Here is a 57671-nt window from a genome sequence, read left to right on the forward strand (position 1 = left end):
TTAATAAACTTTAAAATGATTGTAAGGTAACCTAACGGCAACCACAAATACTTTAATTATGTAGACTGCGGTTTAGCAGATGTTTTAATTAAGTTACTCGCGATAATTGCAAATATACAATATGCGCTAAAATACCAAAACCCTTCACCAAATTGTGCATTCATAACAAGTAGCTCGCCACTTTTACCATGGGCGTTACCTGCTAAGTAAGTCACTATTAATGCAATAACAAATACATCAACCATGCTCCACTTACTTAATGCACAAATAACCAGACCGAGCTTTTGCTTAAACCCATTCAAAGGTAGGCAACAATAAAGCAATTGTAATAATAGCTTTAAGCTTGGAATAACAATAGAAAACAACCCCACTAAAGCGGCTACAAATAAATTATTATTGCTAGCAAGCTCTTTAACTGTGCCTAAAATACTTTGTGTTTTGTTATAGGCGCTAATCTCACCTTCTAACTTATCAAGCCCTAGCATGTTCGAGAACATCATTAGCATACTGCGAGTTCGACCATCGCCCTCTTCAGCAAGCATTTCAATGCCCGCTTGCGCTAGTTTTGATTTATCTATGTTGCCCTCTATTGTTAATACTGGTTTTGTAATACCAGGAAACAATAAACAAAGAGCAACCACTACACTTATAACCGACAACCAATTACGCATATTTATTCTGCTATTGCCTCAATAATGTCGTCACTGTATAAAACAGCATCCAGTAAAAAATTAAATATATGCCCAACATGTTGTTCGGGATTTATTTTAGCTAGTTGAACCATCGCCTTATCAATATTATCTACTTCAAACTCTTTTATTAGCGATAAACACTCACCTAAAGTGCCTTTTTCAAGTAGTAACGCATCAGATATTGCAGCATCTAAAGTAAACTCTTTAACTATGTCTTTTAAATCGCCATCTAAAATGGCATCAAGCACAGAAAACAAACCCACTAGATAGCCTTGCTCAGTCAGTTCTTTATTATTTTGCTCTAAAATAAGCGACATAAATTGTGCCCGAGTTAAAGCAAGCTTAGTTAATTCGGTTGGTTTTTCGACCCCCAACTCACTAATTGCTAATACACGAACAAATTGTCTTATTGTGTCCTCGCCTAAATAAATAACCGCTTGTGAAATAGACGTAATGACTAAATTTGCTTTGCCTGAACGCGCGTTAGCCAGCTTTAAAACCCTCGCTGTTATGGCGACATCTCTGGCTACACGTTGGTGAACTTCTTTAAAGCAAAGTGTTTCTTTTGCTGTAAAACGCAATAGATCAAAAACGGTTAGCTTTGAAGGCTCTACACCTTTATACGTAATCATTTCTGGGCGAGAAAAAAAGAACCCCTGAAATAAATCACAGCCTGCCAATTTTAATATATTAAATTGTTCATGCGTCTCTATTCGTTCAACAATTATTTTTGCATGTGGATTTGCGCGTTTTATTTTTTTAATGCGCATATTGGTTTTAATAACCGGATCATCTATCTCAATTTTTATGTAATCAACATGTGCTAATAGTGGCTCCCATTTTGGATCGCCATCGTAATCATCAAGTGCAAAAACATACCCTTCTTTTTTAAGTTCTTGCACACGCTCAGCAACCGCAGGAATATTACCCGTGCGCTCTACTATTTCAATAACACTATTTTCTGGCAATAAAAGTTTGGGAAAGTTATCGAGAATAGTTTCTGATGACAAGTTTATAAAAGCTAAATGATGCGCGGTAAGTCTATCTAAACCTACCAACATTAATGCATTAAAAAACAGGCGGCTTGTCGCATGTACATCAGAAGTGCCCACAGGAAACGCATTATTGGCTGAGTCTCGATAGAGCAGTTCGTACGAGAAAACATTCTGGTCTATATCAAAAATAGGTTGCCGCGCGACAAACTGAGTTATTTTTTGTACCTCATCAGGTATGTTATTTAATTTCACTTGGCTCTAAACCTATAAATAAGAGATGGCAAAACAGCCAATAATATGTGTACTTTAATGCAACTCGCATAAGATAAACATAGTCGTCATTGCAAAAATGTTAAAATTACACAACACTAATATAAAAATATTAATATAAAAGGTGGAGATTTGGCTAACTTTATTCGGTTATTAGTACTGAGCCCTCTGCTATTTGTATTTTTTAGCTATGCCAGCATTAACCCTACTCCCCTCAAATACAATGTTAGCGCGTCAGGTAGTCATTATCCATATTATACAAATGATCCAGAAAAGCCTGGTGTATTACCCGAAATTATTGAAAAAGCACTCGATGATGCAAATATTGCAGCTTCTCATATCGACCTACCCACAAAGCGTATTACCAAATATTTACAAGATGAAATAATCGATTTTGATGTTATTTCATTAGAATGGCTCCCAAAGGATGAGAGAAATGACTCTCGTTATGTTTTTTCAGAGCCCCTTATTTATGCCACAGAAATGATTGTTACCTTGCCTCAAAATGCCCAGAACTGGCAAAACGCTGATAGCTTAAAGGGCAAAAATATAGGAACGGTACTAGGTTACTATTACTTTAATGACAACACCTTTGAGCGTGTTGACTTTCCATCCGAGAAAGAACTTATGATCGCTCTATCAAGAAACCGTGTAGAAGCAGCGCTAATAGGTAAGTTAACTGCGCTCTATTGGGCAAAGCAGTTAGGGATAAACATTGCCTTTGGCGCACAGCATTCCCATGGTGGTTTTTAAGAATTCGTTTATTGAGCAAACATAAAGGGTTATTGCCCCAAATAAACCTAACAATTAAAAACCTTCACGCTCAAGGATATATAAAAAAGTATTGAAGATAAGTATATGAGTAATATACCCACACAAAATTAAGGGACTAATGGCGCAGAGCTCATGTTTTGGAGTATAATAGCAGCAAATGTTAACTCGACCAGAATCAGAAAGAGCCCCATGAGTATTGAAAAAGCCTTAATCGAACGTAGTAATAATCAATGTGAATTGTGTGCAGCCACCGAGAACTTATCTGTTTATGAAGTACCACCGGTAACTGAAACCCACTCAGATAAATGTATTTACACGTGTCAAACATGTAAAGATCAAATCGAGAATAACAGCGAAATAATGCCTACACATTGGCACTGTTTAAACGATAGCATGTGGAGCCAAACTCCTGCAGTACAAGTTGTAGCTTACAGAATGCTTTCGCGTTTAGCGCCTGATAATGGCTGGGCACAAGATGCGCTAGACATGATTTACCTTGAAGAAGACACGCTAACCTGGGCTAAAAAAGCACTTGCCGAAGATGACGATTTAAAGCATGTAGATAGTAACGGTGTAGTACTTCAAGCAGGCGATACTGTTACCCTAATTAAAGACTTAGACGTTAAAGGCAGTAGCCTTACCGCTAAACGTGGAACAGCTGTTCGTAATATTGGCCTAACCAGCAACCCTGAACATATTGAAGGGCGAGTTGACGGCCAGCGCATTGTTATTTTAACTAAGTTTGTTAAAAAATAATCGTTTGTTTTTAATTATTAAAGGCGCTAATGCGCCTTTTTTTATGTTTAAAATAAGTTAAGGAATGATTAAGTAACTAGGTAATACACTAAGGACATAATATTGAGTAAGGATAACCAACATGGAAAAGCATCAAGCAGTATCTTCGCGTAAAAAGGCAGTTGCAGGGATTGGCTTATTGGCGCTTAGCGCTTTTGCAGTAACTGGCTGCGGTGAGCAAACTAAATCGACTGAAAACACAGAAATTGCAGAAGCAATAACCAGCCTAACTATCCAAGCTAGCTACAAAGATCGCAGTATGCTTCGCCCTGGCTCGCAATTAATAGTTACGCTTTCCAATGTATCTAAAATGGATGTAAAAGCCGATATAATCACACAAGAAGTGATTGATGTAACCCAAGCCCCGCCATTTACCGTTGAGCTAATTTATGATGCCAGCAAAATTAGCGATAAACATCGCTATAGCCTAAGCGCCAGAATTATAAATAAAGACAAAGTGCTTTACACAAGTACAACTAATCATGATCCGTTTGCAGAATCACAGTTAACTACCCCCTATAAAATTGAGCTTTCAAAAGTGTCGACTCAAAAACCCGATGTAACACTCACAAATACTTACTGGAAAGCAATAACAATAAATGCTCAAACTGTGAATGTTACAACTAAAGAACCATTCATTCAGTTCAATAAAAACCACCGCGTTAATGGCTTTTTAGGCTGTAATAATTTTAGCGGAAGCTATAGTACCGAGCAGCAAACAATTACACTTAATCAGCTAGCAAGTACAAAAAAGATGTGCTCGGATAATATGAGCCAAGAAGCGGCTATGTCTGACGTACTTAGCAAAACTTCAAAGTGGGAAATAACAGGTGAATCACTAAAACTTAAAAATAGTCGCGGTAATACGCTTGCTACTTTTAGTGCGGTTTATTTTAATTAATATTTAGCTCCCTTATATATATTACCTAACACATTCGTATTGATTTTAAATAAAATGCCCAGCAAAGCTGGGCATTTTATTATTCGTTATAAGCGCTATTTAAAGTTACTCATCAACGAGTTGTTCACTTCTGTAAAAACCACTTGGCTCACTTAACAAACTAACAAGTTCAGGCATTATTGCATCCATTGTTTGCTTTAGCTTCCATGGAGGATTAATTACAATCATGCCCGATGCTGTCATACCGTGTACGTCAGTATCGGCTTCAGTGCCTAATTCAAATAACTGAATGTTGCGCATTCCTGAATCAATTAAGCCCTGCTCCATATTATCAATGCGTTCTCTATCTACAACCGGATACCAAATCATGTAAGTACCTGTAGCAAAACGCTGATGAGCTTTAACTAAGGTTTTTACAACCGTTTCGTAGTCATCTTTAATTTCGTATGGAGGATCAATTAATACACACGCTCTGCGAGATGCTGGTGGTAATAAACCAACTAAACCTGCAAAACCATCCTCTCCACGTACACGAATAGATCGCTTACCTTGCATGTTTTCTTCAAGTAATAATAAATCGCGCGGGTGCAGTTCAAAAAACCAACCCTTATCTTGGCGGCGTAAGTAGTGCTCTGCAATTTTTGGTGAACCTGGATAAAACGCAAGTTCGTCAGTGTCGTTAAATGACTTAATTAATTCAATGTATTCATTAAGCTCAGCATGCTCACTTTTATGATGCCAAAGTTTTTCAATACCATCTTGATACTCTTGCGTTTTTTGCGCATCGGCAGCTGCAAGTTCAAAAAAGCCAGCACCTGAATGTGTGTCTATATAATCAAGCGGTTTATCTTTAATTGTTTGATAATTTAGCACTTGTGCCAGTACTAAGTGTTTAAGTACATCGGCAGGATTACCCGCATGAAATGAGTGTCTGTAACTAAGCATTATTTATTTTCGCCATACGCAATTTAATATCGTAAGTGAACCATAAGCACTAGGCTTTGGCAACTTACACCAAGATAAGAGGGTGTTTAAGTGAACCATTTCTGAATGAAAAAGCCCATATGCTGAATTATCCCTTAACGCAAAAGAAAAACCAGCTAAAACCACCGTAAATGCTGGCAAATCAACACACTTTGCTTTACATTTGCATGACATTAATTACAGTTATATGAGCGCCTTTATGAATAACACTACTCTTCAACAACTCGAACAACTGATCGATTCTTTAATCGAACGTAATAACCAATTACAAACAGATGTTGTTACTTTAAAAGAACAGAACACTAAACTAAGCGATGACAACGAATTGCTACAACTTGAAGCTTTAGAAAATGAAGAAAAGCAAAAAGATGCCAGCACTACTTTATCTGGTCTTCTTGATAAGTTACAAAGCGCACAACAGGCTAGCTAATGTCTGAGCTGCAAAACCAGCGGGTCACTGTTGAGTTGCTAGGTAAAGAGCAGCAATTTGCTTGCCCTGAAGGGCAGGAAGATGCATTAATAGCAGCAGCTAAAAATCTAAATGACTTAGTTGAGCAAATGAAGCAACGCTCAACCGTTAGAAACGATCAAAAAGCCCTACTAATGGCAGCATTAAACTTAAGCCACGAATTGCTAGAAGCAAAAACACAGGCTACAGTTGAGCAACAGCATCAAGACCAAATGATTGATAAACTCAGTCAGCATTTGGCAAATGACCCCAAACACCAAAAATAAAAAGCGCATACTGCGCTTTTTGTTTATTATTAAAGTAATTAAACATCAGCGTAGAGATAATAAATGAAATTAAAACTTTCAAACATAGCCTCTTCATGTAAGCACTTACTATTAGCATGCACTTTATTATCAATAGTACCTAGCACCTATGCTGCCGTCACTTGGAATACAATAAACCCTCATATTCAGTTTTTAAAGCAACAAGACAAGCTTCGCTTTTACGACTCTAACCAAGTATTAATTGAAGGCGAAAAATGTGCCCTACTTGTTGATACGAGCGCCAATTTTGCCGCAGTTGAACAACTTGCTGAAGATTTAAAGAAACGCCTTAAAACACCTTTATGCTATTTAGTGGCTACCCACTACCATGACGATCACTTGCTAGGTATGGCGGTTATGCAAAATTTTTACCCTGATGCTAAGCTCATTGTTCATCAGCAGGTAAATAAAAATTTTAACCTTTATCAAACAGCATATACCGACAAACTAGACACGTATGAAAAGAGCATTGAGCTGAGCTACCAACGATTAGCGAATGTGCCCAAAGAAGAGCAAGCTAAATGGCGAAATAAGTTAGAGCTTGCAAAAAAACGACTTTTTCGCTGGCAGGAGTATCAGCTTAGCAAACCCGAAATAGTAATTGATAGTCGTAAAGTTATCGACCTTGGTGATTTTGAGGTAACGCTTGAGCCGCAACAAGCCCATACTAACGGCGATTTAACTATTACTACTAATAATGGCAGTGTGCTGATTGGTGGCGATATCGTTGACTGGCTTCCTTACCCTGGACACGGTGAACTTAAAAGTTGGCAAACGTTGCTTAAGCAGTATATTAACGACGAAAAGCTCACTATTATTTTACCTGGGCACGGCGGCACATTAACAAAAGAGCAGCTGAAACAGCCTCTATCATTTTTAACAGCCATAATAGAGCACGTTAAAAACAATAAAGATCAAAGTATTGAGCAGTTAATGCTATCGTTTCCTGAATCAGTTATTGAGCCTTATAAACAAGAAGCGCTTAATATAAAATCGAGTAACTTCTTTTTACAAGCTGGCCTAAATCGCGCAAAAAGCGCAGAATAACTCAACACAACGGATTGTGTTAAAATAATAAAAGGAATTTACAAAAGTGATCACTATGCGCAGTTTGGTTTTATGTTGTTTGGGTATTTTGTTATTTGGTTGTCAATCAACGGAGCAAGAACCACAAGAAGCTCCACAAATATTTACTCATTTTGAGCCTGACTATACTTATGATATTGAAGAAGAAGTAGCTCAATCGCCCCAAGTTAGTGAGCACGTTACGTCACTTCAATTCAAAAAAACAATCGTAAAAAAGCGCCCACCAAGAACCACCGATCTGTGGGTGCATATAGCCAACAATCTACACTTTACGGTTTATCAAAATCGCGCGTTAAAAAAGCGTATCAGCTGGTACGCAAAGCAACCTAACTACTTACAAACTGTGAGTAAACGCGCAGCGCCTTACCTGTATCATATCGTAAAAAAAATTGAGCAAAAGCAACTACCTATGGAGCTCGCTTTACTACCATTTGTAGAAAGCGATTTTAGACCAACGATAGCCTCATCACAGCAAGCTGTTGGTGTTTGGCAGTTAGTTGGCGCAACAGCGCATCACTTTGGAGTTAAGTCAGACCAATGGTATGACGGTCGCCAAGACGTACTTGCTTCAACCGATGCTGCACTTGATTACTTAAGCTACTTACATAAACGCTTTGATGGTAATTGGCTACATGCTTTGGCTGCTTATAACAGTGGTGAGGGCCGCGTTAAACGCGCAATCGAAAAAAACAAAAAACGCGGTAAAAGCACGGATTACTGGTCACTCAGTCTGCCAAAAGAAACCGCCGACTACGTACCCAAGTTACTCGCTTTAAGCTATTTAGTTAAGCACCCACAAAAGGGCATAAAACGCCCAAAGCTTGCATATAAGCCATTTACAACACAGATGAATATAGGCCAGCAGTTCGATTTTTCGGTTATAGCTAAGCTCTCTGGTATAGGCTCAAAGCAGTTACACGCGATTAATCAGGGATATTTAAAAAATCAAAGCTCACCTAACGGGCCGCATACTTTACTGCTTCCTATAGGACAAGAGGCTTTATTAAAAAGTCAGTTTTTTAAATCAAACTTTGCTGGAGAGTACATCGTTAAACAAAACGACACGCTTTACGGTATTGCTAGACGTTTTAGTATGTCGGTAAAAGCTTTAAAACAACTTAATAACAAAAATAATAATTTAATAGGCGTTGGAGAAAAGTTATTAGTTGGACAACCTAAAACCCTGCCAAGCACATTAACAGTTGATTACAAAATTAGCCCTTATTTAGAACACCAAGAGATTGCGATTCCCACCATTGAAATAGATTACGAAGTTAAGTCGGGCGATAGCCTTTGGAGTATAAGTCAGCTTTACGATGTACCTCATAGCGACTTGGCAAAATGGAACAAACTCTCTGCATCTAGCATTTTAAAGCCTGGTACTCAATTAGTGCTGTTTATACCACAGGCTGAAAAGCAAAAAGCAGCCCCAACAAAAAAAGATTTTCTGCTAAATTTACAAAAAACACTAAATCAGCCACGTTAAGTTTATAAACAAGTATATTTCGCGTAAAATTGCGCCCTAACATAGTTATTATTTGAAGAGACAAGCATGCAAATTAGCAAAAATTCAGCAGTTGAATTTCATTACACCCTTAGCGAAGCGGGCGAGCAAATTGAAAGTAGCACAAACGAAGCGCCACTTACTTACATTCATGGCAGCGAAGGCATGCTTCCTGGTTTAGAAAAAGCACTTGAAGGCAAAGAAGCTGGCGAAAAATTTAGTGTAACTCTAGAGCCAAGTGAATCATACGGCGAGCGTGTTGATGACTTAATTCAGCGTATTCCGCTTAAGCACCTACAAGGCGAAGTTAAAGTATGGAAACCAGGTATGACAGCAATGGTTAGCTCTAACCAAGGTCGTCATCAGGTTACTATTGTTAAGGTTGGTCGTTTTAACGCAGATTGTGATTTAAACCACCCATTTGCGGGCAAAACACTAACGTTTGACGTTGAAGTTATATCAGTACGTGAAGCAACAAGTGAAGAAGTTTCTCACGGACACGTGCACGCTGAAGGCGGCTGTGGTCACTCTCACTAGTTAGCAATAAAGGAAGTAAGTATGTCTAAAGTTGCAGTTGTTACAGGTGGTACAAAAGGTATTGGCTTAGCCGTAGTTAAGCGTTTGCTAAACAACGGCTATGAAGTACATAACCTTGATATAGAGCTAAGCGAAATCGGTATATTTCATCAGTGTGATGTAAGTGATGTATCGGCGGTACAAAGCTGTATCAACGCTATCTGTAAACAAAGCAAATGTATTGATGTACTTGTTTCTAATGCTGGAAAACACTTAAGCGCAAATATAGAAAGCACCGACGAGCAAACTCTCGATGCACTTTTTGCGCTTAATGTTAAAGGCGCTTATGCCGCAATACAAAGCGTATTGCCAAGCATGAAAGCGCAAAATGGCGGCGCTATTATATTAGTCGCTTCCGATCAGGCAATTATAGGTAAGCAAAACTCTTTTGCGTATAACCTAACAAAACATGCCCTTGCCTCAATGGCTAAAACAACAGCGCTTGATTACGCGGGTTTTAATATTAGAGCAAATGCAGTATGCCCTGGCACAATAGAAACCCCGCTATTTCATAACGCGATAGATGCGTACTGCGCAAAAAGTGGCGCCAACAAAGCTGAAATAGTTGCCGAGGAAGCAAGTCTGCAACCGCTTAACCGATTAGGTCAAGCCGACGAGGTTGCCGCCCTTGTGAGCTTTTTAGCAAGCGACGATGCCAGCTTTATTACTGGCAGCCTACAAAGTATTGATGGTGGTTACACTGCTCAATGAGTAATGTGCAATGAGCCTAAAAATTATTGACCCACACGTACACTTTTTTAATTTAGTAGAAGGTCAATACTCATGGCTACAAGGCGCTAACCCACCAGCGTGGCCTAACCTAGAAAAAATTAAACAACCAGTAAGTGCACAGCAACTTGTTAAAAGTACTGACTTTGAACTCGTAGGGCTTGTTCATATAGAAGCCGGGTTTGATAACATCTCCCCTATTAACGAGTTAAATTGGCTAAGCTCGCATTTAAAAAGCCTTTCATTTAAGGCTATTAGTTACACCCAAATTGACTCATCGGCTGATCAGTTTATAAACTCGTTAGAAGCTTTAACTCATCTGAGTTTGTGTGGCATTAGAGATATAACCGAAGGTACTGACGCAAAGCGTTTATTAGATGCTAATAGTTTTAAAAACCTAACAATATTATCAGATACCCAACTGCATTTTGAAGCTCAATTTGATATTGAAAATAGCGAAATAACCAAACAAATAGCTTACTACGCTAAGCAGCTACCGCAGCTTCAAATTATAATTAATCATGCAGGACTGCCAAGTAATTTAAATGATTGGCGACAAGGTGTTGAGTTACTTGCTCAGCATGACAACATAGCAATTAAATTCTCTGGTTTTGAATTACTACAACTCACCAGCGAACAACAAGCAGCGTGTTTTAGTTTTCTTTTTAATCACTTTGGCCAGCAGCGTATTATGTTTGCTAGCAACTTCCCTGTGTGCCAAATAAATACAAGCTACAACAATCTATGGCACTGCCATAAGGCGTTATGCTCAAACGATAAGACATGGCATGACCTTAGCTATACAAACGCTAAGCACTACTACCAAGTGTAAGTAAAACTAGTTATATTAAACTCTCTTTTTATGATAATACGGCCAATTTATGAAAATGTACTTTTTACTAATCGTTGTATTTTCAGCGCTTCTTCTCAATGGCTGCATATCTCAAAATCCAGACCCGACACCTAAGCTGCAACATGCTCTACTGGCAAAGCCAAATAAAACAGCGGTTAGCAAAGCAATTAAAACACTTGTACATATGCAAGAGACTCAATTAGCTGATGATGTATTTACTACCAGCAGCACAGTAACCCTTAGCAATGTAGATGGTAATAATATTATCGACACGCAAAGTCGCAATACACCCGATCAGTTTGAATTGATGATTAAAGGCAAGCAATGCTATATACGCCACCTTGATAGTAAAGCAACTATTGAACTTAGAGACGTGGAATGTAAAATCAACGAGTTATAACAAGCTTTACCTCCCCCCAAACGAGTAAAAGCCGGTAAGTGACTAATCACTTACCGGCTTTTTAATGTATGACCTAAAGTTAGGTTAAAAGGCTATTATTTTATTTCTACGCGTTGAGAACGCATAACAATCTCATCGTTTAATTCAATACCCAATCCAGGCTCTTCTGATACTTCAAAGAAACCATTTTTAGGTTGTGGGTCTTGTAAACATAACTCGCGGTTCCACTTTTTAATCGCATAAGTATGGTGCTCATGAATCAAAAAGTTAGGGATAGCCGTTTCTAAGTGCAGTGATGCTGCCGTTGCAACAGGCCCGCCACATACGTGAGCTTGAATACGCACATCAAAAATATCAGCGTAATCACACACTTTTTTGGTTTCGGTAAAACCACCACATAAACCAATATCAGGTTGTAGAACATCAATACTTTGATCTTCTAAGTACGGGCGCACACCCCAGCGATTATACAAACGTTCACCACCAGCAATTGGCACATTAACTTTATCTGCTACTTTTGCATGTAATGAGTGGTTTAGGTAGTTAACTGGCTCTTCAAAGTACATACAGTCAAATTCTTCTGCAATTTCACCCAACTGAATGGCTGTTGTCACGCCCGGTAAACTGTGGCATTCAAAAATAATATCCACTTCGTCGCCTACTGCTTCGCGAATAGCTTGCATACGTGCACGGTATAGCTTCATTTCAGTGCGTGAGATTATTTTTGTACGGTCGTAATAAGTATTGCCGTCTTTATCGTACTGAATTGGGTCTACTTTTACTGCATCGTAACCTTCGGCCATCGCCTTTAAAGCCGCTTCTGCATATTCTTGCGGTTGTACTAGCGCTTTAAATTCGCTATCCCAGTCAAACTGTAATTGCGATGCGTACGTACGTAGTTTGTCGTTAACTTTACCGCCTAATAATTGATATACAGGTAAACCAAGCGCTTTACCTTTTATATCCCAAAGTGCGGTATCAATTGCGCTCATTGCAGCATATACAACTGGTCCGCCGCCTAAACCCCAAAAGCTCTCACGTAACATACGTGACCATAGTTTTTCTGTTTGAAAAGGGTCGTGGCCGATTAAAAAGGCGTCGGCCATTTCTTTAATCATAGCCGCTGCAGCACTGTGACCTAAATCGTATGCAAGGCCCGCTTCGCCAACACCACTAATACCTTCGTCAGTATGAATACGTACAAACACAGGTGTCCAAGAAGGTCTATCAGGACAGTGAATATCAAATACTTCAACGCGATTTACTTTCATTAAAATTCCTTATTAACCGCTATGGGTTATTTTGCAAAACTAGGGTAAAGTCGATACGCTTTACGTAACATCGCAGGCCACGCAAGTTGCCCGCCAGTGCTGCCACTGTGTACTACGTTTGCTTGATTATAAATATTGTCGATTATAGGTTGCGGTACTTCAATCACCTCTTGCGAGCTTGATTGTAGCGCTAATTGAATTTCACACGCTCGCTGTAAATCATAAAAGCGCATAAACGCATCGCCTACCGTTGGCCCTACTGTTAAGCCACCATGATTTACCAATAACATATGGTTAGTACTGCCCAAATCATCTTGCAGCACTTTTCGCTCGTCGTCGTTTACTGCAAGCCCTTCGTAACCATGATAAGAAAGCGATGGCAGTGAAAACATTGAATATTGGCTAAGCGGTAATAAACCATTTTTTTGTGTAGCGACTGCGATTGTTTCTTTAGTATGAAGGTGAATAACACAATGAGCGTCTTCGCGTACCTCATGAATCGCACTGTGAATAGTAAAACCAGCTGGATTAATACTAAATGGCGTATCGTCAATAATGTTACCGTCTAAGTCGACCTTCACTAAATTAGAGGCAGTTACTTCATCAAAGGTTAAACCAAAGGCATTCACTAAGTAATGATCGGTGCCAGGCAAACGTGCTGATAAATGCGTATAGATTAAATCCCCCCAACGAAAGTGCTCTACCAGTCTATAACACGCGGCTAAATCAATACGCAGTTGCCACTCTTGTGCCGATACTTTATTTTTTAAATCGAGTTGGGGTAAATCAAACATAATAAGCCTTTTAAAAACGTACATTATTAACCTGTACGAACAGATGTTTAGAAGTCTAAAGCAGTCTCTATTTTATAGCAAACACCAAACAAAACAGCCACACTATTGTGTGGCTGTTTATAAAACTAAAATACCAATTGCATTAAAATGGTATAGCTGCGTAAATTATTTTACGTTAGCTAGGTAATCTGCAATTGCTTCAAACTCTTCATCAGTTACCGTTGCAACCATTGCTTTCATAGCCATGGTCATACCGTTATTACGTGCACCTGATTTGATGTCTTTCATTTGCGCTACTAAGTAGTCTTTGTTTTGACCATTTAGTTTAGGGTACATACCCATAATTGGTGCTTTACCTTCAGCGCCATGACAAGTTTGACAATTCTTAGCGGTATAAAGTGCAGCGCCATCGGCAGCAGCTGCATTAAACGAGAAGCTTGCGGCTAAAGTAATACCCGCGCCTAATAGTAGTGTTTTCATCTTGCTCATTGTATTTACTCTTCTTTTTTGACGGTTAGAAAAACTGTTCTATTGATTGTAGTAAACAATCAAATAAAAAGCATACGTACGAAACGACGCTAGACGATCAACTTAACCAAAAACCGCTAACTCGTTTCTGTCTCACTTTTATATACTTTAGCAAATAAAAATGAGCTTACCCTTAATAGACTATTACCACACTATATCATCTGGTACTTCAAAGTCTGCGTACGGGTCATCTTCATCTTTTGGTTTGTTTTCTGGCTCTACATGAAAAACAATATACTTTTCGTCAACTTCGGCCACTTTGCGTGCTGGTTCGTCGTCTAATACGTAAAATTGCCCTTCTAGTACACAAATAGCTAAACGACCGCCCGATAACGCTTTTTGCGTTTTCTCGTTCACATCGATATTTTTTACTTTGTTTTGATAAGTAAAATTAAATGTGCGCTCACCACGAATAGCGTCTTGGTTGTGGTGCTCTAAAATTTGTTTAACACGCGCTTCTTGCTCGCGCTGCTTTAAGCTCACTTGGCGTGTTTGGTTAAGCTCTTCAGCTTTTTTTTGCTGTTCTAGCTTGGTTTGTTGAATATGCTTTTGCAGATCACTTGGGTTGCTAGTAGCCCCTTTCTTTTGCTTTTTTTGTTGCTTACGCTTTTCTGATTTAGCAACTTTAGCATTATGCGATGTTGTTAATCCTGCTTGAAGCAATTGGTCTTGTAATGAACCCATGGCTTTGTTCCACTAAAAACTAATATTATCGCTATTTTAATCACCAACGAGTTCAAATAACAGCGCTATCGACATTAATCTAGCAAACTAGTTAAAACAAACCATGATATAGCGCAATGACTATGGTTTTAATTATGAATTAAAAGCAATTTTTAATACAATACCACGCAACCAATCAGCAAATGCACGAGCCATATAATGCGTTTACCTCATCTACTCGTTTGCTCGGTATTTATATTTTTTGTGCTTTATGCACCCCAACCCCTACTTAGCCTTTTTGCGAGCGAATTTAATGTAGCACCTGCGGTAGCTGGCAGCTTAATGACTGCAACTATGCTGCCCTTAGCCATTGCCCCGCTCGTTTATGGTTTATTTTTAGCAAAAATAAATCCACTACTTATATTACGTATTGCAATGGTGCTTTTAGGCCTTAGCTGCTTACTTTTTATTTATGTACCTAGCTTTGAGCTTTTATTATTAGTCAGATTTTTACAAGGTTTAACACTCCCTGCAGCTTTAACAGCAATGACTAGCTATATAGGTATGAGCTATAGCGCTGATACACTTCAAAAAAATATGACCCTATATATTGGTAGCAGTATAGTTGGTGGTTACTTTGGTCGTGTGCTCGCAGCTTTGTTTAGCGACTTATGGAATTGGCAGAGCTTTTATTACGTAATTGCTTTTATGCTTATTTGCTTAGCTTTGACAATTAAGCATTCTCGCTTTACAAACCCAGCTACACCGTCGCAGCTCTCCCCTCTGGATTACATTAAACAACTTAAAGAAGGCGCTATCCTTAAAGTGTACGGTGCCGTCTTTTGTATGTTTTTTTGTTTTGCTGCATTACTTAATTACTTACCGTTTATATTACAAAACACGTTTTTAATTACCAATACTCGTGACATAGGTTTAGTTTACAGTGGTTATTTAGTTGGTGCCCTCGCCTCTATTGCTGCACCTTGGTTACTTAAAAAAGTCCCTTCGCCTTGGCATTTATTAACTGCGGTATTTAGTTTTTATAGTGTGAGTATTATTTTATTAATGAGCCACCAGCTTAGCTTATTTTTAATCGCATTTACTTTGTTTTGTGGTGCTATGTTTGTGATTCATTCAACTGCCGCACCGCTCGTTAATAAAATAAGTAAAGCCCCGCCAAGCGTAACCAATGGCGGATATGTATCGTTTTATTACAGTGGTGGGGCATTGGGGTCGTTATTACCCGGTGTGGTATACCAACATCATGGGCAAACAGCGTTTATGTTTACGCTGCTCGCGGTTTGCTTATGCGGTTTATCGTTAATTATGTGGGCTTATTTTGAGGGTAAAAATACAACGCGCGGTTGATGCTTTGTGTGATTAAAAAATGTTTCTAAATCAGCTTTACTAAGCAACCATGTTTGGGTGTTTTCAAACGGATGACAATGAAACAAATCACCACCCCAAATATCTTGATCGACCCATAAGCTCACTTCGTTTTGCTTATCATTTAAAAGAGCCAACATAGATACACACCCAGGAGCCACTTTTAAATACGTTGCTAAGCGTTCACTCGATGCAAACCCTAAACGCGAAAGCCCTTGTTGCTTTGATAGTGCCTTTAAATCGAGTTGCTTATTGTGCGCTGTAATAACTAAAAAGTGTCGCTTGCCTTCGTTATCGCGTAAAAATAGGTTTTTAAGACGAGTACCTGGGCGCTCAATCATAAACTCATCAGCCGCTAAGCTAGTATGTAGCGGCGGATGTTCTATTGCATCGTAAGTAATATCTAGGCGCACTAAAAGCTCTGCTAACTTAGTTTTATCAGCCAACATATTACAAGCAACGCCCTCTTAGTTGTACGCTCAAATCTCGCCATAAAACATCATTAACTTCATGTTTGTTATCGCAATACTCACGCTCTTTTAGCTCTTGATTTAATAATTCAACTGCTTGGTCTTCTAGCTGTAACTTTAGAATGCTCGACTCTTCAAAATGCTCTTTCTCTATATACTGCTTAACCTCACCACGGCTTGGTCTATTGTTAGGACCACGGTCTAGGTTAAAGTTTTCACGATGCTTAGCTTTTACCGAAACAACATAAGCAAAAAGCTTATTGCCTTGCTCATCTTGCTTTTCGTGAAACTGTTTATTATTTATTTCAAAAGGCGGCTCATCATTTGAGGCACAGCCAGCGAGTAAAACCATAAGCGCTAGAACACATTTTTTCATTGTTTTTTTATCGTTTTAGTTTTGAATTAAGCCGAGTCTAACAAAAATTGACGTAAACAGTGAAAATTTACGAAAAAATACTTGACCAAATTTATAAAAAAACTTAAAGTTCGTCCCGCTTGGAACTCAGCAGTCAAGCAGTTACATTATATGTAATTTAGGAATGTGGGGCTATAGCTCAGCTGGGAGAGCGCCTGCCTTGCACGCAGGAGGTCAGCAGTTCGATCCTGCTTAGCTCCACCACTTTCCTACTCCTTTTCAAATTCGCTCTACTCTTCTATTTTTTCCATTGTTTTTATTATTTTTTGACACCCTACTATTCTAATTTTTCATTCTATATAATTTTAAATTTATCCATTCAACTTGTGTCTTTACAAGTTCTTAGCTATACATAATGTCACACATTAATACTTTAGGCTTAACATGGACATACCCAAGCGTTCAACGCTAAAAAAGCTAGCTGCAATAGGTTTAACAGCTGGTGCAATAACACATGCGCCTTATGTTTTTGCCCGAAAAAAAGTCACATTAAGAGTACTTGGTACGCATGTAACACTCCAAGAGGCTATTCGCAAGCAAGCGATGAGTGACTTAGGTATTAATATAGAATTTACTCCCGCAGGCAGTGCTGCTGTTTTGCAAAAGGCATCAATGGACCCAAGCTCCTTTGATTTATACGAACAATGGTCAAACAGCATTAATGTGCTTTGGGATGCAGGTTCTATACAGCCAATAGAAAAAAAACGACTCACCTACTTTAACGAGATAAATCCACTTACTAAAACGGGAAAATTAACCGAAACTGCAAGTATTGGTGCAGGTGATGCTCCCTATAAATTATTAAATGTTCAACCCGATGGCACATTAAGCGCACAAGAAAGCGATCATATTAGCTTTTTACCTTATGTGCATAATGTTGACTCTTTTGGTTACAACACCGATTTTATTAAGCCCGGTATAGCATACGAAACCGAAAGCTGGAGTTGGCTGCTTGATGACGAGAACAGAGGTAAAGTAGCTATCGTAAATGCGCCTACCATTGGACTCTTTGACCTAGCCCTAGCAGCGCAAAGTAAAGGGCTTATAAAATTTAACAATATAGGTGCGATGACTCGCCCAGAACTTGATAGATTGTTTAGTATATTACTCGACTTTAAACGCCAAGGTCACTTTAGTGGCTATTGGAACTCGGTCCCTGAGTCGATTGAATTTATGAAAAGTAAGCGAGCCCATATAGAAAGTATGTTTTCGCCTGCCGTCTCTGCGTTAAACAGCCAAAATATTAATGTTCGTTTTGCCGCGCCAAAAGAAGGCTACCGAGGCTGGCATGGTGTTATGTGTTTATCGTCACAAACACAAAGTAGCGTAAAAGATGCAGCTTACGATTATATGAATTGGTGGCTTTCAGGCTGGCCTGGTGCATTTATTGCTCGCCAAGGTTATTACATTAGTAACCCACAACGCTCTAAACTACTCTTATCGCCGGCCGAATGGGATTACTGGTACGGTGGAAAAGCAACAAACATAGACTTATTAAATACAAATGGCGACGTAGCTATTAAAGCTGGTGCGCAACGTAATGGTGGTAGTTACTATAAACGCTTTAGCAATGTAGCAGTATGGAATACAGTTATGCCAACCTATGACTACAGTCTACAAAAATGGTATGAGTTGATTAGCCGATAATGATAATAAATTCAATTAAATCAAAAATAATATTAGCTTTGTGTTCGCTGATTGGATTACTTCTTTTACAAAGCTATTTGTTTAACTATTCGCAAACGTCCTTACTTAACTTGCAAAAGTCGCAGCATAACGCGCTTATTCAAAGTGAAGCTGTGAATCACTTAGAAAACGATATTATTTCCCTGCAAGGGCATGCAGTTTCATTTATTGACAATGCAAATGAAAATACAATTACCAAATTTAATTTTTATTTAAATAAGGCAAATCTAAATCTCGAGCAGCTAAAAACAAACACTCAAAACCAGACCCCTGAGTATCAAAACTCACTAATACGCCTTGGCGAGTATCTAAATAATTACCAAGATACATTTGGCCAAGTTGTCGTAAACAGACAAAAACGCGAACACCTTTACACTACTCAGTTCAAACAGCCTATTGATGACCTACAGGTAACAATTAGTGATTTAGAAGGGTCTTCAAACAATGATAATAAAGTTATTTTTAACGATGTTTTACTCACAATAAGTAATTTAAAACACGCAATTATAAGCTATCTCTATAAACCTAATTTTGATGAAGCACAAAATGTAAAACAAAACTTAAATCACTTACATAAAAAACTAACGAGCACCTCTGTAATAAATGAATCCCTCTCCAATAAAACAACAAGCTTAAAACAAGCTTATAACCAACTTGTATTACTCACCCGTAGCTACACTTTTTCTGTAAATGTAGTGCTTACAGGCATAGAAAACGAATTGCTGTATTTAACTAATGAAATTAAAAACATAGAAAAAAATAAACTAATCAAAACAGAAGAGCTACTAAGTAGTCACTTAACAAAAAATACAGAACAGGCAAATATATTTGCCGTTTTAATTATGTTAATCATTTTATTTTTAAGCTATTTTATTTTTAGATCGGTTATAAAACCAATTACTCAGCTCACTTTATTACTTAAAGATATGAATAGCGAAAAGCCAGTAACTATTTCAAATAACAGCCAAAATCAAACTGAAATAGCGTCGGTAATAAAAGCAGCTAATGCTTTATATTTAAAAAATAAGCAAACCAAAGAGCTACTCAACGAAACCCGCGTATTAAATTCCCAAATGGAAGCAATGAATGCCGACCTGACGAGTGCTATGGAGCAAACTGATAAAGCCAATAAAACAAAAATAGATTTTGTAGCCAATATGAGTCATGAACTTCGCACCCCAATGAATGGCATATTAGGTATGTTGCAACTCTTACAAAGCAGTGAGCTTCCCTCAAGGCAAAAACACTACGCAGATAAAGCTTTTTCAAGTGCTCAAAATTTATTGCAGATTTTAAATAATATTCTGGATTTTTCTAAACTAGAATCGGAAAAAGTTCAGTTAGAGCAAATCCCTTTTACCTTACATACTATAGTTTCTAACGTTCAAAATTTATTCTCAACAAATGCTAAGCAAAAAGGCTTGTTATTAAACTTTACTTTACACGTTGATGCAGGGCTTGAACTTATTGGCGACCCAATGCACTTAAGTCAAATAATAAATAACTGTGTAGGTAACGCAATTAAGTTTACTGAGCATGGTGAAATATCATTAATTATAGAAGCGACATCTCAACACGAAAAAACAATAAACCTTCGCTTTAGTATAAAAGACACGGGTATTGGGATGACTGAAGAGCAATCAAAAATTATATTCCAGTCTTTCTCGCAAGGTGATTCAAGCACAACAAGAAAGTATGGTGGGACTGGTTTAGGACTCACTATAAGCAAACAATTAACTAAATTGCTAGGCGGAGATATACAAGTAAGGAGCACGATTAATCAAGGTAGCGAGTTTTTCTTTACTCTACCCTTTACTTTATCTGAGCAACAAAAGCTTAAAAAACACGCCTTATTAATTAGCCCCGATAATGAGCAAATTAAAAAATTAATGGACTTACTAAGTGATATAAATATAACGACAGAAACAACACAAGAACCATTAAGGGCCATTGCAAAAATGTCTCAGCCTAGTAGCCCATTTAGTATTGTAATAATGTCGATAGAAAAAAAAGAGCTTAACGATAACTTTATTTTACAACAACTGTACGCTCAAAATAAAAACGTTAATGAAAAATTGACACTGATTTTATTAATTACCGATGAAGAGTCTCCTGAGCCAATTGCAAAAAATGAAAATATAGACATTATAATTATTGGTAATAAAAATAGTGAAGTTGAAATTTTAAGAAAGCTTTCACCAAATAATTTTAAAGAAAAGCAATTAAAGCCTCACCCTAAATTCTCGGGTTTTAATGCATTAGTTGTTGATGATAATAGAATTAACCAAGAAATAGCCTCCGCCCTTTTAGCAAAATTAGATATGACCGTGATCATTGCTGATAATGGACATGATGCATTAGATAAAGTAGAGATAAATGACATCGATATTATTTTTATGGATGTTCAAATGCCAGTTATGGATGGGCTTGAAGCAACAAGCATATTAAGAGAGCGAGGCTACAAAACTCCCATAATTGCCATTACGGCAGCCGCAGATCCTAATGATAAAAAAGCAGCGTTTAGAGCGGGTATGGATGACTTTTTAGTAAAACCGATTATTTTTGATGCGCTTTACGAAAGTATAGAAAAGCATCTGCAAAGTAGCGAATCTCTGAGCACTATAAACCTGCCTTTAGCAAAAGAAAACCTAGAAAACAATGACGAATTGTTAGCTAAATTATTTACTCAGTTTGTCAACGATTACAATGACTTTTCGATTAAAGCTGATATATTAATCAAAAATGGAGAGTTAGAAAGCTTAATTCGACTAGTACATACACTCAAAGGCTTGGCCGGCACATTAGGCTTTGAGCTACTGCAACAAAGTGCGCAAAGTGTTGAGAAAAGCTTAATAGATAAGAAAAGTATTAATTTATCTCATTTTAATGAGCAATTAATACTTACACTTTTTGCTGTAAAACAATTTTTGATAGCTGATAGCTTTAAAAAAGAACATATACAGCAACATGAACTAGAAAACGAAGACTCGGTTATTGATAATATATACTCATTAGCATTAACGGCTCGCCCCGTACCTAGCAGTTTGATTAGACAGCTAGAAATGAATCAATATGATAGAGGCCACTCTCTATTTAAGCTCAAAGAAGCAATTGATCATTTTAACTACGCGTTAGTAATTGAGCTTATTGATAAGTATAGAAACGATAATAAAAATTAGGCATAACCACTAACCTGAACTAGATTTAATATTGTAAAGAACGCAGAGAAGGACAGATAGTGCATTCAAATTACCTCGCAAACAGCAATGGATTAACCACAGAGAAAAAACATAAACCTTTAATTCTTATTGTTGATGACGAACCTAGTAATTTACACGTATTAGTAGAAGGACTTTTAACTGACTACGATGTACGTATTTCTACTAGTGGTGAGCAGGCTTTGATCTTTATTGAGTCAACTCGGCCTGACTTGATTTTATTAGACATAATGATGCCTGGCATGGACGGCTACGAAGTATGTAATATACTCAAAGCGAAACAAAATACCAAAGGTATCCCCGTCATATTTGTAACTGCGCTTACCGAAGAAGAGTCTGAAGAAAAAGGCTTTGCTATGGGCGCAATTGACTACATACACAAACCTTACAAGCTAGCGCTCGTTAGAGCACGCATTCGCACTCATATTACCGCTCAAGGCATGCTAGATAGGCTTATAGAAAAAAACTTTGACCTGCACGACAAACTACTTGAAATAGAATCACTAATACAAGAGCTAAGCCAGCGTGAAGAAGAATTAAAAGAGCTCTCATCAAAACAAAAGTTATTTTATCAAGCCCTAACGGGAACCGCTGATGGCGTTGTTATTACCGACAGTAACGGCAAAATTATTGCCGTAAACCCTTCATTTTGCAGGATTACAGGTTACTCTGAATCTGACTCCCTGCAAATGCAGTTGCACGATATTAAACAAAATAACCACCCTAGTATTAGCTTTGATCAAGTATGGCATCATGCAAACCAAGCAGGATATTGGAGTGGAGAGCTAGTAACCAGACGAAAAAATGGCGAGCTTTATCCTGAGTTATTAACTCTTAGTATGGTAAGAGGCGAGCAAGATACCAACGTGCACTATATTGGTGTATTTAGTGATATTTCTAGCGTTAAGATAACGCAAGAAAGAATTCACTATCTCACATGGCATGATGAACTTACAGGTTTGCCCAACCGAAATGGTTTTTTAAAGCAGTTGGAGCAGCAACTTCAGGTTTGTAGTACCGAAAATAGTTATGCCTATATTTATATTATTGACATAGACAGCTTCCACTCAATAAATGATGGATTAGGCCTACTCGCTGGCGATAACATTTTAAAAGAATTAACTAAACGAATTCATTCTAAGGTGAATAAAAAAGATGTTATTGCTCGCTTAGGCAGTGATGAATTTGCAGTACTGTGTACAGTTGAAAAAGGCGTTGGCAGGATCAGAGCCCAAGCTATGGCTGAAAATAAAGCCCAAGAACTGATCATAAGTGTAAACCACCCCTTTGTCGTTGATGAACAAGACGTTAGCTTAACAGTAAGTATTGGCACGTATATTTTTCCTCGAGAAGATCAGTGGGAAAGCGCTATTGAAACAATTCGTAACTGTGAGGCAGCTTGTTACAAAGCAAAAGAAAAAGGCGGCAATAGAGTTACCTTTTTTGATACTTCGTTTGGCGAGCAAGCAAAACGCCGTTTTGAAATAGAGCAAGATTTACGTAAAGCAATCTCAAATAATGAGTTATCCCTATATTTACAATCCCAATTTGACCGAAGCCAAACCCTTAAAGGGGCTGAGGTTTTATTAAGATGGGAGCATCCTCAAAAAGGCTTCATTAGCCCTGGTGAGTTTATATCTATAGCCGAAGAGTCAGATATAATTTATGACTTAGATTGCTGGGTAACTTCAAATGCACTTGAAATATTAACGCAACTTAGTAAAACTCACCCTGAGTTAAACCTATCAATTAATGTAAGTGGCAGGCACTTTCATGAAGCGCGTTTTTTAAGCTTTATTAGCCAACAAATAAAGCAACATAGCATTAATCCTCAGCAACTCACTATTGAGATAATTGAAGGTACATTGCTTAATCACATGGAAGCGGCTATTGAGGCTGTTCACTTTCTCAAGAAACTAGGTATTAGGGTATCAATTGATGACTTTGGTACTGGATATTCGAGTTTAACTTACCTTAAACAATTACCCATACAAGAACTAAAAATTGACCGTTCTTTTGTATTGGAAGCACCGACTGATAATAACGATAAGCTAATTATTGATATGATTGTAAGCTTAGGCCGTTTATTTGAACTCGAGATAGTTGCTGAAGGTGTAGAGAACCAGTCCCACTTTGATTTATTGCAAGAATATCCAGAAGTTATTCTTCAAGGCTATTATTTACACAGGCCTGAACCTGCAAGCGACTGGCTTGAAAAACTAAATTAATTACAGAGTAGTCTGAAAAAACAAAAAAGCCGAGTATTTCCATACTCGGCTTTTTAATGAAATTAAGCTTTAGCGGTTACTCGCGAACTTGGCCTTCACCATTCACTAAGTACTTCTCAGTAGTTAGTGACTCAAGTCCCATAGGGCCGTATGCATGAAGCTTAGAAGTTGCTATACCAATCTCTGCGCCTAGACCCAGCTGTGAGCCATCAGAAAAGCGAGATGATGTATTAACCATAACTACAGAAGCATCAACACTACGCTGGAATAACTCTGCAGCGGCTGCGTTTTTAGTACAAATTACTTCAGTGTGGTTTGAACCAAACTGTCCAATGTGTTCAACCGCTGCCGTAAAGTTTGGTACAACACGAATAGCGATTTCTAGGTCTAGATATTCTTCACCAAATTCGTTATCGGCTAACACAGTTGCATTATCAAAGTATTTAGCTGCAAAGCTGTCAGCATTTATTTTTACACCTTCTTGGCGTAATACAACTGCGCACAGATTTAAAAACTCATCTGCAATATCTTGATGAACTACTAAGCCCTCAAGTGCATTACAAACACCGGTACGCTGCGTTTTACCGTTAAGTAGTAAGTTAAGCGCAATTTCTAGGTCTGCATCTTTATCTACATATAGATGACAAACGCCTTTGTAATGCTGAATTACTGGAATCGTACTGTTTTCAGTAACAAAGTTAATTAAGCCTTCACCGCCACGTGGAATTATTAAGTCAATGCTTTCACGTTGCTGCATTAATTCCATTAATAGCGCACGATCTGGATCTGGAATCACTGAAATAAGTGATACTGGTAAGTTATGCTTTTCAAGTACGCTGTGCATTACACTTGCGATAGCTTGCGAACTTTTAAGTGCTTCTTTACCGCCACGTAAAATTACGCCATTACCTGATTTAAAACATAATGCGCCAGCGTCTGCTGTTACATTTGGGCGTGCTTCGTAAATCATACATACAACGCCAAGAGGTACGCGCATTTTACGAATTTTAATGCCATTTGGACGCTCTGTAATATCACGTAGCTGACCAACAGGATCGTCCAGGCTTACGATTACTTCAATGCCTTCTGCCATTGCTTCAATACGCTCATCGTTTAGCGTTAAGCGGTCGATCATTGAAGCTGCTAAGTTATTGTCGCGTGCTGCGCTTAGGTCACTTTCGTTTTCTTTGATTATAAATGCTTTTTGCTCTCTTAATGCCGCTGCCATTTCAACTAGTACTTGATTTTTAGTCTCGGTATCGAGTAAAGCAAGTGTATGGGCAGCTTTAGCTGTCTGGCGTGAAATGTCCGTAATTAAACTCATGACTTCTCCAATAATGCGATATGTTTTTCAGATATAACTGGTCCAATTGAATCCTGCATTTTTTCGCTGAATTCACTCTGTTCGTTGTCTGCAATAAAGTTTAACAAACAGCTACTATAATTTGCGGTCGCTTTAGCTAAACGCGTACCGTCTTCACTACGTACTAAAATGGTATCACCAACAGCAAATTCACCATGGACTTCCATGATTTCATCACCGCGAATACATCCACTTTCACCTTCAAGGGATTCATCAAATGATCCATCAACAACAACTTCACCTTGCTCATTTGCTGTGTGTGTCATCCAATGTACAGAATCTTGCATCGGCTTTTCGTACGGTAAAAATACGCTACCAGGATTTTCCCCAGCTAGCAGTTTCGTAAATGTTTCTTCTTTAAAGCCGTTTATAATATAAGTCGCGATACCATGTGACGTTGCTTTTTCTGCCGCTTCTATTTTGGTTTTCATGCCACCAGTACCAACAGCACTTGTAGCACATCCTGCCATAGCATAAATAGATTCATCAATTGATTTTATTTCAGGCAGTAACACCGCATCATCATGTAAGTTAGGGTTTTTATCATATAACCCATCAACGTCTGAGAATATTAATAAAGCATCGGCATCGGCTGCTGCTGCGACCATTGCTGATAAGTTGTCGTTATCACCCACTCTTAAGTCGTCGGTAGTTACAGCATCATTTTCATTAATGATAGGAAAAACACCATGCTCAAGCAAAGTAAACACTGTTTCGCGAATACTTTGGTAACGCTCGCGGTCACGTAAATCGCCGTGCGTTAATAATAGTTGCGCAGATGGAAAGTCAAAAAAGCGGTCCCACATGGCGATCATTTCTGTTTGGCCTGCTGCTGCCATTGCTTTTTTCATCACCACAGAGCGAGGTTTGTCTGATGGGAATAAATGCGCTCCAGCCGCTACAGAACCCGATGATACTAAAATCACCTCGATTCCACGGGCACGACAACGAACAATGAACTGTGCGATGGTTAATATGTAACGCGAACGGCAGCCATCTTGATCTGGTGCAATTAATGCACTACCTACTTTAAGTACGATACGTCGCCAATTTAACTTTTGCATAAATGCTCAACTTTCCATTTTATCTGCGCTCATCTTAATTAGACGAGCTAAAACTAAGTAGCTAGGTTTAAAACATAGCTTCGAATTTTTCTTTTCATTTAGGCAACACTTTTTTACACACACGCAAAAACCATATCTAAAACAAGAGGCTTAGATTTGAGGTTAAGTAAAAGTAGCAACAACCCAATAATATTGAGCAGCACTAATCAAAAAATTTAAAAGTGTTGTTTATGCATCGCTGTAAAAAGCTGTGTGTGGCTTTTTTATTAACAACATACATAGAGCCTCTAAAGTCTGATACACCAACAGATAGGGTGAAGACCAAAGGACCGAGATTTAACCGCCACGATGGGGGGCTAAATATTGAAAGTAATAGTTCAACTCAAACCTTTATTTACTTAAATAATTAAATAAACTTGTTTGGCAAAACCATACCAAGAATTCGGCAAATGATATTTTGTAATGCTCTAATACTAGAAACATCACTAACACATGATTATAAAGATTAAAAATGACGTTAAGATTAACAAGCCTGTTTTATCTTCAATAAACTTCGTTAGATGACTAATTATTAGAACACGAAGTATAATACACCAAATACCCCTTTAAAATCAAGGTTAAAATTCGAACTAAGTTAATACGAAACACTCATACCCTTTATATTGTTATTAAAATTCAATAAATTAAACAATTAATACACTTTAAAATAAGGTGGCTAAGTTCTCGCTAAATAATTTAAGCCTACTAATCTTTTATAAGCAGCTAAAATTGATTAGTAATATTTGAGTTTCCGGTGTATACCCCTGTATTAATAATTAACAAAAGTTATACTTTCTAAACATATCGTCATAAATAAGGAATTCTTAATCTATGTCAGCAATTTACATAGCCGGTATCGCACTTTGCTCTGTGCTTGCCCAATGGGTCGCGTGGGCTTTTAGAGTACCCGCTATTCTTTTTTTATTGCTTACTGGTCTTTTACTTGGACCATTTAGTGGTGTTTTAGACCCTGATGCACTTTTAGGTGATTTACTGTTTCCAGTAGTATCACTAAGCGTTGCCATCATTTTATTTGAAGGTTCCTTAACTCTGCATTTCAGAGAATTAAAAGGGATAGGAAAAGTTGTAAGGAATCTCTGCTCAATCGGTATGCTTACTACCTGCATTATTATTAGCTTAAGCGCCTACTGGTTGCTTGAGCTCAATTGGCGTGTTGCTGCGGTACTAGGCGCAGTACTCGTTGTTACTGGCCCTACAGTTATAGCACCGCTATTAAACTCAATGCGTCCAACACAAGACATAGACCGCATACTTCGCTGGGAAGGTATTGTAATAGATCCTATTGGCGCATTATTTGCTGTATTGGTATTTGAAGCTGTAATGCTTGTAGGCCAAGGCGAAGTATTTAGTCATACTATTATTGCTTTAGTTAAAACCCTGGGTGTTGGTTTAAGTATTGGTGTTGCTGCAGGTTGGCTAACAACCCTATTAATGCGTCGCGAGTGGCTGCCATTTGAATTACATAAGTTTGGGATTTTAGCACTAGTCCTTATTAGTTTTTCTGTATCAAACTATTTAAGCCATGAATCAGGCTTATTAGCAGTAACTGTATTTGGTATTTGGCTTGCGAACCAAGACGATTTAGAAATAGATTCTGTACTTGAGTTTAAAGAAGACTTGTCGATGATATTAATATCGACGCTATTTATTTTACTTGCAGCACGCTTACAGCTTTCTGATTTGATGATGCTCGACAGCGATGTATTTATATTTTTAGCTATTGTGCTTTTTGTTGCACGCCCACTGTGTATTGCTATTTCGACCTTTGGTACTGACTTACCAATGAAGTCTCGCTTGGTACTTGCCTGGATTGCTCCACGCGGTATAGTTGCCGCAGCCGTTGGGTCAGTATTTGCACTAAGTATGATGGAAGCTGGCGTTGCTGATGCTGAAAAAATGGTGCCACTTATATTTACGGTGATCATCATTACGGTTGTGCTGCAAAGCTTAACAGCCATTCCTGTTGCCAAGCTATTAGGCGTACGCCAACCATCACCAAATACAATATTAATTATTGGTGCAAACCATGTATCGCGTGCAATTGGACGTGGCTTACAAGAGCAGAATATTCCGGTTCACCTTTCAGATCCTGCATGGGAAAACTGCAGAATGGCACGTATGGATGGCTTAGCTTGTTATTATGGTAACCCGCAATCAGAGCATGCTGAACGCTACTTACCTCTAACAACTATTCGCAGTGTCTTAGCGCTATCGCCAAACCGTCATCATAATGCGCTAGGCGTTCAATACTTTTCGCATTTACTTAATGAAAAAAATGTATTTTCGCTTCGCTCATCAACGTCGCATGCTAAAGCAAATAAAGACAGTGCAACGTTTTTATCCAGACAAATACTGTTTGGCGACGAAGGCTCATACGCACGTTTGAGCAGTATCATAGCTAAAGGCGGTAAGGTTAGTTCAACACGTATCTCGGATGAGTTTAGCTGGGAGCAATACCTAGAAATGAACCCTGAGGCTATCCCTTTGTTTATTCTTAAAGGTGATAAAGACAGCGACGACGATACGCCAATTAAGCTAAGACCGTTTACAATCAACATGGAAAAACCACCGCAAGAAGGTGAACGTGTTGTTGCATTACAGCCGCCTAAAATGTCGGTTTTAAAAGACCCGCAAACAAAGGCTAAAGAAGAAAGTTAAACACTTTTACTACCTGTAAAAACTCAAAAACCCTAACTTAAAAAGTTAGGGTTTTGTTTTTTAAGAGCTATTAAATAGGAAGGCGAGCTCGCGCAACCACACTATCTGGCATTTTTTGCGCTAACTTAGTCAGCGCTCGCTCAATTTTTTTATGAGTCGCTTTATCTGCGACCATAGAATTAAATAGCCAACGGTATGCATCTTCAAAATCACGCGGGCTGCCATAGCCATCATTAAATAATTTAACCAAACGTAGTTGTGCTTTTAAATTGCCTTGCGACGACGCTTCACGCAAATACGTAATTGCCATTGCTTTATCTTGCTGAACTAAACGCCCGGTGTCGTAGTAACGCCCTAACTGCTCTAGCGCTGTCGCTAAGCCTTGTTCAGCCGCTTTTCGCATGTAATACACACCTAACTCTACATTACGATCCACGCACACGTTATAAGCCAGCATATCGCCGTATAAAAATTGATAAGACGGCAATGCCATTTTATTGGCTCGTGCTTCTATATCTTGCACTAACTGGCAATCATCTGCCTTCACCCGCGCTAAATGCGTATTTTTATTTATTAACGCAATTAGCTCAGATTCTGTATACAGCGGTACAGCAGCAGGGCTTTCTGTAGCTAAGCTGTTGGTTGCTATAAATAAAGACAGCGGAATTAATGAAAGCCTTAATACGCAATTACGGTAAAATAAACGCATGCTCACCACTTATAAAAATAAACTTATTAAAATATATACAAAGATCGTTCCAAGGTGAATTTTAGATACAAAAAAAGCTGCACTAGGCAGCTTTTTTTAATCTAATGGTAATTACGCAAACGGGTTGCGAAGTACCATAGTTTCTACGCGGTCTGGACCTGTAGAAATAATATCAATTGGAACACCCGTAATTTCTTCAATACGCTTGATGTAGTCAATCGCAGCTTTTGGTAAACCGTCAAGACTCGTTACACCAACAGTGTTTTCTGACCAACCTGGCATTTCTTCGTATACTGGCGTTACTTTATCGTAACCTTCAGCTGCTAATGGTGTTACGTTAGTAACTGTGCCATCTTCAAGCTTGTAACCAATACAGATTTTAAGCGTTTCTAAGCCGTCTAAAACATCAAGCTTAGTTAAACAAAAACCTGAAATACTGTTGATTTGAACCGCACGGCGCATAGCCACTGCATCTAACCAACCAGTACGACGAAGTCGACCTGTTGTAGCGCCAAACTCATGGCCTTTATCACCTAAGTGCTTACCAACTGGATCTTGTTTCTCAAGACCGTCGTAAAGCTCTGTAGGGAAAGGACCTGAACCAACACGTGTAGTGTACGCTTTAATAATACCTAAAACGTAATCAAGGTTTAATGGGCCAAAACCTGCACCAGTAGCAACGCCACCAGCTGTAGTATTTGAAGATGTTACATAAGGGTAAGTACCGTGATCGATATCAAGTAACGTACCTTGTGCACCTTCAAATAAAATGTTTTCGCCTGCTAAACGCGTTTGATCTAAAAGCTCAGTTACATCTACAACCATTGCTTTTAAGATATCAGCAACAGCCATTGCATCATCAAACGTTTTTTGGAAATCTACAGCGTCTACTTTGTAGTAGTTAACTAAAGTGAAGTTATGGTATTCAAGAACTTCTTTTAATTTAGCTGCAAATAATTCAGGATTAAATAAATCGCCTACGCGTAAACCACGGCGAGCCACTTTATCTTCGTACGCAGGACCGATACCACGGCCAGTTGTACCAATTGGCTTATCGCCACGAGCAGTTTCGCGGGCTACATCTAATGCAACATGGAAAGGCAAGATTAGCGGACATGCTTCACTTATTAAAAGACGCTCGCGTACAGGTACGCCGCGTTCTTCAAGCATGCCAATTTCTCTCATTAGCGCTTCTGGTGATAAAACTACACCATTACCAATCACACATTTAACATTGTCACGTAATACACCCGATGGAATAAGGTGTAGAACCGTCTTTTCACCTTCGATAACTAAAGTATGACCCGCATTGTGGCCACCTTGATAACGAACTACTAAAGATGCTTTGTCTGTAAGGAGATCAACTACCTTACCCTTTCCTTCGTCACCCCATTGGGTGCCTAATACAACAACGTTTTTACCCATCGTAAATTCACTTAGAGAAAATTAGGACGAGATTTTACCAGAAAACTAAAGTAAAGATCACCCCTGTTCAGCTTATTTTTTCTGCGCGCATTTGTTATATCCAAATATTAGCTAATAATCACATAAATAACAGTGATTTAAAGCACTAGACTGTGTTTAACAAAAAGCCCCGCAAATGCGAGGCTTTTTAACTTTTAAATAATTAACGTAAAGCCTATTGAGCTTTAGCGCCTTTCATATATTGGAAGAAGTCGCTATCTGGTGAAAGCACCATAACGTCTTGCTTATTTTTAAAAGTCTTTTTGTAAGCCTCAAGCGAACGCACAAAACTAAAGAACTCAGGGTCTTTGTTATACGCGCTTGCATAGATGCCTGCGGCATCAGCATCGCCTTGACCACGTACAGAACGCGCATTACGCTCTGCATCGGCAAGCATTACTGTTACACGACGGTCAACACCCGCACGAATAGTCTCGGCTTTTTCCTGACCTTCAGAACGATGCTCTTTTGCAACAGCAGTACGCTCAGCGCGCATACGTTGGTAAATAGAGCTACTCACTTCTTGTGGTAGGTTGATTTGCTTAACACGTACGTCTAGTACTTCAATACCTAGCTCACGTGCACTTTCAGAAGCTTGTACTAACGCTTCTTCCATCAACTCGCTACGCTCACCTGATACAATTTCACGAATTGTACGTGTACCAAAGTTTGTACGAAGACCATTATTTACTTTTTGTTTAAGTAGCGTTTCAGCATATTGCTTATCGCCACGGGCACGTAAGTAAAAAGCGCTAAAGTCATTAACACGCCATTTTACAAACGAATCAACAATTAAGTCTTTTTTCTCACTAGTAACAAAGCGATCCGGCGCACCATCTAGCGTTTGAATACGTGCATCAATGCGACGTACTTGGCTAAAAAATGGCACCTTAAATTGTAGGCCTGGGCCATATACAATCGCTTGATCGTCGCTGTCTTTTTGTACTTTACTAAATAACATTACAATTGCTTTTTGCCCTTCAGGTACAACAAATACCGATGAGAAAGACATAACAATGGCAGCTAATAGTATTACTAAACTAAAGTTTTTCATTATGATTATCTCCCATCATTGAAGCGGTCGTTGTTAAAGCGGTCATTGCCACTATTAACAGAGCTATTGCGCGACGTATTTACTTTATTGCGTAAATCTTGAATATCACTAGAGCTTGGAAGTGCAACACGTGTTGCTGTCCCTTGCTTATCCATGATCTTATCAAGTGGTAAATAAAGCATGTTATTACCGCCTTTAACATCAACCAATATTTTAGAACTACTCCCTAACACTTCTTCCATTGCATCAATGTATAAGCGCTCACGAGTAACTTCTTTAGCTGCTTGATATTCAGGTAGTAGCTTTTCAAAACGAGCTACTTCACCTTGTGCTTCTAATGTAATACGCTCTTGGTAACCTTCCGCTTCTTGAGTCATACGCGTTACTTGACCACGAGCACGCGGTTCAATTTCACGAGCATATGCTTCTGCTTCACGAATGAAACGTTCTTCATCTTCTTGTGCAGCAATCGCATCATCAAATGCATCTTTAACTTCAGTTGGCGGACGAGAGTCTTTAAAGTTCACGTCAGTAACAATTAAACCTAAGTTATATGGTTCGATAATCTTATTAAGCTCATCCCATGTATTTTGACGAACAACCTCACGGCCATTAGTTAATACTTGGTCCATTTTTGCATGGCCCACAACGTAACGTAGTGCACTATCTAGTGCTTCTTCTAAGCTACTATCAGCGTTAGTTACGCTAAATTCATAAAGGTATGGGTCAATAACACGGTATTGCACCTGAAACTCAACGCTCACTACGTTTTCGTCTTCAGTAAGCATAAAACCAGAAGCCGATAATGAACGAACTGCTTCAATATCTACTGGGATTACCGTTTCAATAAACGTCATTTTCCAACGCAGACCAGGATCAGCAATTCGGTCATATTTACCAAATTGAAGAACCACACCACGCTCGGCTTCTTTAACCGTATAAATACCACTTAACGCCCATACAATAACGGCGATAATAAGTATAAATGAAATACCGGCTCCGCCAAGTCCACCGCCGCTACCATTGCCGGATTTTTTCCCGCCAAATAAGCCGCCGAACTTGTTACTAAACTTGCGGAACACCTCGTCTAAATCAGGTGGGCCTTGATCACGTCCGCCTTTATTATTCCACGGATCTTTGTCATTGCCATTATTACCCGGTTCATTCCAGGCCATAGCTATACTCCATTGTTATCTAAATAAATTAGGAAATTGTGTTAAATCTAACAAATCTACCGCGTTTCTCATACAAAAACCGACATTAAAACGTCAATTTTTAATTACGGTTGATAAAACCAGCAATTTCAGGACCAAATTCTTTAATTAAACGATTCCACTCAACCATTGGCATTCTAACATCTAACAGCCAATTACCTTGCTCATCAAAGCGTTCTTCATGTACTGCATTTAAACTAAACAATGCAGCCCTTAGGCGACCATACAATGGCGTAAGAAATAATGTTTCGTTAAACATCTTCTTAGCAAGCAGTTCACTAATAGCCTCACTAAGTAATTCACACCCTTCACCAGTCTGAGCGCTAAGCCATACTCTTATAGGTTGGCCTTCGTCATCTCGATCAATACGTGGGCTTACGTTATCCAGCGCATCAATTTTATTATAAATTAATAGCTGTGGTACTTCATCGGCTTCAATTTCTTTAAGCACCGATTGTACTTGTTCAATATTTTCTTGAAGACGAGAGTCTGCTGCGTCAATTACATGTAACTGTAAATCAGCTTCACGAGTTTCAGTTAGCGTTGCTTTAAAAGCAGCAACTAAGTCGTGCGGTAAATGACGAATAAAGCCCACTGTATCAGCTAAGATAACAGGACCAACATCACCTAATTCAAGCTTACGTAGAGTCGGGTCAAGCGTTGCAAACAACTGATCGGCCGCGTATACATCTGAATTCGTAATTCGATTAAATAATGTAGATTTACCCGCATTGGTATAGCCAACTAACGATACCGTAGGTATTTCGTTACGAGTACGAGCTCGCCTACCTTGTTCGCGTTGCACTGCTACTTTAGCTAAACGCGCACGGATATTTTGAATTCGGGCACGAAGTAATCGTCTATCTGTTTCAAGTTGGGTTTCACCAGGTCCACGTAAACCAATCCCGCCTTTTTGGCGTTCAAGATGGGTCCAGCCCCGAATTAATCGAGTCGACATATGGCGAAGTTGTGCCAATTCAACCTGCAGCTTACCCTCATGGGTACGTGCACGTTGGGCAAAAATATCAAGAATTAGCGTCGTTCTATCAAGCACACGACACTGACAAACACGCTCTAAATTACGCTCTTGTGACGGCCTGAGTTGATGATTGAAAATTACGACATCTGCATTGTGGATTTTGACAATCTCAGCTATTTCTTCTGCTTTACCGGTACCGACGAATAGTTTCGGATGTGGTGCTTGACGGCTGCCTTGCACAACCGCCAAACTACTAACACCAGCAGAAGATACCAACATTTCTAATTCATGAAGATCTTCACGATCCCCTTCTTTAGGTAAGTCGATATGAACTAAAATTGCCTGTTCGCCGGATTCATAGCGGTCAAACAAACATTATGCTCCTAATTAAAAGTTACCAGCTTCTGGTTCTTCAGTGTCTTCACTCCCTTGAACTGCTTGGAAGTTAACTGCGCGAGCAGGGACAACTGTTGAAATTGCATGCTTATAAACCATTTGATTTACGGTGTTCTCTAGTAAAATAACAAATTGGTCAAATGACTGAATTTTGCCTTGTAATTTTATGCCATTTACCAAAAAGATTGATACTGGAATGCGCTCACGTCGTAGTGCATTCAAAAATGGGTCTTGTAACGATTGGCCTTTTGCCATGTTATTGTTCCTTCGTTCTAGGTGTTATTATAATTAAGTGGCTGAACTTATTTGATAAAAAACAATATTCAACTACTACTAGCTTAGCGAACTTACTACACGATGCAAGTTTTCTTCGTCACCCGTTGTTAACCAAGTAACATCAGGCCAGCTACGAAGCCACGTTAACTGACGTTTTGCCAATTGACGTGTTGCTGCGATGCCACGAAAAACCATTTCATCATGGCTTGTTTCACCCGCAAGGTAATCCCACATTTGTCTATAACCAACACAACGAATAGAAGGCATATTGGGGTGTAAATCCTTACGTAGATATAGGGTCGAAACTTCATTTTCAAACCCCTGATCAATCATTATTTTAAACCTTTCTTCAATTCGGCGATGTAATTCGCTACGTTCTTGCGGTGCAATCGCAAATTGATGAAAAGTATAAGGTAAAGCCGGCTGTTTTTGCTTTTGCAACTCAGTCATGGTCTTACCAGTTAACCTGTAAACCTCTAAAGCTCGATTAATTCTTTGTGAGTCATTCTCACTTATTTTTTCGGCTGCTTTTGGGTCAACTTCAACTAATTCTTTATATAAATGAGGCCAGCCAAATTCTTTAGCTTGTGCTTCTAGCTCTGATCTTATTACTGTATCTGCTTCAGGCAAAGGCGATAAACCATCAATTAAAGATTTAAAGTACAACATTGTACCTCCAACCAATACAGGCACTTTACCTTGTCTATGAAATTCGTCAATTTTTTGTACTGCATCGCGCCTAAAATCAGCAACTGAATATGTTTCACTCGGGTCAAGTAAGTCGATCAGATGATGCGGAGCTTTAGCAAGTTCTTCTGCATCGGGTTTTGCAGTACCAATGTTCATATCTTTATACACTAACGCTGAATCAACGCTGATTATTTCTGTATTTAAATGCTCGCACAGTGAGATTGCCAATGCTGTTTTACCAGCAGCAGTTGGACCCATTAAAAATATGACTGGTAAATTACTCAACACTGATACCTTAATCTAATTGCATTAAATAGTGATTTAGCTCTATTTTAACTGCTTTTTCGCGTAAGCGTTCAATAGTTTGCGGATTATTTTGTAAGCGCATTTGTTGCGCTAAAAACACATTGCTTAAATAAAACCGGGGAGGTACACATTTTATCTGCCACTCTAACCAATTCTCTATATTTTCAAGCCCTGCTTTACACCCATCAAGTAGCTCACCTATCGCTGTACTTACATCAAGTAAATATAAGCACGCTGGCAATTTTTTAACCATTACAAACTGTTTTTCTATTACGAGTTCAAAACCAAGTAAAGTAAACCACGATTGCTGAGCTTCTATAAGTAAGCAATCTTCTTTTGATAAGTTTACTCTTACGGGCAGCAAAAGAGCTTTCCCTTCTAAACTTCCGGACTCTTTAATTTGATTATGCCAATCATCTACCAATGCATATTTGAAATGTGAGCAATACAATTGCTGCTCAACACTAAATACACACGCACCTTCATTAACACTGATGATTGAAACTGTCTTTAAAACATTATGCGCAGACTCTAACTGGTGTTGTGCTACGGGTATGTTTGCTACATTATCAAAATGCGCAGCGTGTTGCTCACTCACACCTTGATAAAACGCGTTTACATCATGATGGCTCGTACTTGGTGTAGCACGGTATGCCCCGCCACCGCCAACACTTCTAGTACCTGATGATGAACTACCAGCACTTCCAGAGTAAGAGGGCTGTAATTGCGATTTAGGGTAATCAAATACTCCATCCGCTTTTGTATTATTAGAACTACTATGTGCTGAACCCATAAACACAGGCGCAGATTCCACCTCAGAGCTAAGCGGTTCATTCGTAAACTCACCTTGCAGCGGCACTACCACTTGCTTAATAGCCTGTAATATAAAGTCATGAATTAAGCGCCCTTGATGAAAACGCACTTCATGCTTAGCTGGATGAACATTTACATCAACCTGCCGAGGGTCTATATCAATATAAATGACAAAACCGGGTAATTCTTGTGTTCCGCTTACTTCTTCAAATGCCTGGCGTATAGCATGCAGAATAAGTTTATCGCGCATCATACGATTATTAACATAAGTATACTGAGTCGTATTAGCTGAACCTACAGGTAGCACCCAACCATGCAGCTGTAAGCCACCCTCTCCTGATTGAATATGCAAACCTTGCTCAGCAAAAGCCTTACCTGCAACTTGGGCTACACGTGTAATAGCCTGAGAGGGTTCTGTCTTCGCACGATACTGCCTTACTACTTTTTCGTTGTGAGTTAGTGTAATAGAGACATCAAAGCGACTAAGCGCAATACGCTTTATCAACTCATCAATATGGCTAAATTCAGTTTTTTCGGTACGCAAGAATTTACGACGAGCTGGGGTGTTAAAAAATAAATCTTTTACTTCAATGGTTGTGCCATCAGGGTGCGCTACAGGCTTTACTTGAACGGCCATATCGCGACCTTCTGCAAATGCTTGCCAAGCAGCTTCTTGATCTTTTGGTTTTGAGCTCAGCGTTAAACGCGATACAGAGCTAATTGACGCAAGCGCTTCCCCCCTAAAACCAAGTGAACAAATATTTTCAAGGTCATCAAGAGATTTTAATTTACTCGTAGCGTGACGAGAAAGCGCGAGCGTTAGCTCATCTTTACTTATCCCTGAACCGTTATCACGTATACGAATAAGCTTATGACCGCCACGCTCTATATCTATCTGAATACGTGTAGCGCCAGCATCTAAACTGTTTTCGACTAGCTCTTTTACTACCGACGCTGGGCGCTCAACCACTTCGCCTGCGGCAATTTGGTTAGCTAAACGCGCGGGTAATATTTCAATATTCATGAGATTTCCTAGCAAGCATTGCGCTAATTATAATGACTAACTTTGTGGTATATCGAGCTCTTGCCCAATAAACAAAGTATTAGAGCTAAGCTTATTAACTTGTTTTAATTCAGTGACTGTAATGCCATAGCGACTCGCCAACATACTTAAAGATTCACCCGGGCGTACCTTGTGCTTTGTTGGATATTGCGACTTTAATTTAGCAAATAAAGAGTCATCAGGTGGATTTTTTAAATAGTAATTTTTAATTGAAGTAAATATAGCTTTAGCCAAACGCTCTTGATGGTTAGCACTTTTAAGCAGCTTTTCTTCTCGTGGGTTAGATATAAACCCTGTTTCTACTAAAATTGATGGGATATCTGGTGATTTAAGTACAGCAAGACTCGCATGTTGGGGATCTTTTTTATGCAGCTTAGCAACTTTACGTAACTCTTTAACCACTTCGTCAGCTACGTTTAAGCCGGTTTTCATAGAGTGATCCATCGACATATCAAGTAATGCTTGCGCTAAGTATTTTTCGTTAGCGGCATCTTTCATTACATCCGCAGCGCCACCTAAAAGCTCAGAGTGCTTTTCTTTATCTTCTATCCATTTACCTATCTCTGAATTAGCACGCCTTAACGACAACACCCAAACAGAGGCACCATTTGGTCCCGGGCTCGTAAATGCATCAGCATGAATAGAGACAAAAAAGTCGGCCTTTTTTTCACGAGCACGATTGGTACGCGTATTAAGTTTTACAAAGTAGTCACCGCTTCGTACCATGCGCGAAATCATCCCACGTTCGCCATCAATCATGCGCTCTAAACGTTTTGCAATTTGCAGTGTTACTGTTTTTTCGTACGTGCCAGATGGACCAATTGAACCTGGATCTTCGCCGCCATGACCCGCATCAATTGCAATCACAATATCGCGCTCTTGGCTTAACTGGCGATTTTTAGCGGCTGTTTGAGCAGGAGAAACAACTGTGGCAGCTTGGCTTTTATTGTATAAATCAACAACGAGCCTGTTTTTATAAGGGCCTGTAGGCGCTAAAGCAAATACAACTGGCTTTACTGGTGCGTTTAATTCAAACACTAACCGAACACTGTGCTTATTTTTAGGTTTTGAGTAGCGTAGCTTGCTCACTATTTGATGTTTTGGTGGCACACCAGGTAGTATTTTTAATTCACTAGTATTTTCTAAATCGACAACTAAACGACTAGGGTTTTTCAGCATGAAATAGCTAAAGTCGGGTTTATCGTTTAAATCAAAGACTACGCGAGTACTATCCGGTGATGGCCACACGCGAACGCTGTTTATAGTATTTTTCGCCCACAACGGCATGCTTATGGTAATAACCATAAGGTAAATAAAGAGTTTAATTACACCTCGACTCATTTGATAATTACAGCCTTAACTATTATATTTTTATTTGTTATTTAGTTTTTCGACAATCGTTACACCGCGCTCACTAGCGCTATTAATAACAATTTTACGCTCGCTACCCACATAGCTTAGAGTAATATCTAAATCAGGCACAGGAATAAATTCGCCACCTTTTTCAGGCCATTCAACAACGCAAATTGCATCCGGTGAAAAATAATCACGTATACCCATGTATTCAAGCTCTTCAGGGTCACCTAGGCGGTATAAATCAAAATGATAAACGTTTGTACGCTCCAGTTCATAAGGTTCAACAAGTGTATACGTTGGGCTTTTAACTTTGCCTGCATGACCAAAGCCTTGCACTACACCTCGTGTAAACGTTGTTTTACCAGCGCCCAAATCACCATGTAAATAAATAACCGCACCTTGCTCTATAATATCAGCAACGCGATTACCCATTGCAACCGTGGCTACTTCATCAGTCAAATGAAATTCAAAACTACGCGTCATTACTACCTCAAAAATTCATTCAAAAGCGCATATTTGCTAATCATACCAGAATATTAGTTTAAGGCGATAAATTGAGGTTTTAGACATAAAAAAACCAAATAAGCTGATGATGAAAGTTGTGTATGGATGTCTATTTTCGATACTTTGAAGCTGTATCATTGTAATAAAATAAGGTAAGTGAGTTCTCAGACTAAAAAACTGTAAAAGAAAAGTAACACCACGAACTAGATGACCCCATGTTGGCATCAAATTAACTGAGATATGTAAGTTTATTATCTAACTTTTTCTGATTCAGTAGATGGTTCTGCTAGCAAAACTGGTACATGAAACTCTCAACTACTCCCCAAGATAACTTTATATTTTCAGATAAAAGACTAATCCAGGTGACCCGCTCACCCTAGTTTACTGTTTGCAGATGCTTTAAACACAAAAAGCCCCGGCTAATGCCAGGGCTTTTTTACAAAACTAACTTAATTAAAAAATTAAGCTTGTTTTGGACTAGAAATAACGTCTACTAAAGTCCAAGATTTATTCTTAGAAATTGGTGCGCATTCACGGATAGTAACTACGTCACCCGCTTTTGCTGTGTTATTTTCGTCATGTACGTATAACTTAGTCGTACGTTTAATGAATTTCCCATAGATTGGGTGCTTCACGTAACGTGCGATAGCGATAGTGAAAGATTTTTCCATCTTGTCGCTGATTACACGGCCTTGAAGAGTACGAATTTTATCGCTCATTATTGACCTGCCTTCTGGTTAATAACTGTTTTTACACGCGCGATATCGCGGCGTACTGTTCTTAGCGTGTGTGTCTGAGCTAACTGACCAGTGCTAGCTTGCATGCGCATATTAAATTGCTCACGAAGTAGTCCTAGAAGTTCAGCATTAAGCTCTTCTACGCTTTTGTCTTTTAGTTCGCTAGCTTTCATCACATTACCGTCCGAGTTACGAAAGTTGTTTTGAATGGCAATTTACGAGCAGCAAGGTCGAATGCTTCACGAGCAAGCTCTTCTGAAACACCTTCCATTTCGTAAAGTACTTTACCAGGCTGAATTTCAGCAACCCAATATTCAACAGAACCTTTACCTTTACCCATACGAACTTCAAGAGGTTTTTCTGTAATCGGTTTGTCAGGGAAGACACGAATCCAGATTTTACCTTGACGTTTCACGTGACGCGTCATAGCACGACGAGCTGCTTCGATTTGACGAGCAGTCATACGGCCACGGCCAGTTGCTTTCAATCCGAAAGTACCGAAGCTTACTTTGTTACCGTTTTGCGCTAAACCGCGGTTGCGGCCTTTGTGCATTTTACGGAATTTTGTACGTTTTGGCTGTAACATTAATCGCTACCTCTACTTAGCACTTTTCTTGGCTTTCTTTGGTGCGCGTTTAGCTGGCTTCTCTTGCTCTTGTACTAGTGGTAAACCACCAATAACTTCGCCTTTGAAGATCCAAACTTTAACACCAATGATACCATAAGTGGTTAAGGCTTCAGAAGTTGCGTAATCGATATCAGCACGAAGAGTATGTAGAGGTACACGACCTTCACGATACCATTCTGAACGTGCGATTTCAGCGCCGCCAAGACGACCGCTAACTTCAACTTTAATCCCTTTAGAACCGATGCGCATTGCATTTTGTACCGAACGCTTCATAGCGCGACGGAACATAACACGACGTTCTAGTTGAGAGGCAATGCCGTCTGCTACTAGTTGTGCATCTAGTTCTGGTTTACGTACTTCAGAGATATTAATCTGAGCAGGTACACCAGCGATTTTAGTTACCGCTTGACGTAATTTTTCTACGTCTTCGCCTTTTTTACCGATAACAACACCCGGACGAGCCGTATGAATTGTTACACGGATTGATTTTGCTGGACGCTCAATAACGATTTTAGACACAGAAGCCGTTTTCAATTCCTTAGTAAGGAATGTACGAACTTTGTGATCGCCAAAAAGCTGTGCAGAGAAATCTTTTGAACTCGCGTACCAGGTAGAAACCCAAGGTTTAGATATACCTAGGCGAATACCAGTAGGATGAACTTTTTGTCCCATTACTTATACTCCTAGCTATCTGAAACCATAACAGTGATATGGCTTGTACGCTTAAGGATGCGGTCTGCGCGTCCTTTAGCACGAGGCATAATACGTTTCATTGTAGGACCATCGTCCACAAAGATCGTTGTTATACGAAGCTCATCAATGTCAGCACCTTCGTTATGCTCTGCGTTAGCAATAGCAGACTCAAGTACTTTCTTAACTAATACAGCCGCTTTCTTAGGGCTGTACGCCAGGATTTCTAGTGCGCGATCTACAGGTAACCCGCGGATCTGATCTGCAACTAGACGTGCTTTTTGCGCCGAACCAGAGGCGAATTTATGTTTAGCTAATGCTTGCATTTATCTTCCCCTCTTATCGTTTCTTCGCTTTCTTATCCGCAGCATGGCCACGGTAAGTGCGAGTTGGTGCAAATTCACCTAGTTTGTGACCGATCATTTCGTCAGAAACGAAAACTGGTACGTGCTGGCGACCATTATGGACAGCAATGGTCAATCCGATCATGTTAGGTATGATCATTGAACGACGGCTCCAAGTTTTAATTGGCTTTTTCTCACCGCTTTCCAAAGCTTTCTCTACCTTCTTCAGCAAGTGTAGGTCTATAAAAGGACCCTTCTTGAGAGAGCGTGGCATGGCTATTCCTCAATATTACTTAGTACGACGACGTACTATAAATTTATCCGTACGCTTGTTCTTACGCGTCTTCGCACCTTTAGTCGGTTTACCCCATGGAGACACAGGATGACGACCACCAGATGTACGACCTTCACCACCACCGTGTGGGTGATCTACCGGGTTCATGGCAACACCACGAACTGTCGGACGAATACCACGCCAGCGATTTGCACCTGCTTTACCAAGTGAACGAAGCATATGCTCAGCATTGCCTACTTCACCTAGAGTCGCACGACAATCAGATTCAACTTTACGAACTTCGCCTGAACGAAGACGTAATGTTACATATTGACCATCACGAGCAAGGATTTGAACGTATGCACCAGCAGAACGTGCGATTTGAGCACCTTTACCTGGTTTTAATTCTACGTTGTGAACAGTCGAACCTACAGGCATATTACGCATTGGTAATGCATTACCAGGCTTGATTGGTGCATCAACACCAGACTGGATTGCATCGCCAGCTTTTAAGCCTTTAGGTGCGATAATGTAACGACGCTCACCGTCTGCATATAATACAAGAGCGATGTTTGCGCTACGATTTGGATCGTATTCTAAACGTTCAACAGTAGCTGGAATGCCATCTTTAGTACGTTTAAAATCGATTAAACGGTAGTGTTGTTTATGACCACCACCGATATGACGAACCGTAATACGACCATTGTTATTACGACCACCTGATTTAGAGTTTTTCTCTAAAAGTGGTGCGTATGGCTTACCCTTATGTAGATCAGAGTTAACCACTTTAACTAGGTGACGACGGCCCGCAGAAGTAGGCTTACACTTTTGAAGTGCCATAATTCTATCCCCTTATTACTCGGCGCCGCCGACAAAGTCTAGCTCGCTGCCTTCTTTAAGAGTAACGTAAGCTTTCTTCCAGTCGCTACGACGACCGAAACGTGCGCCAGTACGTTTTGTTTTACCCTTAACGTTAAGTGTGCGAACACCAGTTACTTCTACTTCAAAAAGCTTCTCAACTGCTACTTTAATTTCAGCTTTAGTTGCGTCATTTACTACTTTAAAAACAATAGTATTGTTTTCTTCAGCAGCAATTGTGCTTTTTTCAGAGATATGTGGAGCAAGGATCACTTTTAAAAGACGTTCTTCGCGAATCATGCTAGCGCCTCCTCAAGTTGCTTAACAGCAGCGGCTGTAATAAGTACCTTATCGAAAGCAATTAAGCTTACAGGATCGATACCAGCTACATCACGTGTGTCAACCTTATAAAGGTTACGTGCCGATAAGAAAAGATTTTCATCTACTTCTTCAGTCACGATAAGAACATCTTTAAGCTCAAGTTCTTTAAGCTTAGCAACTAGTTCTTTAGTTTTTGGTGCTGCTAGAGCAAAACTTTCAACAACGATTAAACGCTCTTGACGAACTAATTCAGATAAGATGCTTTTGATCGCACCACGGTACATTTTACGGTTTACTTTTTGGCTGTGGTCTTGTGGTTTAGCTGCAAAGCTAACGCCACCTGAACGCCAAATTGGGCTACGGATTGTACCGGCACGTGCACGGCCAGTACCTTTTTGAGCCCATGGTTTTTTACCACCACCGCTTACTTCAGAACGTGTCTTCTGAGCACGAGTACCTTGACGAGCACCTGCTGCGTATGCAACAACTACTTGATGTACTAATGCTTCGTTAAACTCACGTCCAAAAGTAGCTTCAGAAACTTCAAGACCGCCAGAAGCGTCTTTAATTGCTAATTCCATCACTAAATCTCCAGGACTTATGCTTTAACAGCTGGTTTAACGATAACGTCACCGCCAATAGCTCCAGGTACTGCACCCTTAACTAAAAGCAAATTACGCTCAGCGTCAACGCGAACTAGTTCTAAGTTTTGAGTCGTTACACGCTCAGCACCCATATGACCGGCCATTTTCTTACCTTTAAACACCTTACCAGGTGATTGGTTTTGACCGATTGAACCAGGAGCACGGTGAGATAGAGAGTTACCATGTGTAGCGTCTTGCATGCTGAAATTCCAGCGCTTAACACCACCTTGGAAACCTTTACCTTTAGAAGTACCGGTTACGTCAACCTTGTTGATTTCGTTGAATAATTCAACAGTAAGCTCAGCGCCTACTTCAAAATCGCCTTCACCACCGTTAAGGCGGAATTCCCACAGACCGCGACCCGCTTCAACACCAGCTTTAGCGAAATGACCCGCTTTAGCTTTGTTTACACGACTTGCTTTTTTAGTGCCTGCGGTTACTTGAAGCGCGTTATAACCGTCTGTTGCGTCAGATTTGATCTGAGCAATGCGGTTAGGTGTCGCTTCAATAACTGTCACAGGGATAGATACACCATCTTCAGTGAAGATTCGTGTCATACCCACTTTACGACCGACTAGACCTAATGCCATTTTCCTAAAACCTCTCTAATCTTTCGATTAACCCAGGCTGATTTGAACATCAACACCAGCAGCAAGATCTAAACGCATAAGCGCGTCTACAGTCTTGTCAGTTGGTTCTACGATGTCTATCAGACGTTTATGGGTGCGGATCTCGTACTGATCACGCGCATCTTTATTAACGTGCGGTGAAGTTAGTACAGTAAAACGTTCAAAGCGTGTAGGTAGTGGGATTGGACCACGTACTTGTGCGCCAGTGCGTTTCGCAGTTTCCACGATTTCTGCCGTTGATTGGTCAATCAAACGGTGGTCAAAAGCTTTTAGGCGAATACGAATGCGTTGATTTGACATTCTTAACCTCAATATAAAGAGCATATAAAAGAGCATAAAAAAACGACCGAAACAATCTTAAAACTTAAGATGTCGGCTGTTTGATTATATCTACGTTGAGTTCCAAATCGGAACTCCTGTTTATTAGCTTGAAATCCAAGCTTAATTTATCCTTTCTAGTTCCCAGAGGAATTTTGAAAGCCTGCGTATTATAGAGGTATTGGTGATAAATGCAACAACTATTTAGAAACAATACAATGCCTATAAATTTGATTAAATAAGCACCCATACATGCTTACTAGCTATACTTGAACTAATACCTCTACTGTTAGTCAATAAACAAGTTAACACCTTAATTACGCAAACTAAGGGATTTTTAGATATTATGGTATCCTACTGCGCTAATTTTGCCCTTAATACTCTCAATATGGTGAGTCGATGCGTATTTTAAATTATTGTTTAAATGTTATGTCTGCTGGATTTAGCCGATTATTTGTAAAAAGCAAAGTGCTGCCAGAAAATCCGATTAAACAGTATGATCTAAACCCTGAGTACCCTACATTTTATATAGTGCGTTTAAATTCACGATTTGATTTAGCGGCTCTCGCACATGCGTGTAAAAAAAATGGTCTACCTAGCCCAACCGAAGAGCAAGTATTAGGTAACCAAGATTTAGACCGTTTTATTGGTATTAAAAATCCACCACCACTGTTTGGTGATGAAGCTAAGCCAACCAATGCTTTAGCTCAAGGTAAACAAATTATTGAATACCTAATACAAAGTGGGCAGCAAAACGTACAAGTGGTTCCGGTTACTATTTTATGGGGTCGCGACCCGGGTAAAGAAAAGCCGGGGCTACGCACTTTAATTACGCACTCTCTAACTCCTAGCTGGTTTAGAAAGTTTTTTGTGGTGTTGTTTTCAGGACGCGACAACTTTATTCGCTTTAGCCAACCACTCGACTTATCGCTTTTAGTCAATGAAAAAGCCGATGTAAGCGAGTTACCACATAAATTATTACGTGTAGCACGTGTTCACTTTAAGCGCCAAAAGCTAGCTGCTACAGGCCCTAAAATGCCCTCTCGTGAACAATTATTTAATTCATTATTAGCGTCACCTACAATAAAAAAAGCAATTCAAGATGAAGCTAAAGCTAAAAACATTAGCCAAACAGAAGCCCGCCAAAATGCACTTAAGCTACTTGATGAGATAGCTGCTAATTACTCTGAAGCAATGATACGTGTGGCCGAGCGATTTTTAACTTGGTTATGGAATAAGCTCTATAACGGTATTGATATTAAACACGCAGAACAAATTCATGAACTAACAGATAAAGGCCATGAAATAATCTATATGCCTTGTCATCGCAGTCATATGGATTACTTACTGCTTACTTACTCTATTTATCATTTAGGCTTAGTTCCACCACATATAGCTGCAGGTATAAATCTTAACTTTTTCCCTGCCGGTGGCATATTTAGACGCTCTGGGGCATTTTTTATTCGTCGCTCGTTTGCAGGCAATAAACTTTATTCTGCCATATTCAAAGAGTATTTAAGCCAACTGTTTATTAAAGGTTACTCTGTTAAGTTTTACACGGAAGGCGGTCGAAGCCGAACTGGGCGCTTACTTCCACCTAAAACAGGTATGCTATCTATGACATTACAAGCAATGCTACGCGGAATAGACAGACCAATATCTATCGTTCCTGTGTACATTGGCTACGAGCACGTAATGGAAATTAACACCTACCTTAAAGAGCTAGATGGAAAAGATAAAAAAGGCGAATCTGTATTTGGTATTTTTAAGGCAATCAAAAACCTTAAAAACTACGGTCGTGGTAATTTAAACTTTGGTGATCCAATCTCGATTAACCAATACTTAAACGATAACCAACCTGATTGGCGTGATTCAATACACCCTACCGATGTACAAAAGCCACAATGGTTAGCGCCACAAGTAACTAAACTTGCCGACCAAGTAATGGTTAAAATTAATAATGCGGCGGCGCTTAATGCGGTTAACTTACTAGCGATGATATTGCTGGTTAACGATAAACAAGCATTGAGTAAACCAAAGCTATTAGCACAACTTGATTTTTATCTGCGCTTACAGCGCGATGCAAGCTATAGCGATAAAGTAACCGCGCCAGACGAAACACCAGAGCAATTACTAACGCATGCATTAAAGCTGAATAAGTTTGAAGTTATCAGTGATGAATTTGGCGAAATTATTACTATTAGCGATAAAGAAAAAGTACTGTTTAATTACTACCGAAACAATATTTTGCACTTATTTGCAGTACCAAGCTTAATTGCACTACATCTATTTAAACAACACAGCACAACTATTGAGCAATGCCAGCAACTTGTAAAAACGTTTTATCCATTATTTGCTAAAGAATGGTATTTACAGCCTCTTGATGAAAACTATATAACGCGTATTTTAGCTAACTTTGCTGATCAAAATTTAATTGAGTTTGATGGCGATAACATTCATATAACGAACAGTAATGACTGCTTAGCTAAGCTAGAAATGCTTGGACGAGCACTTAGTTTTACTCTACAACGTTACGCTATTGTGATTGGTTTTATTCAAACAAGTGATGGCATTGAAAAAGCAGAATTAGAACGAGAGAGCCAAGTGCTTGCACAGCGTTTAGGCACACTGCATGGCATTAAAACACCTGAGTTTTTTGATAAAAAAGTACTTGTTAGTTTTATCGAAAACTTACGTGGCGAGTCGTTAATAACAGAGGGTGATAAAGGCTTAGTAGGCAGTACACAACTTTGCGAAACCTACGCACACCTTAAAACATTACTGCCAGCACGCGTCTGGCAGTCAATCAGCGATATAGTACAAGATCAGTGTAACTAGTAATATATCTATAGAAGGGGGTTAGCGCTGACGCATAACCCCTTCTTGCATTGTTGAGGCAACCAAGTTGCCTTCGCGATCAAAAAACTGCCCGCGTACCAAACCACACCCATTACTCGCACTTGGACTATCAATTGAATACAAAATCCAATCATCCATTCTAAATGGGCGATGAAACCACATTGCATGATCAATAGTAGCTACTTGCATATTTGGCTGCATAAACGATACACCATGAGGCTGCAATGCTGTTGGTAAAAACTCAAAATCAGAGGCATACGCTAATAAGTAATTGTGGATGCGCTGATCGTCTGGCATTTCACCATTAGCTTTAAACCAAATATGCTTTACCGGCTCCATAACTTCTGGTTTAAACGGGTTATGAAAAGTAACTGGTCGCATTTCAATTGGCATTTCACGCGTAAACTTATTACGGATGACTTCAGGGATATGAGAAGCGTTATCTTGATAAAACTCAAGTGATGAGCGTAACTCTTCAGGTGCGGGTACATCAGGCATTGTTGCTTGATGCGACAAACCATTTTCTTCACCCTGAAACGACGCTGTCATATAAAAAATTGGCTTACCGTACTGAATCGCTTTTACTCGGCGAGTACTAAAGCTCTTTCCATCGCGAATAGTTTCTACATCATAAACAATCGGTTTAGCTGGATCGCCTGGGCGTAAAAAGTAAGAATGTAATGAGTGAACTATACGCCCCTCAGGTAGAGTTTCTTTAGCGGCAGAAAGCGCCTGCCCCATAACTTGACCGCCAAACACAGCACCAAAGCCTAAATCTTGGCTTTGTCCTCGATATAAACCTTGCTCAATTTCTTCAAGTGTTAACAACGACAATAAATCATCTAATACTTGGCTCATTACTTCTTCCTCATTACCCTAGTATCCAAATGATACTATACAATAGTGGGAAGTAAATATTTGTTAGGAATACTGTTATGGCTTACTGGCTATTTAAAACTGAACCCGATGCGTTTTCATTAGATGATTTAAAAAACGCACCAAAACAAACGACTCTTTGGGAAGGCGTGCGTAATTACCAAGCGCGAAACTTCATGCGTGATGGCGTTAAGGTCGGTGATTCAGTGATGATTTACCATTCAAGCTGTAAACACGTAGGTGTAGCGGGTATTGCCGAGGTTACAAAAGAAGCCTACCCAGACCCCACTCAATTTGATTTAAGTAGCGACTATTACGATGCAAAAGCCACCAGCGACAAACCACGCTGGGTTGTTGTTGAAGTTACTTATCAAAGCCATTTAAAAAAATTAATTAGCCTTAAAGATATTAAAGCCAATAATAATATTACTGAAATCGCACTTAAAAAAGGCGGACGACTATCAATAATGCCTGTTACTAAAAATGACTGGGATGAAATAATCAAAATGGCGCAGTAACACCCTCTCGGTTTGACCTAATTTCATTGAGTTTGATATGATCTATGCTGACTTATAGCTGGAGGATTAATGAAATTACTGTATTGGTTAGATGAATGGTTAACTCTCCCGCGCAATGAGCAACAAACTCGATTACCCATGACGGGTAGTGATTTACTCGGCGATGTATTTGTTAAGTATGATTTTGTTGACGTTAATAAGCCCCTGCTTTTTACCTTTTCACCCGCAGGCACTAACGTGCAAGAGCAAGATCTTCACCCTGATTTTGCACCATGGGGTTATCACTTGGCTCAAAAACAAAACGTAAACGTAATCGCTTTTCAGCATTTAGGTAAAAGTAATTGGTTTCGTAATCGTAATTTAATCTTTTTTTCTCGAGCAATTATCAACATTACTTACGCCGTTTAATTGTCGATTAGGCTATGGCTTAAGCCGTGGCGGATTTGCTGTTGGCGCTTTTGCTAAACTATTAAAGCTAAACCAAGTACTGTTCTTTCACCCGGTAAGTACTAAAAATAAAGAATTAGTACCCTGGGATGACCGCTCTAGTACCGATATAGCTCAGCAGTTTGACTGGCAACAAGATTATCACGATCTAGATTTAGGAGATGCCCAAGGCTATATTATTTACGATCCTACTAATCGTATAGACCGAATGCACGCCAAGCGCTATAAGCAGTTAACTCACTTGCGAGTATTTGGTATGGGACATGGCACACACGCTACATATTTGAATAAGTTTGGGTTTTATAAGCAAGTAGCCGTTGATTTCATTCAACATCAGCAAATCGATATTGCACAGTTTCGCCTGCAAACCAAAACCTTACGCTTAAAAGAAGATTATTATCAAAGTCTCAATACGGCTAATGCAGACTCCCCCCATCGTTTAGCATTATTGAGTACAGCGCATAAAATTTTAGCTGATGAAAAAGAAGTGTATGTACAAGAGCATCAAGCAAAAATTGATATTCAGCCATTAATAGATGTGGCACTTAAGCACCAAGATGAGCACCCTAATGATGCTATTCAGCTATTAGAAGTCGCCCAGCAACTTCTACCTGACGACCCTCTAATTGAGCATAAACTCAAACAGTTGGAAGAGTAATTATTCCAACTAAAACGGCTATAAAGGCTAACTACTCTATTTAGCCTTTTTCTTTTTGTGCCTATGCTTGGGCACAATGGTAAAGTACATCATTAAACCTAACCAAGAAAATATAATGATTCCCATTAGCCAGCCATTCTTTTCATGACCCTGTGTACGCTTACTGTTGAGTACAATAACGACAGGTAATATGTAAGCACTTAAAACAACAATTAAAAATACAACTTCATTCATTATTTTTCTAGGCTCGACCAGTCTACTTCACTACTTAATACTCGATCTACCGATATATAGTGCAAAATATCGCCTTCACTTACTTTGTAATCTAATGGTGGGTTTAAATCCATATTTTGCGCACTTAAATTATGGGCAACACCTAACAGTATTGCATCATGCTCAAGCTTAAAATGATGAAACAAAGTACCAAACTCCATATCTTTGCAGCCACTTGGTACTTTCAAGCTAAATTGTGTATCGCCGTGCAAAGTAGATAGCAGCTCCTCTTGCACACGGCTCGAACCTGGATCTTGCATTGAGCGTACTAATATCTCAGCTGATTTTGCACTACTACATTCTACATTTTGGCAATGCTCTAACATCATCTCAACTTTAGTTTCATCTAAAAAGTGAGCACTTATATGACAATCATCTTTTACTAAGCGACTTATGCGCAGGGCTGTCGTAAATGTCTGGTCGTCATCTTGACCATCAATAATCACCTTATCAGCACTACGAATAGCTACCCGCTCTAGTTCAGCTAAATTTGTAAAACTCGTTAAACGTGCAAAATCAACGCTTTCGTTAGCTAAAAAAGGATGATCCATTTGCTCTGTTACCGCGAGTAAAATACGACGGTCAGTACGTTTCGTATCTGCCAAAATGTAATCAATCATCTTTTTTGTACGAGTGTCGTGCCAACCAAAAATAATAATATGGTGGTTACTGTGGGCAAAGTTTTTATCACCAGTCATAGCGCGCCTAATTAAGTAAGTAACAGTTTGTCCTGCTTTTCCTAGCAAAACACCAAATAAAGCTAAACCAAATGGAATTTGTATTAATGCTACCACCCAACGACCAAGATCAGTAGTTGGACTAAAGTCACCATATCCCACTGTTGATGTTGTTACTGTGTAATAGTAAAAAAAGGTAGTAAGCGAGGTTAACGCTTTCTCATTCGCTATAAATAGTAAGCTCCATGTTAATAGCATATGAGTCAAAATAGCTAATGCCACTGCTTGCCAACTCAACTGATCTATATGAGCGCGAACAAGTAACGCTAGCCTTTTAAATATCACCGGCATAATACAAAGTCTTCGTTAGTAAATTATCTATAAACAGTACGTTACTGTAAGCGATGCTTTTAAGCAATGTTTAAGCTTTTAACCACAAATATAAGACTAAATGCTGTTTGCCAATGGTGATTTTTCATGATTAATTAGCGTTAAAATAATAACCAAAACAGTTGTGCTTATGCTTAATAAAATAGCCCGCCCTTTTACTAAAATTGTAGAGCGCTATCTTCCCGACCCTTTTATATTTGTAATTTTACTTACAATAATTACTCTTATTAGTGCGAGCTTATTTACAACCGCAACCAACATTGAAGTATTACAAGCGTGGGGAGGTGGATTTTGGAACTTATTAAGTTTTGCTATGCAAATGCTACTAGTGTTAATTACAGGCTACATGTTGGCAAGTACGCCACCTATAAGTAAGTTATTAGAAAAACTAGCAACACTCGCAAATACAGCACCTAAAGCAATTATATTGGTAACGCTTATTTCGCTTTTAGCGAGCTGGATAAATTGGGGATTTGGCTTAGTTATTGGTGCCCTTTTTGCCAAGGCAATTGCTAAACATACTCGTGTTGATTATCGATTATTAGTAGCCAGCGCTTACTCAGGTTTTGTTGTATGGCATGGCGGATTAGCCGGTTCGATTCCTTTAACTATCGCAACCGATGGTCACTTTTCAGAGCCCAGCATTGGTATTATTAGTACAGAGCACACTTTATTTGCGGGCTTTAATATAGCCATATTAGTTGGTTTATTCATTATTATGCCGCTCGTTAATCGCTATATGCTGCCAAGCGAGCAAGAAAGCGTATATATCGACCCAGCTCTTTTACAAGAGACAACACCTAAGCCCACAACAATAACGAGACCTGCCCAACATTTGGAACAAAGTAAACTACTCGGTATGACAATTGGCTTATTAGGTTTGGCATATTTAGGCTATTACTTTTTTATTACTGGCGGAAACTTAAACCTTAATAGCGTTATTGCCGTATTTTTGTTTTTAGCTATTACGCTACATCAAACACCCCATAATTTACTTAACAGTCTGCAACAAGCAATTCCAAGCGGGGCTGGCATTGTTATTCAATTTCCTTTTTATGCCGGCATCATGGCGGTAATGGTTGATAGCGGATTAGCACAACAGATATCACGTGGCTTTATTGCCGTTGCAGATGCTGATAGCTTGCCATTTTTTAGTTTTTTAAGTGCAGGACTCGTTAATATGTTTGTACCCTCTGGCGGTGGCCAATGGGCTTGTAATACCTGCAGCACAAGAGCTAGGTGCCGATATGTCTCGCGTTGCAATGGCCGTTGCATGGGGTGATGCGTGGACTAATTTAATTCAACCTTTTTGGGCATTACCAGTCCTTGCTATTGCAGGCTTAAAAGCAAAAGATATTATGGGGTTTTGTGTTGTGCAGTTGTTTGTAACTGGGGTTTTTATATCGCTGGTATTGAGCTTTTATTAATTTTTAACGGGCTGTAACAAATATTACAGCCCACTTTTACCTAGAACGATAAATACTAGCTCGATAAAATAGTCATCGGCAGGCTCAATATTGGATTTTCTGAATCGGCAAAGTGCATCATTACAGCTACATGCCCAGCGACTACAACTGCATACATTACCGCTGAAAAGCCTTGGCCATATTTATCTAGCGGCATTAAGTGTGAGTAGTGACGGCCTCGCCACTCAAATACAATTTCCAGCGCACCTACAAACAAAAAGAATACCAGTAACATTAAGCCAAAGGTGTAGCTCAGCCATAAGCCAAATAGTACGCCTAATAAGCATACGCTTAAACCAATCCATGAACGCATTGAAAAGCTAATACTTTTTAATACATGCCCGCCATCAAGCGGTAAAATAGGTAACAAGTTAAATAAATTTAATAACGCACTAAGCACCGCAACACCTGCAAATATTTCCATCTCGGTGGCGTAATATAAAACGACACCCAGTACCGAGGTAATTAAACCAAATGCAGGCCCCATTAGCGATATAACTACATCTTGCCAACGAGTCGTTATTTTGTCGTCACTTACAGCTAGCCCACCTACAAATGGGATTAAGTAAATACCTTTGGTTTTTATGCCAAAGTATTTCATTGCTCGCACATGGCCGTATTCGTGTACAACTAAACACCCAATTAGCATTAATGCAAATTCTATACTAAATAACCACGCATAGCCTGCAACAGAAGCCCCTGCAAGCACTACTTTAATTACCTTAGCACTTTTAAAAAGCTTAAAACCTAATGCAGCCAGACCTAAAAAGCCTTTTTTAGGTGACCCATTTGTAGGTGCTGGTAACGCAAGTTGTGCTGCAAATTGATCATCTACAAAGAGCGAAATGCTTTGCTCTTTCACCGCCGCTGTATCGATACCTATTACTTTGTTGTCGTAAGTAAATTGAAAATAGTTTTCACGAGGGTTATCAAAGGTAATGGCTTGTTGCGCGTGAAATACCTGCACAATTCTTTGCCCAGACACCATAAGCGAAAATGGTTGCTCGGCTAAAGTAAGATCTATTCTTATCATAATTAAGACCGTTTAAAATAATGGCGCTAGTATACCTAATCAGCTTAAAAACACGAGTGAAGGTGCTAGGTAACTATTTTCAAAATAAAAGTATTTGATACTGACAAAATAAAAAAACACTACTACTTTTATAGTAACTCCAAGCGATACATTGAAAGGGATAACAGTGGACAAAATAGTGCCTAATATTTTAGTTGTTGACGATTCAAAAGCAATTTTGATCGTTATGGAAGCTATACTTAACGAATTGGGTATGTCTAACACTATAACTACGTGCCTGAATGCAAAAGAAGCTCTTGAAAAAGTAAAAGAAGACGTTAACTACTTTGATGCTATTTTTACTGATCTCAATATGCCCGAAATGGACGGCATGGAACTAATCCGCCACTTAGGAGAGTTACATTATCAAGGCGGTATTATAATTGTTTCTGAAATGGACCATAAAGTTATTAGCTTAGCTGCCAATCTCGCGAAACAACATAACGCTCACCTCATTGGTAATATTTCAAAGCCAGTGCAACTGTCTCAGGTTAGTAGGTTACTTATTAAAGTGGCGCAATTAAACAGCCACACTTTATTAAAAGAGTCAGCCATTTCAAAAGATGAGCTTATTGATGCATTAAAAAACGATGAAATAACGCCTTTTTACCAACCAAAAATAAACGCTGATAACAATAAAATTGAAAGCGTTGAAGTCTTAGCACGTATTTTATCAAGTAAAGACGGCAATATTATTTTACCTAACCGTTTTATAAACACTGCCGAACAACACAACTTAATTAATCAAATTACATTTTCTCTTTTTGAAAAGGCCACCAGCGAATTCAAAAATATGAAAGCGCAACTAGGTCATGATTTTAAAATGGCATTTAATTTATCGCCAACTCAGCTCGACGACTTAAACTGCCCTAATAAATTACTGCTCATTTTAGAATTAAACCAACTCACGCCTAGTAACATAATTATAGAAATAACAGAACAACATGCACTCTCAAGCCTCATGCAATTAGAAACACTAAACAGATTAAGAATGCATGGCTTTGGTATATCGCTAGACGACTTTGGTGTTGGTTTTACTAATATGAATCAGCTTCGAAATCTTCCTTTTACTGAAATTAAAATAGACCGTTCACTTATTAGCCATATAGAAACAGATTTATTTTCTCAAGTGGTCGTAAGTTCGTTATTTAATATTACGAGTAAAGATAATTTAGACTTAGTAGCAGAAGGCGTTGAACGCCCAGAAGAGCTCGTTTATTTAAGGCATTATAAAAGAAAACTAGCTATACAAGGTTTTTTATTTAGCCGCCCTAAACCACAAGACGAATTTATATCTTGGGCTAAAGATTGGCTGAAAACTGATGGCAGCCCCGCTTAAAGAGGTATTAATATTTAATCGGGGCTGGTTAACTAATTATCACCCCGAGTGTGTTTATCTTCTTCACTGACTATATGCGCACTGCTTGCTAAACGTTTGTGCCAACGCTGCCTTGCTACTGCGCGCATATTAGTAGATTGGTCACGCTCATCTACAATCTCTAGCCCCATTAAAGCTTCAATCATATCCTCTAGCGTTACAATACCTTGCACGTCACCGTACTCATCTACAACTAGGCATATATGCGTGCGCTTTGTTAAAAGAGTTTGCAGTAACGACGATACATTTTGAGAACTCGGCACCGTATAAATAGGCTTAATCAATTTGCTAATTTTGTAATCGGTACCTAAACGGTGAAATGCCAGCATAATATCGTTTTTATGCACAAACCCAACAATATCGTCGCTGTCTTTATCAAATACCAATATACGAGAAAATGACGACGAGCCGTGATCGTTTAAATACTGATTTACTGTTAAGTCTTTGTGGATTTTAAAAATTACAGTTCGAGGCGTCATTAAGTCGCATAATTTTGCATGTCTAAAATGTAATAAATTACGAATTATTTCGGACTCATCCTGATGTAATGCACCCGACTCCGTACCTATATCAGCCATTGCCTCTATCTCTTGACGAATATAGTAAGCCTCATCGTGCTTTGGACCCATTAAATTTGTTAGCTTTTGTGCAAACCATACAAAAGGCTTTAGCAATATAACTAAAAACCTCAAAGCGTAAGTAACACTTGGCGTTAGAGCTCGCCAGTAATTAGCCCCCAAGGTTTTAGGAATAATTTCAGAAAGAATTAATACGAGGAATGTCATAATGGCTGATGCAATACCTACAGCCGCATCGGAAAACACGACAGCTGCCTGTGCGCCTACCCCAGCAGCACCCGCAGTATGGGCAACCGTATTTAAAGTTAAAATAGCAGCTAAAGGCTGATCTATATTGTTTTTAAGTTTTTCGAGCTGTTTAGCAAGCTCAGGATGATCTTTCCTAAGTGATGCAACATAGCTGGGCGAAATACTTAATAACACAGCCTCCATCACAGAACATAAAAACGAAATAACAATCGCCACTACCATATAAACTATCAGTAAAGTCACTTTCTCTCCTCTATATTGGATATGTGAGCATGGTATCAATACATGCTATATTTGGCCAAACTTCCAATAATAATAGGCATAATAATGAAATTTAGCGCACCATGGTGTCATCAAAATAAGCTATTTAAGCATGCAGCGACTCTTTTGACGCTTAGCAGCTTAAGCTTTGCTGCAATAGCTGCACCATTGGATAAATCAAAAATTCAGTTTATCGGCCCACTTGCCGAAGATATGCAGTTAAAGCCTTTTCAAACACCTCATGGCAATGCCATTATTAATAACCTATTGCCGCAGCTACAAGCAGACTCAGATAGTTTTTCTGCATTTGGGAAAAAACAAAACTGGCAGCCGTTTAATAAAATCAATGCGCTCACTTTAGGTGGGTTACAGGCACTAAAATTTAATATTGAAACAACCCGCTTTACACAAGGTACGCTTACCTTAAAAGGGATTGAGCAAGGTCAGTTATTTATTAATGGCGAACTACAAACAGGTGATAAAAATAGCTATAAGTTAGCTTTAAATAACAGTACTCACTCTATTTTAATAGTAGCCCAACAAGTAGCTAATTGGCACGACGTAA

The 57671-nt window shown here is 39.1% G+C and carries 57 protein-coding genes, 1 tRNA gene and 2 pseudogenes (1 of these 60 running past the window's edge); 23 read left to right on the forward strand and 37 right to left on the reverse strand.

Going from position 1 to position 57671, the window contains the following annotated elements; genetic code table 11:
• Window positions 1-56: 56 nt before the first annotated feature.
• Window positions 57-671 carry a paraquat-inducible protein A gene (locus AAEY68_RS02360; protein ID WP_024592491.1) on the reverse strand — a complete coding sequence of 205 codons (615 nt, stop codon included), beginning with the start codon at window positions 669-671 and terminating at the stop codon, window positions 57-59.
• A 2-nt stretch (window positions 672-673) separates the two neighbouring features.
• A complete protein-coding gene (locus AAEY68_RS02365; RefSeq protein WP_024592490.1) occupies window positions 674-1939 on the reverse strand; it encodes an EAL and HDOD domain-containing protein in 1266 nt (421 codons plus the stop codon).
• A 150-nt stretch (window positions 1940-2089) separates the two neighbouring features.
• On the opposite strand from AAEY68_RS02365, the gene AAEY68_RS02370 reads away from it, so the two are divergent.
• The 3 genes from AAEY68_RS02370 to AAEY68_RS02380 all read left to right on the forward strand — a co-directional run bounded on the left by AAEY68_RS02370 (window position 2090) and on the right by AAEY68_RS02380 (window position 4427).
• A complete protein-coding gene (locus tag AAEY68_RS02370) occupies window positions 2090-2710 on the forward strand; it encodes a substrate-binding periplasmic protein (RefSeq protein ID WP_350585422.1) in 621 nt (206 codons plus the stop codon).
• Window positions 2711-2920: 210 nt separating this feature from the next.
• Window positions 2921-3487: a PhnA domain-containing protein gene (locus AAEY68_RS02375; RefSeq protein WP_024592489.1), complete on the forward strand. Its 567-nt coding sequence runs from the start codon at window positions 2921-2923 to the stop codon at window positions 3485-3487.
• 121 nt (window positions 3488-3608) lie between these two features.
• On the forward strand, window positions 3609-4427 hold the full coding sequence (locus tag AAEY68_RS02380) for an META domain-containing protein (RefSeq protein WP_024592488.1): 819 nt from the start codon (window positions 3609-3611) through the stop codon (window positions 4425-4427).
• A 105-nt stretch (window positions 4428-4532) separates the two neighbouring features.
• On the opposite strand, the gene AAEY68_RS02385 is transcribed toward AAEY68_RS02380, so the two are convergent.
• On the reverse strand, window positions 4533-5372 hold the full coding sequence (locus AAEY68_RS02385) for a 23S rRNA (adenine(2030)-N(6))-methyltransferase RlmJ (RefSeq protein WP_007586449.1): 840 nt from the start codon (window positions 5370-5372) through the stop codon (window positions 4533-4535).
• A gap of 238 nt (window positions 5373-5610) precedes the next feature.
• On the opposite strand from AAEY68_RS02385, the gene AAEY68_RS02390 reads away from it, so the two are divergent.
• The 8 genes from AAEY68_RS02390 to AAEY68_RS02425 all read left to right on the forward strand — a co-directional run bounded on the left by AAEY68_RS02390 (window position 5611) and on the right by AAEY68_RS02425 (window position 11333).
• Entirely contained in the window at window positions 5611-5841 is a 231-nt protein-coding gene (locus tag AAEY68_RS02390; protein ID WP_007586448.1) for a hypothetical protein, read from the forward strand.
• On the forward strand, window positions 5841-6146 hold the full coding sequence (locus tag AAEY68_RS02395; RefSeq protein WP_007586447.1) for a cell division protein ZapA: 306 nt from the start codon (window positions 5841-5843) through the stop codon (window positions 6144-6146). Before AAEY68_RS02390 ends, AAEY68_RS02395 begins: the two co-directional genes overlap by 1 nt.
• Window positions 6147-6209: 63 nt before the next feature.
• Window positions 6210-7232 carry an MBL fold metallo-hydrolase gene (locus tag AAEY68_RS02400; protein ID WP_024592487.1) on the forward strand — a complete coding sequence of 341 codons (1023 nt, stop codon included), beginning with the start codon at window positions 6210-6212 and terminating at the stop codon, window positions 7230-7232.
• 55 nt (window positions 7233-7287) lie between these two features.
• On the forward strand, window positions 7288-8757 hold the full coding sequence (locus AAEY68_RS02405; protein ID WP_024592486.1) for a LysM peptidoglycan-binding domain-containing protein: 1470 nt from the start codon (window positions 7288-7290) through the stop codon (window positions 8755-8757).
• Window positions 8758-8823: 66 nt separating this feature from the next.
• Complete coding sequence (locus AAEY68_RS02410; protein ID WP_024592485.1) at window positions 8824-9312, forward strand: FKBP-type peptidyl-prolyl cis-trans isomerase; 489 nt, start codon at window positions 8824-8826, stop codon at window positions 9310-9312.
• A gap of 21 nt (window positions 9313-9333) precedes the next feature.
• Window positions 9334-10062: an SDR family NAD(P)-dependent oxidoreductase gene (locus tag AAEY68_RS02415; protein ID WP_024592484.1), complete on the forward strand. Its 729-nt coding sequence runs from the start codon at window positions 9334-9336 to the stop codon at window positions 10060-10062.
• A 10-nt stretch (window positions 10063-10072) separates the two neighbouring features.
• On the forward strand, window positions 10073-10912 hold the full coding sequence (locus AAEY68_RS02420) for an amidohydrolase family protein (RefSeq protein WP_024592483.1): 840 nt from the start codon (window positions 10073-10075) through the stop codon (window positions 10910-10912).
• Window positions 10913-10961: 49 nt separating this feature from the next.
• Window positions 10962-11333 (forward strand): hypothetical protein, encoded by a 372-nt coding sequence (locus tag AAEY68_RS02425; RefSeq protein WP_024592482.1) that lies wholly within the window; start codon window positions 10962-10964, stop codon window positions 11331-11333.
• A 95-nt stretch (window positions 11334-11428) separates the two neighbouring features.
• Here AAEY68_RS02425 and AAEY68_RS02430 read toward each other — a convergent pair whose 3' ends face one another.
• The 4 genes from AAEY68_RS02430 to AAEY68_RS02445 form a co-directional block, all read right to left on the reverse strand.
• Window positions 11429-12604 (reverse strand): mandelate racemase/muconate lactonizing enzyme family protein, encoded by a 1176-nt coding sequence (locus AAEY68_RS02430; protein ID WP_007375956.1) that lies wholly within the window; start codon window positions 12602-12604, stop codon window positions 11429-11431.
• A gap of 26 nt (window positions 12605-12630) precedes the next feature.
• On the reverse strand, window positions 12631-13398 hold the full coding sequence (locus tag AAEY68_RS02435) for a class II aldolase/adducin family protein (protein WP_024592481.1): 768 nt from the start codon (window positions 13396-13398) through the stop codon (window positions 12631-12633).
• 165 nt (window positions 13399-13563) lie between these two features.
• The gene (locus AAEY68_RS02440) at window positions 13564-13887 is read right to left on the reverse strand and encodes a c-type cytochrome (protein WP_002957866.1); all 324 of its coding nucleotides are present in this window, start codon (window positions 13885-13887) and stop codon (window positions 13564-13566) included.
• A 183-nt stretch (window positions 13888-14070) separates the two neighbouring features.
• Window positions 14071-14610: a DUF2058 domain-containing protein gene (locus AAEY68_RS02445; protein ID WP_002957867.1), complete on the reverse strand. Its 540-nt coding sequence runs from the start codon at window positions 14608-14610 to the stop codon at window positions 14071-14073.
• 198 nt (window positions 14611-14808) lie between these two features.
• Between AAEY68_RS02445 and AAEY68_RS02450 the strand changes: the two genes are divergently transcribed.
• Window positions 14809-15957: an MFS transporter gene (locus tag AAEY68_RS02450; RefSeq protein WP_010554361.1), complete on the forward strand. Its 1149-nt coding sequence runs from the start codon at window positions 14809-14811 to the stop codon at window positions 15955-15957.
• On the opposite strand, the gene AAEY68_RS02455 is transcribed toward AAEY68_RS02450, so the two are convergent.
• Both AAEY68_RS02455 and AAEY68_RS02460 read right to left on the reverse strand, forming a co-directional pair.
• Window positions 15924-16424, reverse strand: coding sequence for a prolyl-tRNA synthetase associated domain-containing protein (locus AAEY68_RS02455; RefSeq protein WP_010554360.1), 501 nt, complete (start codon window positions 16422-16424; stop codon window positions 15924-15926). The two genes, AAEY68_RS02450 and AAEY68_RS02455, sit on opposite strands and share 34 nt — an antisense overlap.
• Window position 16425: 1 nt before the next feature.
• A complete protein-coding gene (locus tag AAEY68_RS02460) occupies window positions 16426-16821 on the reverse strand; it encodes a putative periplasmic lipoprotein (RefSeq protein ID WP_010554359.1) in 396 nt (131 codons plus the stop codon).
• A 167-nt stretch (window positions 16822-16988) separates the two neighbouring features.
• On the opposite strand from AAEY68_RS02460, the gene AAEY68_RS02465 reads away from it, so the two are divergent.
• The 4 genes from AAEY68_RS02465 (at window position 16989) to AAEY68_RS02480 (ending at window position 23992) form a co-directional block, all read left to right on the forward strand.
• Window positions 16989-17064: transfer RNA gene (locus AAEY68_RS02465), tRNA-Ala, on the forward strand.
• A 180-nt stretch (window positions 17065-17244) separates the two neighbouring features.
• Window positions 17245-18507: an ABC transporter substrate-binding protein gene (locus AAEY68_RS02470; RefSeq protein ID WP_350585423.1), complete on the forward strand. Its 1263-nt coding sequence runs from the start codon at window positions 17245-17247 to the stop codon at window positions 18505-18507.
• On the forward strand, window positions 18507-21725 hold the full coding sequence (locus AAEY68_RS02475) for an ATP-binding protein (protein WP_101217107.1): 3219 nt from the start codon (window positions 18507-18509) through the stop codon (window positions 21723-21725). Before AAEY68_RS02470 ends, AAEY68_RS02475 begins: the two co-directional genes overlap by 1 nt.
• A gap of 59 nt (window positions 21726-21784) precedes the next feature.
• The gene (locus AAEY68_RS02480; protein WP_007586418.1) at window positions 21785-23992 is read left to right on the forward strand and encodes a two-component system response regulator; all 2208 of its coding nucleotides are present in this window, start codon (window positions 21785-21787) and stop codon (window positions 23990-23992) included.
• A gap of 76 nt (window positions 23993-24068) precedes the next feature.
• Here AAEY68_RS02480 and AAEY68_RS02485 read toward each other — a convergent pair whose 3' ends face one another.
• Both AAEY68_RS02485 and proB read right to left on the reverse strand, forming a co-directional pair.
• Window positions 24069-25316 carry a glutamate-5-semialdehyde dehydrogenase gene (locus AAEY68_RS02485; RefSeq protein ID WP_024592475.1) on the reverse strand — a complete coding sequence of 416 codons (1248 nt, stop codon included), beginning with the start codon at window positions 25314-25316 and terminating at the stop codon, window positions 24069-24071.
• The gene (proB, locus tag AAEY68_RS02490) at window positions 25313-26419 is read right to left on the reverse strand and encodes a glutamate 5-kinase (protein WP_010554355.1); all 1107 of its coding nucleotides are present in this window, start codon (window positions 26417-26419) and stop codon (window positions 25313-25315) included. The genes AAEY68_RS02485 and proB overlap by 4 nt, the downstream gene beginning before the upstream one ends.
• Window positions 26420-27289: 870 nt before the next feature.
• Between proB and AAEY68_RS02495 the strand changes: the two genes are divergently transcribed.
• The gene (locus tag AAEY68_RS02495; RefSeq protein WP_007586413.1) at window positions 27290-29137 is read left to right on the forward strand and encodes a cation:proton antiporter; all 1848 of its coding nucleotides are present in this window, start codon (window positions 27290-27292) and stop codon (window positions 29135-29137) included.
• A gap of 70 nt (window positions 29138-29207) precedes the next feature.
• On the opposite strand, the gene AAEY68_RS02500 is transcribed toward AAEY68_RS02495, so the two are convergent.
• From AAEY68_RS02500 to rpsJ, 21 genes are all read right to left on the reverse strand, one after another.
• Window positions 29208-29846, reverse strand: coding sequence for a tetratricopeptide repeat protein (locus AAEY68_RS02500; protein WP_024592473.1), 639 nt, complete (start codon window positions 29844-29846; stop codon window positions 29208-29210).
• 111 nt (window positions 29847-29957) lie between these two features.
• Window positions 29958-31271 carry an adenylosuccinate synthase gene (locus AAEY68_RS02505; RefSeq protein WP_010554354.1) on the reverse strand — a complete coding sequence of 438 codons (1314 nt, stop codon included), beginning with the start codon at window positions 31269-31271 and terminating at the stop codon, window positions 29958-29960.
• A gap of 214 nt (window positions 31272-31485) precedes the next feature.
• Window positions 31486-32364 carry a protease modulator HflC gene (hflC, locus tag AAEY68_RS02510; RefSeq protein WP_010554353.1) on the reverse strand — a complete coding sequence of 293 codons (879 nt, stop codon included), beginning with the start codon at window positions 32362-32364 and terminating at the stop codon, window positions 31486-31488.
• Window positions 32365-32369: 5 nt separating this feature from the next.
• Entirely contained in the window at window positions 32370-33539 is a 1170-nt protein-coding gene (gene hflK / locus AAEY68_RS02515) for an FtsH protease activity modulator HflK (protein WP_010554352.1), read from the reverse strand.
• A 100-nt stretch (window positions 33540-33639) separates the two neighbouring features.
• A complete protein-coding gene (gene hflX / locus AAEY68_RS02520) occupies window positions 33640-34929 on the reverse strand; it encodes a ribosome rescue GTPase HflX (protein ID WP_007586404.1) in 1290 nt (429 codons plus the stop codon).
• Window positions 34930-34944: 15 nt separating this feature from the next.
• Complete coding sequence (gene hfq, locus AAEY68_RS02525) at window positions 34945-35208, reverse strand: RNA chaperone Hfq (RefSeq protein ID WP_007586402.1); 264 nt, start codon at window positions 35206-35208, stop codon at window positions 34945-34947.
• A gap of 78 nt (window positions 35209-35286) precedes the next feature.
• Window positions 35287-36204, reverse strand: a complete 918-nt coding sequence (miaA, locus tag AAEY68_RS02530) for a tRNA (adenosine(37)-N6)-dimethylallyltransferase MiaA (protein ID WP_024592472.1) — start codon at window positions 36202-36204, stop codon at window positions 35287-35289.
• Window positions 36205-36214: 10 nt separating this feature from the next.
• Window positions 36215-38062 carry a DNA mismatch repair endonuclease MutL gene (gene mutL / locus AAEY68_RS02535; RefSeq protein ID WP_024592471.1) on the reverse strand — a complete coding sequence of 616 codons (1848 nt, stop codon included), beginning with the start codon at window positions 38060-38062 and terminating at the stop codon, window positions 36215-36217.
• A 36-nt stretch (window positions 38063-38098) separates the two neighbouring features.
• On the reverse strand, window positions 38099-39442 hold the full coding sequence (locus AAEY68_RS02540) for an N-acetylmuramoyl-L-alanine amidase (protein ID WP_350585424.1): 1344 nt from the start codon (window positions 39440-39442) through the stop codon (window positions 38099-38101).
• A gap of 30 nt (window positions 39443-39472) precedes the next feature.
• Window positions 39473-39940, reverse strand: coding sequence for a tRNA (adenosine(37)-N6)-threonylcarbamoyltransferase complex ATPase subunit type 1 TsaE (gene tsaE, locus AAEY68_RS02545; protein WP_024592469.1), 468 nt, complete (start codon window positions 39938-39940; stop codon window positions 39473-39475).
• A gap of 482 nt (window positions 39941-40422) precedes the next feature.
• Entirely contained in the window at window positions 40423-40680 is a 258-nt protein-coding gene (gene rpsQ, locus AAEY68_RS02550) for a 30S ribosomal protein S17 (RefSeq protein ID WP_024592468.1), read from the reverse strand.
• The gene (gene rpmC, locus AAEY68_RS02555) at window positions 40680-40871 is read right to left on the reverse strand and encodes a 50S ribosomal protein L29 (protein WP_002957889.1); all 192 of its coding nucleotides are present in this window, start codon (window positions 40869-40871) and stop codon (window positions 40680-40682) included. The genes rpsQ and rpmC overlap by 1 nt, the downstream gene beginning before the upstream one ends.
• Window positions 40871-41284 (reverse strand): 50S ribosomal protein L16, encoded by a 414-nt coding sequence (gene rplP / locus AAEY68_RS02560; RefSeq protein ID WP_002957890.1) that lies wholly within the window; start codon window positions 41282-41284, stop codon window positions 40871-40873. Before rplP ends, rpmC begins: the two co-directional genes overlap by 1 nt.
• Window positions 41285-41296: 12 nt before the next feature.
• Window positions 41297-41998 (reverse strand): 30S ribosomal protein S3, encoded by a 702-nt coding sequence (gene rpsC / locus AAEY68_RS02565; RefSeq protein ID WP_002957891.1) that lies wholly within the window; start codon window positions 41996-41998, stop codon window positions 41297-41299.
• An 11-nt stretch (window positions 41999-42009) separates the two neighbouring features.
• Window positions 42010-42342 (reverse strand): 50S ribosomal protein L22, encoded by a 333-nt coding sequence (gene rplV / locus AAEY68_RS02570; protein WP_002957892.1) that lies wholly within the window; start codon window positions 42340-42342, stop codon window positions 42010-42012.
• Between the two features lie 13 nt (window positions 42343-42355).
• A complete protein-coding gene (rpsS, locus tag AAEY68_RS02575; protein ID WP_004588689.1) occupies window positions 42356-42634 on the reverse strand; it encodes a 30S ribosomal protein S19 in 279 nt (92 codons plus the stop codon).
• Window positions 42635-42649: 15 nt separating this feature from the next.
• Window positions 42650-43474 carry a 50S ribosomal protein L2 gene (gene rplB / locus AAEY68_RS02580; RefSeq protein ID WP_002957895.1) on the reverse strand — a complete coding sequence of 275 codons (825 nt, stop codon included), beginning with the start codon at window positions 43472-43474 and terminating at the stop codon, window positions 42650-42652.
• Window positions 43475-43489: 15 nt separating this feature from the next.
• The gene (gene rplW / locus AAEY68_RS02585; RefSeq protein ID WP_002957896.1) at window positions 43490-43792 is read right to left on the reverse strand and encodes a 50S ribosomal protein L23; all 303 of its coding nucleotides are present in this window, start codon (window positions 43790-43792) and stop codon (window positions 43490-43492) included.
• Window positions 43789-44394 (reverse strand): 50S ribosomal protein L4, encoded by a 606-nt coding sequence (gene rplD, locus AAEY68_RS02590; RefSeq protein ID WP_002957897.1) that lies wholly within the window; start codon window positions 44392-44394, stop codon window positions 43789-43791. The genes rplW and rplD overlap by 4 nt, the downstream gene beginning before the upstream one ends.
• Before the next feature lie 17 nt (window positions 44395-44411).
• On the reverse strand, window positions 44412-45047 hold the full coding sequence (gene rplC, locus AAEY68_RS02595) for a 50S ribosomal protein L3 (protein ID WP_002957898.1): 636 nt from the start codon (window positions 45045-45047) through the stop codon (window positions 44412-44414).
• A gap of 27 nt (window positions 45048-45074) precedes the next feature.
• Window positions 45075-45386 (reverse strand): 30S ribosomal protein S10, encoded by a 312-nt coding sequence (rpsJ, locus tag AAEY68_RS02600; RefSeq protein WP_002957900.1) that lies wholly within the window; start codon window positions 45384-45386, stop codon window positions 45075-45077.
• Window positions 45387-45803: 417 nt separating this feature from the next.
• On the opposite strand from rpsJ, the gene plsB reads away from it, so the two are divergent.
• The gene (gene plsB / locus AAEY68_RS02605; RefSeq protein ID WP_024592467.1) at window positions 45804-48242 is read left to right on the forward strand and encodes a glycerol-3-phosphate 1-O-acyltransferase PlsB; all 2439 of its coding nucleotides are present in this window, start codon (window positions 45804-45806) and stop codon (window positions 48240-48242) included.
• A gap of 21 nt (window positions 48243-48263) precedes the next feature.
• Here the strand turns inward: plsB and tesB are convergent, their stop codons facing one another.
• Entirely contained in the window at window positions 48264-49121 is an 858-nt protein-coding gene (gene tesB, locus AAEY68_RS02610; RefSeq protein ID WP_024592466.1) for an acyl-CoA thioesterase II, read from the reverse strand.
• Between the two features lie 77 nt (window positions 49122-49198).
• On the opposite strand from tesB, the gene AAEY68_RS02615 reads away from it, so the two are divergent.
• Both AAEY68_RS02615 and AAEY68_RS02620 read left to right on the forward strand, forming a co-directional pair.
• Complete coding sequence (locus tag AAEY68_RS02615; protein WP_024592465.1) at window positions 49199-49657, forward strand: EVE domain-containing protein; 459 nt, start codon at window positions 49199-49201, stop codon at window positions 49655-49657.
• A 69-nt stretch (window positions 49658-49726) separates the two neighbouring features.
• Window positions 49727-50762 (forward strand): annotated as a pseudogene (locus AAEY68_RS02620) (cytosolic protein).
• A 36-nt stretch (window positions 50763-50798) separates the two neighbouring features.
• Here the strand turns inward: AAEY68_RS02620 and AAEY68_RS02625 are convergent.
• Both AAEY68_RS02625 and AAEY68_RS02630 read right to left on the reverse strand, forming a co-directional pair.
• Window positions 50799-50996, reverse strand: a complete 198-nt coding sequence (locus AAEY68_RS02625; RefSeq protein ID WP_007587044.1) for a PLDc N-terminal domain-containing protein — start codon at window positions 50994-50996, stop codon at window positions 50799-50801.
• On the reverse strand, window positions 50996-52063 hold the full coding sequence (locus AAEY68_RS02630) for a potassium channel family protein (RefSeq protein ID WP_007587041.1): 1068 nt from the start codon (window positions 52061-52063) through the stop codon (window positions 50996-50998). Before AAEY68_RS02630 ends, AAEY68_RS02625 begins: the two co-directional genes overlap by 1 nt.
• A gap of 169 nt (window positions 52064-52232) precedes the next feature.
• On the opposite strand from AAEY68_RS02630, the pseudogene AAEY68_RS02635 reads away from it, so the two are divergent.
• Window positions 52233-53529, forward strand: a pseudogene (locus AAEY68_RS02635) (short-chain fatty acid transporter).
• Between the two features lie 55 nt (window positions 53530-53584).
• Here AAEY68_RS02635 and AAEY68_RS02640 read toward each other — a convergent pair.
• On the reverse strand, window positions 53585-54601 hold the full coding sequence (locus AAEY68_RS02640; protein ID WP_024592464.1) for a metalloprotease: 1017 nt from the start codon (window positions 54599-54601) through the stop codon (window positions 53585-53587).
• 166 nt (window positions 54602-54767) lie between these two features.
• Between AAEY68_RS02640 and AAEY68_RS02645 the strand changes: the two genes are divergently transcribed.
• Complete coding sequence (locus tag AAEY68_RS02645; RefSeq protein ID WP_024592463.1) at window positions 54768-55979, forward strand: EAL domain-containing response regulator; 1212 nt, start codon at window positions 54768-54770, stop codon at window positions 55977-55979.
• 32 nt (window positions 55980-56011) lie between these two features.
• On the opposite strand, the gene AAEY68_RS02650 is transcribed toward AAEY68_RS02645, so the two are convergent.
• The gene (locus AAEY68_RS02650; RefSeq protein ID WP_007587021.1) at window positions 56012-57088 is read right to left on the reverse strand and encodes a hemolysin family protein; all 1077 of its coding nucleotides are present in this window, start codon (window positions 57086-57088) and stop codon (window positions 56012-56014) included.
• An 84-nt stretch (window positions 57089-57172) separates the two neighbouring features.
• Between AAEY68_RS02650 and AAEY68_RS02655 the strand changes: the two genes are divergently transcribed.
• Window positions 57173-57671, forward strand: partial view of an alpha/beta hydrolase family protein gene (locus AAEY68_RS02655; protein ID WP_024592462.1) — the start only. Its footprint extends 1997 nt past the window's final position; the window shows 499 of its 2496 coding nt (coding positions 1-499); it begins with the start codon at window positions 57173-57175; its stop codon lies off the right edge, out of view.

This window comes from Pseudoalteromonas sp. RB2-MNA-CIBAN-0110, from assembly GCF_040309305.1.
GTDB classification, from domain to species: domain Bacteria; phylum Pseudomonadota; class Gammaproteobacteria; order Enterobacterales; family Alteromonadaceae; genus Pseudoalteromonas; species Pseudoalteromonas arctica.

Bases quoted from the DNA above. Each gene is read 5' to 3' on its own strand.
- AAEY68_RS02375 (WP_024592489.1), top strand. From the start codon at position 2,921: ATGAGTATTGAAAAAGCCTTAATCGAACGTAGTAATAATCAATGTGAA.
- AAEY68_RS02410 (WP_024592485.1), top strand. From the start codon at position 8,824: ATGCAAATTAGCAAAAATTCAGCAGTTGAATTTCATTACACCCTTAGC.
- plsB (WP_024592467.1), top strand. From the start codon at position 45,804: ATGCGTATTTTAAATTATTGTTTAAATGTTATGTCTGCTGGATTTAGC.
- rpmC (WP_002957889.1), bottom strand. From the start codon at position 40,871: ATGAAAGCTAGCGAACTAAAAGACAAAAGCGTAGAAGAGCTTAATGCT.
- AAEY68_RS02425 (WP_024592482.1), top strand. From the start codon at position 10,962: ATGAAAATGTACTTTTTACTAATCGTTGTATTTTCAGCGCTTCTTCTC.
- AAEY68_RS02415 (WP_024592484.1), top strand. From the start codon at position 9,334: ATGTCTAAAGTTGCAGTTGTTACAGGTGGTACAAAAGGTATTGGCTTA.
- AAEY68_RS02435 (WP_024592481.1), bottom strand. From the start codon at position 13,398: ATGTTTGATTTACCCCAACTCGATTTAAAAAATAAAGTATCGGCACAA.
- AAEY68_RS02475 (WP_101217107.1), top strand. From the start codon at position 18,507: ATGATAATAAATTCAATTAAATCAAAAATAATATTAGCTTTGTGTTCG.
- AAEY68_RS02470 (WP_350585423.1), top strand. From the start codon at position 17,245: ATGGACATACCCAAGCGTTCAACGCTAAAAAAGCTAGCTGCAATAGGT.
- mutL (WP_024592471.1), bottom strand. From the start codon at position 38,062: ATGAATATTGAAATATTACCCGCGCGTTTAGCTAACCAAATTGCCGCA.
- rplV (WP_002957892.1), bottom strand. From the start codon at position 42,342: ATGCAAGCATTAGCTAAACATAAATTCGCCTCTGGTTCGGCGCAAAAA.
- proB (WP_010554355.1), bottom strand. From the start codon at position 26,419: ATGCAAAAGTTAAATTGGCGACGTATCGTACTTAAAGTAGGTAGTGCA.
- tesB (WP_024592466.1), bottom strand. From the start codon at position 49,121: ATGAGCCAAGTATTAGATGATTTATTGTCGTTGTTAACACTTGAAGAA.
- AAEY68_RS02360 (WP_024592491.1), bottom strand. From the start codon at position 671: ATGCGTAATTGGTTGTCGGTTATAAGTGTAGTGGTTGCTCTTTGTTTA.
- AAEY68_RS02540 (WP_350585424.1), bottom strand. From the start codon at position 39,442: ATGAGTCGAGGTGTAATTAAACTCTTTATTTACCTTATGGTTATTACC.
- tsaE (WP_024592469.1), bottom strand. From the start codon at position 39,940: ATGACGCGTAGTTTTGAATTTCATTTGACTGATGAAGTAGCCACGGTT.
- rplP (WP_002957890.1), bottom strand. From the start codon at position 41,284: ATGTTACAGCCAAAACGTACAAAATTCCGTAAAATGCACAAAGGCCGC.
- hflC (WP_010554353.1), bottom strand. From the start codon at position 32,364: ATGAAAAACTTTAGTTTAGTAATACTATTAGCTGCCATTGTTATGTCT.
- rpsQ (WP_024592468.1), bottom strand. From the start codon at position 40,680: ATGAGCGATAAAATTCGTACTCTTCAAGGCCGTGTAATCAGCGACAAG.
- AAEY68_RS02455 (WP_010554360.1), bottom strand. From the start codon at position 16,424: ATGTTGGCTGATAAAACTAAGTTAGCAGAGCTTTTAGTGCGCCTAGAT.
- AAEY68_RS02385 (WP_007586449.1), bottom strand. From the start codon at position 5,372: ATGCTTAGTTACAGACACTCATTTCATGCGGGTAATCCTGCCGATGTA.
- AAEY68_RS02615 (WP_024592465.1), top strand. From the start codon at position 49,199: ATGGCTTACTGGCTATTTAAAACTGAACCCGATGCGTTTTCATTAGAT.
- AAEY68_RS02445 (WP_002957867.1), bottom strand. From the start codon at position 14,610: ATGGGTTCATTACAAGACCAATTGCTTCAAGCAGGATTAACAACATCG.
- hflK (WP_010554352.1), bottom strand. From the start codon at position 33,539: ATGGCCTGGAATGAACCGGGTAATAATGGCAATGACAAAGATCCGTGG.
- AAEY68_RS02430 (WP_007375956.1), bottom strand. From the start codon at position 12,604: ATGAAAGTAAATCGCGTTGAAGTATTTGATATTCACTGTCCTGATAGA.
- AAEY68_RS02440 (WP_002957866.1), bottom strand. From the start codon at position 13,887: ATGAGCAAGATGAAAACACTACTATTAGGCGCGGGTATTACTTTAGCC.
- AAEY68_RS02400 (WP_024592487.1), top strand. From the start codon at position 6,210: ATGAAATTAAAACTTTCAAACATAGCCTCTTCATGTAAGCACTTACTA.
- AAEY68_RS02630 (WP_007587041.1), bottom strand. From the start codon at position 52,063: ATGCCGGTGATATTTAAAAGGCTAGCGTTACTTGTTCGCGCTCATATA.
- rpsJ (WP_002957900.1), bottom strand. From the start codon at position 45,386: ATGTCAAATCAACGCATTCGTATTCGCCTAAAAGCTTTTGACCACCGT.
- AAEY68_RS02405 (WP_024592486.1), top strand. From the start codon at position 7,288: ATGCGCAGTTTGGTTTTATGTTGTTTGGGTATTTTGTTATTTGGTTGT.
- AAEY68_RS02395 (WP_007586447.1), top strand. From the start codon at position 5,841: ATGTCTGAGCTGCAAAACCAGCGGGTCACTGTTGAGTTGCTAGGTAAA.
- AAEY68_RS02460 (WP_010554359.1), bottom strand. From the start codon at position 16,821: ATGAAAAAATGTGTTCTAGCGCTTATGGTTTTACTCGCTGGCTGTGCC.
- rplB (WP_002957895.1), bottom strand. From the start codon at position 43,474: ATGGCACTTCAAAAGTGTAAGCCTACTTCTGCGGGCCGTCGTCACCTA.
- rplC (WP_002957898.1), bottom strand. From the start codon at position 45,047: ATGGCATTAGGTCTAGTCGGTCGTAAAGTGGGTATGACACGAATCTTC.
- rplW (WP_002957896.1), bottom strand. From the start codon at position 43,792: ATGATTCGCGAAGAACGTCTTTTAAAAGTGATCCTTGCTCCACATATC.
- AAEY68_RS02390 (WP_007586448.1), top strand. From the start codon at position 5,611: ATGAATAACACTACTCTTCAACAACTCGAACAACTGATCGATTCTTTA.
- hfq (WP_007586402.1), bottom strand. From the start codon at position 35,208: ATGGCAAAAGGCCAATCGTTACAAGACCCATTTTTGAATGCACTACGA.
- AAEY68_RS02380 (WP_024592488.1), top strand. From the start codon at position 3,609: ATGGAAAAGCATCAAGCAGTATCTTCGCGTAAAAAGGCAGTTGCAGGG.
- AAEY68_RS02500 (WP_024592473.1), bottom strand. From the start codon at position 29,846: ATGCGTTTATTTTACCGTAATTGCGTATTAAGGCTTTCATTAATTCCG.
- AAEY68_RS02485 (WP_024592475.1), bottom strand. From the start codon at position 25,316: ATGAGTTTAATTACGGACATTTCACGCCAGACAGCTAAAGCTGCCCAT.
- rplD (WP_002957897.1), bottom strand. From the start codon at position 44,394: ATGGAATTAGCAATTAAAGACGCTTCTGGCGGTCTTGAAGTTTCTGAA.
- AAEY68_RS02420 (WP_024592483.1), top strand. From the start codon at position 10,073: ATGAGCCTAAAAATTATTGACCCACACGTACACTTTTTTAATTTAGTA.
- AAEY68_RS02505 (WP_010554354.1), bottom strand. From the start codon at position 31,271: ATGGGTAAAAACGTTGTTGTATTAGGCACCCAATGGGGTGACGAAGGA.
- AAEY68_RS02495 (WP_007586413.1), top strand. From the start codon at position 27,290: ATGTCAGCAATTTACATAGCCGGTATCGCACTTTGCTCTGTGCTTGCC.
- AAEY68_RS02625 (WP_007587044.1), bottom strand. From the start codon at position 50,996: ATGAATGAAGTTGTATTTTTAATTGTTGTTTTAAGTGCTTACATATTA.
- AAEY68_RS02450 (WP_010554361.1), top strand. From the start codon at position 14,809: ATGCGTTTACCTCATCTACTCGTTTGCTCGGTATTTATATTTTTTGTG.
- rpsC (WP_002957891.1), bottom strand. From the start codon at position 41,998: ATGGGACAAAAAGTTCATCCTACTGGTATTCGCCTAGGTATATCTAAA.
- rpsS (WP_004588689.1), bottom strand. From the start codon at position 42,634: ATGCCACGCTCTCTCAAGAAGGGTCCTTTTATAGACCTACACTTGCTG.
- AAEY68_RS02640 (WP_024592464.1), bottom strand. From the start codon at position 54,601: ATGATAAGAATAGATCTTACTTTAGCCGAGCAACCATTTTCGCTTATG.